The organism is Thalassospira lucentensis, from assembly GCF_001613805.1.
Lineage (GTDB): Bacteria > Pseudomonadota > Alphaproteobacteria > Rhodospirillales > Thalassospiraceae > Thalassospira > Thalassospira lucentensis_A.
Genome location: NZ_LPVY01000002.1, coordinates 1 through 57,671 on the forward strand (window position 1 = coordinate 1; position 57,671 = coordinate 57,671).

At 53.6% G+C, this 57,671-nt stretch carries 55 protein-coding genes and 1 pseudogene (1 of these 56 running past the window's edge); 29 read left to right on the plus strand and 27 right to left on the minus strand.

Features of this window, described 5'->3' with window-relative positions; translation table 11 throughout:
* From AUP42_RS00400 to AUP42_RS00410, 3 genes are all read right to left on the minus strand, one after another.
* On the minus strand, positions 1–268 hold a 268-nt coding region (locus AUP42_RS00400), incomplete at its 3' end, for an aldehyde dehydrogenase family protein (RefSeq protein ID WP_156484543.1).
* A 67-nt stretch (positions 269–335) separates the two neighbouring features.
* Positions 336–2,000, minus strand: a complete 1,665-nt coding sequence (locus AUP42_RS00405) for a thiamine pyrophosphate-binding protein (protein ID WP_062947842.1) — start codon at positions 1,998–2,000, stop codon at positions 336–338.
* A gap of 60 nt (positions 2,001–2,060) precedes the next feature.
* The gene (locus AUP42_RS00410) at positions 2,061–2,759 is read right to left on the minus strand and encodes a FadR/GntR family transcriptional regulator (protein WP_062947844.1); all 699 of its coding nucleotides are present in this window, start codon (positions 2,757–2,759) and stop codon (positions 2,061–2,063) included.
* 188 nt (positions 2,760–2,947) lie between these two features.
* Here AUP42_RS00410 and AUP42_RS00415 point away from each other — a divergent pair, with 188 nt between their 5' ends.
* From AUP42_RS00415 to AUP42_RS00435, 5 genes are all read left to right on the plus strand, one after another.
* Positions 2,948–3,904 carry an NAD(P)-dependent oxidoreductase gene (locus AUP42_RS00415; RefSeq protein ID WP_269451382.1) on the plus strand — a complete coding sequence of 319 codons (957 nt, stop codon included), beginning with the start codon at positions 2,948–2,950 and terminating at the stop codon, positions 3,902–3,904.
* A gap of 95 nt (positions 3,905–3,999) precedes the next feature.
* Positions 4,000–5,001, plus strand: coding sequence for a TRAP transporter substrate-binding protein (locus AUP42_RS00420; protein ID WP_156484544.1), 1,002 nt, complete (start codon positions 4,000–4,002; stop codon positions 4,999–5,001).
* A 99-nt stretch (positions 5,002–5,100) separates the two neighbouring features.
* Positions 5,101–6,393 carry a TRAP transporter large permease gene (locus AUP42_RS00425; RefSeq protein ID WP_062947850.1) on the plus strand — a complete coding sequence of 431 codons (1,293 nt, stop codon included), beginning with the start codon at positions 5,101–5,103 and terminating at the stop codon, positions 6,391–6,393.
* A gap of 77 nt (positions 6,394–6,470) precedes the next feature.
* On the plus strand, positions 6,471–6,893 hold the full coding sequence (locus AUP42_RS00430) for a TRAP transporter small permease (RefSeq protein WP_197468221.1): 423 nt from the start codon (positions 6,471–6,473) through the stop codon (positions 6,891–6,893).
* A gap of 27 nt (positions 6,894–6,920) precedes the next feature.
* Positions 6,921–7,250, plus strand: coding sequence for an NIPSNAP family protein (locus tag AUP42_RS00435; RefSeq protein WP_062947853.1), 330 nt, complete (start codon positions 6,921–6,923; stop codon positions 7,248–7,250).
* Positions 7,251–7,417: 167 nt separating this feature from the next.
* Here AUP42_RS00435 and AUP42_RS00440 read toward each other — a convergent pair whose 3' ends face one another.
* The 4 genes from AUP42_RS00440 to AUP42_RS00455 all read right to left on the minus strand — a co-directional run bounded on the left by AUP42_RS00440 (position 7,418) and on the right by AUP42_RS00455 (position 10,114).
* A complete protein-coding gene (locus tag AUP42_RS00440; RefSeq protein WP_062947855.1) occupies positions 7,418–8,113 on the minus strand; it encodes a Crp/Fnr family transcriptional regulator in 696 nt (231 codons plus the stop codon).
* Positions 8,091–8,828: a Crp/Fnr family transcriptional regulator gene (locus tag AUP42_RS00445; RefSeq protein ID WP_197468222.1), complete on the minus strand. Its 738-nt coding sequence runs from the start codon at positions 8,826–8,828 to the stop codon at positions 8,091–8,093. The genes AUP42_RS00440 and AUP42_RS00445 overlap by 23 nt, the downstream gene beginning before the upstream one ends.
* A 109-nt stretch (positions 8,829–8,937) precedes the next feature.
* Entirely contained in the window at positions 8,938–9,606 is a 669-nt protein-coding gene (locus AUP42_RS00450; RefSeq protein ID WP_062947859.1) for a Crp/Fnr family transcriptional regulator, read from the minus strand.
* On the minus strand, positions 9,593–10,114 hold the full coding sequence (locus tag AUP42_RS00455; protein ID WP_156484545.1) for a hypothetical protein: 522 nt from the start codon (positions 10,112–10,114) through the stop codon (positions 9,593–9,595). The genes AUP42_RS00450 and AUP42_RS00455 overlap by 14 nt, the downstream gene beginning before the upstream one ends.
* Before the next feature lie 469 nt (positions 10,115–10,583).
* On the opposite strand from AUP42_RS00455, the gene AUP42_RS00465 reads away from it, so the two are divergent.
* From AUP42_RS00465 to AUP42_RS00510, 10 genes are all read left to right on the plus strand, one after another.
* On the plus strand, positions 10,584–12,311 hold the full coding sequence (locus AUP42_RS00465; protein WP_062947865.1) for a nitrite reductase: 1,728 nt from the start codon (positions 10,584–10,586) through the stop codon (positions 12,309–12,311).
* 74 nt (positions 12,312–12,385) lie between these two features.
* Positions 12,386–13,216, plus strand: a complete 831-nt coding sequence (gene cobA, locus AUP42_RS00470) for a uroporphyrinogen-III C-methyltransferase (protein ID WP_062947866.1) — start codon at positions 12,386–12,388, stop codon at positions 13,214–13,216.
* Positions 13,200–13,538: a c-type cytochrome gene (locus AUP42_RS00475; RefSeq protein ID WP_062947868.1), complete on the plus strand. Its 339-nt coding sequence runs from the start codon at positions 13,200–13,202 to the stop codon at positions 13,536–13,538. The genes cobA and AUP42_RS00475 overlap by 17 nt, the downstream gene beginning before the upstream one ends.
* Positions 13,535–14,758, plus strand: a complete 1,224-nt coding sequence (locus tag AUP42_RS00480) for a cytochrome D1 domain-containing protein (RefSeq protein ID WP_062947870.1) — start codon at positions 13,535–13,537, stop codon at positions 14,756–14,758. The genes AUP42_RS00475 and AUP42_RS00480 overlap by 4 nt, the downstream gene beginning before the upstream one ends.
* A gap of 9 nt (positions 14,759–14,767) precedes the next feature.
* Positions 14,768–15,229: an Lrp/AsnC family transcriptional regulator gene (locus AUP42_RS00485; protein WP_062947872.1), complete on the plus strand. Its 462-nt coding sequence runs from the start codon at positions 14,768–14,770 to the stop codon at positions 15,227–15,229.
* The gene (locus AUP42_RS00490) at positions 15,220–15,792 is read left to right on the plus strand and encodes an AsnC family protein (RefSeq protein WP_197468223.1); all 573 of its coding nucleotides are present in this window, start codon (positions 15,220–15,222) and stop codon (positions 15,790–15,792) included. Before AUP42_RS00485 ends, AUP42_RS00490 begins: the two co-directional genes overlap by 10 nt.
* A complete protein-coding gene (locus tag AUP42_RS00495) occupies positions 15,779–16,231 on the plus strand; it encodes an Lrp/AsnC family transcriptional regulator (protein WP_062947874.1) in 453 nt (150 codons plus the stop codon). The genes AUP42_RS00490 and AUP42_RS00495 overlap by 14 nt, the downstream gene beginning before the upstream one ends.
* Complete coding sequence (locus AUP42_RS00500; protein ID WP_062947876.1) at positions 16,228–16,761, plus strand: Lrp/AsnC family transcriptional regulator; 534 nt, start codon at positions 16,228–16,230, stop codon at positions 16,759–16,761. The genes AUP42_RS00495 and AUP42_RS00500 overlap by 4 nt, the downstream gene beginning before the upstream one ends.
* On the plus strand, positions 16,749–17,993 hold the full coding sequence (gene nirJ, locus AUP42_RS00505) for a heme d1 biosynthesis radical SAM protein NirJ (RefSeq protein WP_062947878.1): 1,245 nt from the start codon (positions 16,749–16,751) through the stop codon (positions 17,991–17,993). The genes AUP42_RS00500 and nirJ overlap by 13 nt, the downstream gene beginning before the upstream one ends.
* Positions 17,990–19,600 carry a cytochrome D1 domain-containing protein gene (locus tag AUP42_RS00510; protein ID WP_062947880.1) on the plus strand — a complete coding sequence of 537 codons (1,611 nt, stop codon included), beginning with the start codon at positions 17,990–17,992 and terminating at the stop codon, positions 19,598–19,600. The genes nirJ and AUP42_RS00510 overlap by 4 nt, the downstream gene beginning before the upstream one ends.
* 58 nt (positions 19,601–19,658) lie before the next feature.
* On the opposite strand, the gene AUP42_RS00515 is transcribed toward AUP42_RS00510, so the two are convergent.
* The 7 genes from AUP42_RS00515 to AUP42_RS00545 form a co-directional block, all read right to left on the minus strand.
* Positions 19,659–20,024: a cytochrome C oxidase subunit IV family protein gene (locus AUP42_RS00515; RefSeq protein ID WP_065701678.1), complete on the minus strand. Its 366-nt coding sequence runs from the start codon at positions 20,022–20,024 to the stop codon at positions 19,659–19,661.
* A gap of 7 nt (positions 20,025–20,031) precedes the next feature.
* Positions 20,032–20,652, minus strand: coding sequence for a cytochrome c oxidase subunit 3 family protein (locus AUP42_RS00520; RefSeq protein WP_082824622.1), 621 nt, complete (start codon positions 20,650–20,652; stop codon positions 20,032–20,034).
* 35 nt (positions 20,653–20,687) lie between these two features.
* Complete coding sequence (locus AUP42_RS00525; protein ID WP_062947884.1) at positions 20,688–22,655, minus strand: nitric oxide reductase activation protein NorD; 1,968 nt, start codon at positions 22,653–22,655, stop codon at positions 20,688–20,690.
* A 16-nt stretch (positions 22,656–22,671) separates the two neighbouring features.
* On the minus strand, positions 22,672–23,481 hold the full coding sequence (locus tag AUP42_RS00530; protein WP_062947886.1) for a CbbQ/NirQ/NorQ/GpvN family protein: 810 nt from the start codon (positions 23,479–23,481) through the stop codon (positions 22,672–22,674).
* A 128-nt stretch (positions 23,482–23,609) separates the two neighbouring features.
* Positions 23,610–24,953, minus strand: a complete 1,344-nt coding sequence (locus AUP42_RS00535; RefSeq protein ID WP_062947888.1) for a cbb3-type cytochrome c oxidase subunit I — start codon at positions 24,951–24,953, stop codon at positions 23,610–23,612.
* Positions 24,954–24,980: 27 nt separating this feature from the next.
* Complete coding sequence (locus AUP42_RS00540; RefSeq protein WP_062947890.1) at positions 24,981–25,433, minus strand: c-type cytochrome; 453 nt, start codon at positions 25,431–25,433, stop codon at positions 24,981–24,983.
* A gap of 184 nt (positions 25,434–25,617) precedes the next feature.
* Positions 25,618–26,325: a DUF542 domain-containing protein gene (locus tag AUP42_RS00545; protein WP_082824624.1), complete on the minus strand. Its 708-nt coding sequence runs from the start codon at positions 26,323–26,325 to the stop codon at positions 25,618–25,620.
* A 255-nt stretch (positions 26,326–26,580) separates the two neighbouring features.
* On the opposite strand from AUP42_RS00545, the gene ubiT reads away from it, so the two are divergent.
* The 8 genes and pseudogenes from ubiT (at position 26,581) to AUP42_RS22010 (ending at position 32,485) form a co-directional block, all read left to right on the plus strand.
* The gene (ubiT, locus tag AUP42_RS00550) at positions 26,581–27,285 is read left to right on the plus strand and encodes a ubiquinone anaerobic biosynthesis accessory factor UbiT (protein ID WP_062947892.1); all 705 of its coding nucleotides are present in this window, start codon (positions 26,581–26,583) and stop codon (positions 27,283–27,285) included.
* Positions 27,286–27,309: 24 nt separating this feature from the next.
* A complete protein-coding gene (gene ubiU / locus AUP42_RS00555; RefSeq protein WP_062947894.1) occupies positions 27,310–28,287 on the plus strand; it encodes a ubiquinone anaerobic biosynthesis protein UbiU in 978 nt (325 codons plus the stop codon).
* Positions 28,284–29,201: a ubiquinone anaerobic biosynthesis protein UbiV gene (ubiV, locus tag AUP42_RS00560; protein ID WP_062947895.1), complete on the plus strand. Its 918-nt coding sequence runs from the start codon at positions 28,284–28,286 to the stop codon at positions 29,199–29,201. Before ubiU ends, ubiV begins: the two co-directional genes overlap by 4 nt.
* Before the next feature lie 650 nt (positions 29,202–29,851).
* Positions 29,852–30,940: an FAD-dependent oxidoreductase gene (locus AUP42_RS00565; protein ID WP_197468224.1), complete on the plus strand. Its 1,089-nt coding sequence runs from the start codon at positions 29,852–29,854 to the stop codon at positions 30,938–30,940.
* A 146-nt stretch (positions 30,941–31,086) separates the two neighbouring features.
* Complete coding sequence (locus AUP42_RS22025; RefSeq protein ID WP_419865690.1) at positions 31,087–31,329, plus strand: FAD-dependent oxidoreductase; 243 nt, start codon at positions 31,087–31,089, stop codon at positions 31,327–31,329.
* On the plus strand, positions 31,304–31,450 hold the full coding sequence (locus tag AUP42_RS21485) for a hypothetical protein (RefSeq protein WP_197468225.1): 147 nt from the start codon (positions 31,304–31,306) through the stop codon (positions 31,448–31,450). The genes AUP42_RS22025 and AUP42_RS21485 overlap by 26 nt, the downstream gene beginning before the upstream one ends.
* A gap of 99 nt (positions 31,451–31,549) precedes the next feature.
* Positions 31,550–31,924, plus strand: a pseudogene (locus AUP42_RS22005) (ABC transporter ATP-binding protein); the annotation flags it as partial.
* Positions 31,925–32,167: 243 nt separating this feature from the next.
* Positions 32,168–32,485: a TOBE domain-containing protein gene (locus AUP42_RS22010; protein WP_331710649.1), complete on the plus strand. Its 318-nt coding sequence runs from the start codon at positions 32,168–32,170 to the stop codon at positions 32,483–32,485.
* Positions 32,486–33,139: 654 nt separating this feature from the next.
* Here the strand turns inward: AUP42_RS22010 and AUP42_RS00575 are convergent.
* Both AUP42_RS00575 and kduI read right to left on the minus strand, forming a co-directional pair.
* Positions 33,140–35,608: a hypothetical protein gene (locus tag AUP42_RS00575; protein ID WP_062947897.1), complete on the minus strand. Its 2,469-nt coding sequence runs from the start codon at positions 35,606–35,608 to the stop codon at positions 33,140–33,142.
* A 3-nt stretch (positions 35,609–35,611) separates the two neighbouring features.
* Positions 35,612–36,442 carry a 5-dehydro-4-deoxy-D-glucuronate isomerase gene (gene kduI / locus AUP42_RS00580; protein WP_062947899.1) on the minus strand — a complete coding sequence of 277 codons (831 nt, stop codon included), beginning with the start codon at positions 36,440–36,442 and terminating at the stop codon, positions 35,612–35,614.
* A 192-nt stretch (positions 36,443–36,634) separates the two neighbouring features.
* Here kduI and AUP42_RS00585 point away from each other — a divergent pair, with 192 nt between their 5' ends.
* On the plus strand, positions 36,635–37,657 hold the full coding sequence (locus AUP42_RS00585; protein ID WP_062947901.1) for a LacI family DNA-binding transcriptional regulator: 1,023 nt from the start codon (positions 36,635–36,637) through the stop codon (positions 37,655–37,657).
* A 37-nt stretch (positions 37,658–37,694) separates the two neighbouring features.
* Here AUP42_RS00585 and kduD read toward each other — a convergent pair whose 3' ends face one another.
* From kduD to AUP42_RS00600, 3 genes are read right to left on the minus strand one after another with little or no spacing between them, the layout of a single operon-like run.
* Positions 37,695–38,435, minus strand: a complete 741-nt coding sequence (kduD, locus tag AUP42_RS00590; RefSeq protein WP_062947903.1) for a 2-dehydro-3-deoxy-D-gluconate 5-dehydrogenase KduD — start codon at positions 38,433–38,435, stop codon at positions 37,695–37,697.
* A gap of 40 nt (positions 38,436–38,475) precedes the next feature.
* Entirely contained in the window at positions 38,476–39,798 is a 1,323-nt protein-coding gene (locus AUP42_RS00595) for a TRAP transporter large permease (protein WP_231858110.1), read from the minus strand.
* A gap of 1 nt (position 39,799) precedes the next feature.
* Positions 39,800–40,303, minus strand: coding sequence for a TRAP transporter small permease (locus AUP42_RS00600; protein ID WP_062947905.1), 504 nt, complete (start codon positions 40,301–40,303; stop codon positions 39,800–39,802).
* A 443-nt stretch (positions 40,304–40,746) separates the two neighbouring features.
* On the opposite strand from AUP42_RS00600, the gene AUP42_RS00605 reads away from it, so the two are divergent.
* Entirely contained in the window at positions 40,747–41,721 is a 975-nt protein-coding gene (locus AUP42_RS00605; RefSeq protein WP_062947907.1) for a TRAP transporter substrate-binding protein, read from the plus strand.
* A 51-nt stretch (positions 41,722–41,772) separates the two neighbouring features.
* A complete protein-coding gene (locus tag AUP42_RS00610) occupies positions 41,773–42,870 on the plus strand; it encodes a glycoside hydrolase family 88/105 protein (protein ID WP_062947908.1) in 1,098 nt (365 codons plus the stop codon).
* A gap of 68 nt (positions 42,871–42,938) precedes the next feature.
* Here AUP42_RS00610 and AUP42_RS00615 read toward each other — a convergent pair whose 3' ends face one another.
* The 4 genes from AUP42_RS00615 to AUP42_RS00630 form a co-directional block, all read right to left on the minus strand.
* Entirely contained in the window at positions 42,939–43,997 is a 1,059-nt protein-coding gene (locus tag AUP42_RS00615) for an isocitrate/isopropylmalate dehydrogenase family protein (protein ID WP_062947910.1), read from the minus strand.
* A 4-nt stretch (positions 43,998–44,001) separates the two neighbouring features.
* Positions 44,002–45,114, minus strand: a complete 1,113-nt coding sequence (locus AUP42_RS00620) for a 4-oxalomesaconate tautomerase (protein ID WP_062948466.1) — start codon at positions 45,112–45,114, stop codon at positions 44,002–44,004.
* 5 nt (positions 45,115–45,119) lie between these two features.
* Complete coding sequence (locus AUP42_RS00625) at positions 45,120–47,099, minus strand: tripartite tricarboxylate transporter permease (RefSeq protein ID WP_062947911.1); 1,980 nt, start codon at positions 47,097–47,099, stop codon at positions 45,120–45,122.
* 124 nt (positions 47,100–47,223) lie between these two features.
* Positions 47,224–48,324, minus strand: coding sequence for a Bug family tripartite tricarboxylate transporter substrate binding protein (locus tag AUP42_RS00630; RefSeq protein ID WP_062947913.1), 1,101 nt, complete (start codon positions 48,322–48,324; stop codon positions 47,224–47,226).
* 243 nt (positions 48,325–48,567) lie between these two features.
* Here AUP42_RS00630 and AUP42_RS00635 point away from each other — a divergent pair, with 243 nt between their 5' ends.
* Together AUP42_RS00635 and AUP42_RS00640 are read left to right on the plus strand one after the other, a co-directional pair.
* Entirely contained in the window at positions 48,568–49,230 is a 663-nt protein-coding gene (locus tag AUP42_RS00635; RefSeq protein WP_062947915.1) for a response regulator transcription factor, read from the plus strand.
* Positions 49,227–50,636, plus strand: coding sequence for a sensor histidine kinase (locus tag AUP42_RS00640; protein ID WP_062947916.1), 1,410 nt, complete (start codon positions 49,227–49,229; stop codon positions 50,634–50,636). The genes AUP42_RS00635 and AUP42_RS00640 overlap by 4 nt, the downstream gene beginning before the upstream one ends.
* Before the next feature lie 69 nt (positions 50,637–50,705).
* On the opposite strand, the gene tcuB is transcribed toward AUP42_RS00640, so the two are convergent.
* Together tcuB and tcuA are read right to left on the minus strand one after the other, a co-directional pair.
* On the minus strand, positions 50,706–51,836 hold the full coding sequence (gene tcuB / locus AUP42_RS00645) for a tricarballylate utilization 4Fe-4S protein TcuB (RefSeq protein WP_197468226.1): 1,131 nt from the start codon (positions 51,834–51,836) through the stop codon (positions 50,706–50,708).
* Positions 51,820–53,208, minus strand: coding sequence for an FAD-dependent tricarballylate dehydrogenase TcuA (gene tcuA / locus AUP42_RS00650; protein WP_062947920.1), 1,389 nt, complete (start codon positions 53,206–53,208; stop codon positions 51,820–51,822). Before tcuA ends, tcuB begins: the two co-directional genes overlap by 17 nt.
* A gap of 121 nt (positions 53,209–53,329) precedes the next feature.
* Here tcuA and AUP42_RS00655 point away from each other — a divergent pair, with 121 nt between their 5' ends.
* Positions 53,330–53,980 carry a GntR family transcriptional regulator gene (locus AUP42_RS00655; protein WP_037992798.1) on the plus strand — a complete coding sequence of 217 codons (651 nt, stop codon included), beginning with the start codon at positions 53,330–53,332 and terminating at the stop codon, positions 53,978–53,980.
* A 566-nt stretch (positions 53,981–54,546) separates the two neighbouring features.
* Here the strand turns inward: AUP42_RS00655 and AUP42_RS00660 are convergent.
* Together AUP42_RS00660 and AUP42_RS00665 are read right to left on the minus strand one after the other, a co-directional pair.
* Positions 54,547–54,957 carry a MarR family winged helix-turn-helix transcriptional regulator gene (locus tag AUP42_RS00660; RefSeq protein WP_062947922.1) on the minus strand — a complete coding sequence of 137 codons (411 nt, stop codon included), beginning with the start codon at positions 54,955–54,957 and terminating at the stop codon, positions 54,547–54,549.
* 43 nt (positions 54,958–55,000) lie between these two features.
* On the minus strand, positions 55,001–57,671 hold the 3' portion of the coding sequence (locus AUP42_RS00665) for an efflux RND transporter permease subunit (protein WP_062947923.1). 443 nt of this gene lie beyond the right edge of the window; the window shows 2,671 of its 3,114 coding nt (coding positions 444–3,114); its start codon lies off the right edge, out of view; the stop codon is at positions 55,001–55,003.

The following is a 57,671-nucleotide window of genomic DNA, read 5'->3' on the forward strand; positions in this document are numbered from 1 at the left end:
TTTCCTGGGTGCCGATTTCGGTGATTTCCGCACCGCGGGCATCGATCTCGTCGGCAATTTTATTGAGGAACTTCGCGCGTTCTTCACGGGTGGAATAGCCATAGGACCAGAATGCTTCCTCGGCGGCCTTGGCGGCCTGATCGACCATGGCCGGGGTGCCGACCGGGAAGGTATTGGCCGGACCATGGGCCGGTTCGGACTGGAAGGTCTGCTCGCCAGCCACCCACTGGCCGGCAATCAGATGTTTTCCTGTCAGGTTATAGGACATTGGTGCCTCCTGTTTTTCTCAAATCATCCGATGAATTTTTCTATGGGAAGAACCCGCGAATGTTGATTTACTGCGCGCTTGCTCGAAGTTCGGACAAGGAGAACCTCGGGGTAAGGTCTTCGGGGTCGGTGATCACTTCAATCACAGCCGACTTGCCCGATGCTGCCACCGCGTCAAAGGCGGCTGCAAACTGTTCTGTTTTTTCCACCTTGGCGGTTGCAATGCCATAGGCCTCGGCAAGTTTGCCAAAGTCCGGATTGACGATGTCGGTTCCGCTAACCCGACCGGGATAGTTTTTTTCCTGATGCATGCGGATGGTACCATACATGCCGTTATTCACCAGAATGACGATCACGCGCGCACCGAATTGCTGTGCGGTTGCCAGTTCCTGAAGCGTCATCTGGAAACAGCCATCACCCGCAAAACAGATGCTGCGCCGGTCGGGATGACGCAGGCTGGCCGCAATGGCGGCAGGCAGACCGTACCCCATTGTACCGGATGTAGGGGCAACCTGGGTTCTGAAACGGCGATGCTGATAGAAACGATGCACCCAAACGGTATAGTTGCCTGCACCATTGGTCAGAATTGCATCATCGGGCAGATTTTCATTCAGATGCTGAATGATTGCTGCCAGATTGACCGGGCCATGCGACGTAGAGTTTGGCCTCGACCAGATCAGATAATCTTCACGCGCGGCCTTTGTCCAGTCGGCCCAGACCGTTTTGGCGATTGGGGCATTGCGTTTCACCAGTGCGGAAAGCGCCTGTTTCATGCCGCTGCAGACGCCAAACTCCGGTGCATAAACACGCCCGATTTCATTTGCATCCGGATGGATATGAAGGATCTTCTGCCTAGCGACCGGGACATCAAGCAAAGTATAACCCGATGTTGTACAATCCCCTAGGCGTGCGCCCAGAACCAGCAAGACATCGGCATCGCGAATCCGCTTGGCTAGCGCCGGGTTAATACCCAAACCTGCATCTCCGACATAAGAGGAATGCAACGCCGACATTCGATCCTGACTACGGAAACTGCATGTAACCGGCAAGTTCCATGCAGCCGCAAAATCAGCAAGATCGGCACAGGCCTGTTCATCCCAGGTTTCACCACCAGCGATGATCAAGGGTGATTTTGCCTTAGAAAGGATTTCGACAATTTCCACAACCTGCTCATCCGACGGCGCGGCCTGTATCGGGGTAACTTTTGCAGGAAGCACGCCCATTTCGACCACATCCCGCAGCATGTCTTCGGGCAAGCCAAGAACAACCGGGCCCGGACGGCCAGAGGTTGCAACCTGAAAGGCACGGGTCAACAATTCGGGAATGCGCGCCGCATTATCAATTACCGCTGTCCATTTCGTCTGGGTTCCGAAGATCGCCTTGAGATCAAACTCTTGGAAAGCTTCGCGTTCTTCGTCATCCCGACCGATCAGGCCGACCAGCATGATGAGCGGCGTTGAGTCCTGGTAGGCAACATGCACACCAGCATATGCATTTGACGCGCCGGGGCCGCGGGTGACCAGAACAATGCCCGGACGCCCGGTCAGTTTGCCATCCGCGTCCGCCATGATCGATGCCGCACCTTCATGCTTGGTCGCGACAAATTCGATTTTCGGGGTATCGACCAGTGCATCCAGAACCGCCAGGAAACTCTCCCCCGGCACCCCAAAAATACGATCGACGCCCTGCTGAACCAAGACATCAGCGATCAGTTGACCTCCCGTGCGTTGCATCGGTGCCTCCACTAGACTGTTATTGATGTAAATTTTTACAGGGGCCTGGCGCCCCTGATTTTATGTGTCTGCCAGGTCTGCGCGATCCGCCAGACGTTGTGCTGCAAGCGAATAGTGATACCGCACAGCTTGCGAGGCTGCGGTTTCATCCTGCGCGCGAATGGCTTCAAGCACGGCCTTGTGTTCTGCCAGCACTTCCGCACTCCATTCCGTGACGCGCGCATTCTTCATGGCAACAGACCGCAATTCCATATCGATCCGGGTGTCGAGCATCGAAAGGAATTCCAGAATATACTGGTTGCCAGATGCCTCTGCGATCCGCTGATAGAAGCTGCGCTCCGCCAGCACATGCTTTTCTGCTGCGGCATCCCCACCCGACAGCGAGCGTTCCATGCTGTCATACGCCGTATCCATGAACTGCAGGTCTGCATCCGTTCGGTGAACGGCGGCAAGGCCTGCCGCCTCTGACGTAATACCGGTACGCAACTGAAGGATTTCAAGCAGCTTTTGGCGTTTTTCAAAGCAGGCCGGGCTGATGCGAAATGCGCTGCGTGCACTTGGCTCTGCGACGAAAGCGCCAACGCCCTGTCGTGAGTCAACCAGACCGTCATGCTTGAGACGTGAAATGGCTTCGCGGACCACGGTACGCGCAACACCGAAACTTTCCGCAAGGCTTTGCTCGGTCGGCAATTGTTCGCCAGCGACAAGCTTACCGTCAAGAATCATGCGGGAAAGCTTCTGCGAGATGTCATCGGTCAAGCTTGGACGTCTACTTAGTCGCGTAAAAGAGTCCACCGAAAATGCCCTTTTCTGGTGAGGATCGATCAGCCGTGACTGATCCTTATGATGCGGACCTTATGCATGGACAAGATTTATTTTGTCAACATAAAAACAGGTTGTCAGACAACAAGAAGACATGTTATGTCCGATTTCAATGAAGAATGGCCATGCACCGAAAATGCAGCGGCAAACATCGGAAAACGGAGGAAAACGTGACTTTTGAAAAAACCGTCGGCTTTGTCGGCCTGGGTGGAATGGGCAGTGGTCTGGTCAAGAACATGCTGCTTAAGGGCGTGAAAGTGCATGTGCTTGATCTGGACCAGGAGAAGGTCAAGCTCGCCGAAAGCCGGGGTGCGATTGTTGCCAAATCCGTACGAGACATGGCGCGTGATTGTGACGTTCTGGCCTTTTGCATCGGCAAGGCAGAAGATGTTCAAAAGCTGACCATCAATGGTGATACCGGCTGCCTTCAGGACATGAAACCGGGGCAAATCCTGCTGGATCACACAACGACCAGCCCGGATCACGTTGATCTGATGAGTGCCGCCTGCACAAAAATCGGCGTGCGCTATTGCGAAGCGCCGATGACCCGCACGCCAATCCATGCCGAACAGGGATGTGTGAATGTCCTTTATGGCGGGGACACGGAACTACTGGAAGATCTTCGTCCACTGTTTGATACCTACGCCGAAAATATCTTCCATGTCGGGCCAAGCGGCCATGCCATTCGTTTGAAGCTGATCCACAACTTCATCGCCTTTGCCAATGTGGCCTCGTTCTGCGAGGGCTTTGCCCTAGCGGCGAAAGAAGGACTGGATATGACCAAGGTCATCGACATCATTTCAGCCGCTGGCGGCAAAAGCGGCATGATGGACCTGTATGGTCGCAAGACTCTGGAACGCGATTTCACCCCGTATATGGCCCTTGAATGGGCCGAGAAAGATGTCGGCTATTACGTGCGCTGGCTCGAAAAAGCGGGACTACCGGGCTTTATGGCAAGTTCTGTCCATCAGACCTATTCGCTGGCTTCCATCATGGGATTTGGTCAGGAAGGCTGCACGGCCGTGATCAAGGCATACGAGAAGCTTTCCGGCGTCGAAGCCGCCTTCCCCAAAGATTCCTGAGGCCTTCCTGAAGCCTCTTTGGGGATCACTTGAAATGCCATCCCCCAACAAGAAAAAGCGTGTGAAGCGCATTTATATTCACCGGAGGAAACATCTTGAAAAACCAAAGAATGACCAAGGCTGCCTTGTCGGTTCTGGCAACGCTGCTTTCCGTTTCAGCAATCTCGTCAATCCAGTCCGCACAGGCTGAAACCGTTTTACGCCTGTCGCATTTCGCGGCCGAAACGCACCCGGGGCATATTGCCGCCAAGCAGTTCAAGGAAAACGTTGAAAAGCGCACCAACGGCGAAGTCGTCGTTGAACTGTATCCTGCAAACGAACTGGGCGCGCCGCCAGAGCAACTTGAACAAACCGTTCTGGGCATCATTGACATGAACCTCCCGACGCAGGGAGCGCTCGATAAATATGAAAAGGCATTTGGTACGGTTATGACGCCGTTTGCCTTTAGCAGCTATGACGAAGCACATCGGGTTCTTGACGGACCGTTTATGGAATGGGCGGCTCCCAAGCTTGAAAAGCAGGGTCTGGTCATGCTGTCGAACTGGGAATACGGCTTCCGCAATGTGACCAACTCGGTCAGACCGATCAATTCGCCAGATGACCTTGCGGGCCTGAAGTTGCGCACGCCGCCAGAACTGCAAATCGTCGCGGCCCTTGAAGCCGCAGGGGCACAGACCACACAAATCGCCTTCCCTGAATTGCCCGGCGCCCTTACCGCCGGTGTTGTCGACGGACAGGAAAACCCGATTGGCGTGATTTATCACAACAAGCTTTATGAATTGCAGGACCATCTGGCACTTACACGCCACGTCTACAATTCCATGGTGCATGTCATGAACAAGGCAAAATGGGATGCGCTTTCGGGCGAGGAACAGACGATTGTTCGTGAAGAAAGCGTCGCTGCGGGTAACCTGATGCGCAAACTTGTCCAGGAGCAGGAAGAAAAAGAACTTGCCGCAATCAAGGAAAGCGGCGTTCAGGTCACAGAGCCAGATCTTGCCAAGTTCAAGGCAAAGATGGGTCCGGCATATGAGCGTGTAAGCGAATATTCCGGCAAGGAAAACATGAAAACATTCCTTGGTTTTCTCGAAAACTAAACCAGAAATCTGATCGGCATTTTCCCGATAAGCTTTCTTCGGAGGGGGTGTTCCGTACCCCCTCCTCTCGCACCCTGTCTTTTCTGAAAGTCTAAGATCATGCTCGCACTCATTGTGCTTCTTGCACTTGTAGGGTTGATCGTTTTTGGCGTGCCAATTGCCGTCGCACTGGCTGTCACCGCGATCGGCACCTATGTGGCGCTTGGTGAAACCGCAATTCTGACGATGTTGCCGCAACGCATGTATTCGGCGACCACATCTTTTACCCTTCTTGCTATCCCGTTTTTCATTCTGGCTGGCAACCTGATGAATACAGGTGGCGTGACAGAACGCATTTTCCGGTTTGCATCGGCCCTGGTCGGGCATATTCGCGGCGGTCTTGGACAGGTCAATGTCGTCGCCAGTCTGATTTTCTCCGGCATGTCGGGTGCCGCTGTTGCCGATGCCGCAGGCCTTGGCCAGGTTGAATTCAAGGCAATGCGCGATCGCGGATATGATGAACGATTTTCCGCCGCGATCACCGCTGCATCTTCGACCATCGGACCGGTCTTTCCACCCAGTATTCCGTTTGTGATTTTTGCCAGCCTGACCGGTGTTTCCGTCGTCAAACTCTTCCTGGCGGGTGTCGTGCCTGGGCTTTTGATGGCCGTTGCGTTGATGGCAGCCGTTTATGTGGTTGCGGTTATTCGCAAATTCCCGCGTGAAATGCGCGCAAGCTACCGCGAACTTTGGGCATCGTTCAAGGCGGCATTCCTTCCACTTGGTACCCCTGTCATTATTATCGCCGGCATTCTAACCGGGATTTTCACCCCAACCGAAGCCGGTGTTACAGCAAGCTTTTATGCCGCATTCCTTGGCCTTTTCGTTTATCGCGAAATCCGCATTGCCGATTTGCCAAGCATTCTGTGGAATACACTGCTTCATACCATCCGCGTGTTGTTTGTAATCGCCGCCGCCGGTTTCTTTGGCTGGCTCTTGATCCATCAGCGGGTCCCTAACAGCGTGATTACGGGCCTTTTGTCCCTGTCCGATAATCCGGCTGTCATCATGTCGCTGATCGTGGTGATCTTGCTGGTGCTTGGCATGTTCCTTGAAGGAATTGCGGTGATTGTCATCACCGTTCCGATTTTCATGCCGATCATGACCACGCTTGGCGTTGATCCGGTTCAATTTGGCGTCATCATGATCATGTGCTCGATGATCGGCTTGCTGACACCACCCGTCGGCATGGTGCTGTTTGCGATATCAAGCGTAACACAGGTCCCGATCTCGCCGCTTGTTCGTGAACTTTGGCCCTATCTGCTTGGCATCGTTGCCGTTCTGGTTCTGGTGATTTGCATCCCGCAAGTATCAACCTGGCTTCCCGAACTGGTCATGGGAGGCGGCAGATGATGAAATCACTGACGCTTATTGACCGTTCCCTCGGCCTCATCTTGCGGACGATTGCCATCGCTTGTTTGGCTATCTTGATGCTTATCCTGGGTGGCAACGTCATCTCGCGCATGACCGGCTGGTTTTCGCTGGGCTGGTATGATGAGATCATCGAACTGTGCTTTGCCTGGATGATCTTTTTCGGTGCTGCCGAACTTTGGCGGGAAAACCAGCATTTTCGGATCGACTGGCTTTATTACTCCCTGCCAAAGGCGAAACGACGCATCCATACGATACTCGTCTCCCTGATCAACATTGTCTTCCTTGCCTTCCTAATGGTGGAAGGAAGCAACCTTGCGCAGAAAAGCTCGGCATTAACGCCAATCATCGGGTTCCCCGTAACCCTGCTCTATGCCTGCATCCCGATCAGTGCAGCCATCATGCTGGCCTATGCCATTGCAGATCTTTTCAGACATTCCCCCCGGCATGCCGCCGAGGTTGAAGTCATCGACGATATGTAACCCCACATAAAATCAAGGAAATTAAACATGATTTACGATCACCGTACCTATACCTGCCGCCCGGGCACCATTGCCAAGCACCTGAAGCTTTATGAAGCAGAAGGCTGGCAAATTCAGAAAAAACATCTGGGTGATCCGGCCGTTTATGCGGCAACTGAAACGGGTGATGTCAATTCCTATGTCCACATCTGGCAATACGAAAGTGCCGCCGATCGCGCGGCGAAACGTGCCAAGCTGAAAGCCGATCCGGAATGGCAGGAATATCTGAAAAAATCGGCTGATGCCGGTTACCTGATCAGTCAGATCAACAAAATCCTTATTCCGACGGGGTTTTTCTCTGATCTGAAAAAAGACTAAGCTGATTAAGGGCAAATGGCACACAAAAAGCTATTTGCCCTCTCACCTCAAGCCTCAGATAAAGCCGAGAGCAACAAGTTACCCTTAACCCAAAATCCAGTTGATTCACTCGCAAGGCATCCGCTTACTAGCTTGCCACTATTTGGCGATAAAATCGTATGAAGCTCTTAGCGAGACAGCTCTACTAAAACCGACCTATCAAGAATTTTAAGCTTCGATCCTGCTGCAATTGCACCGGCGGCTTCCAGTTTGCGAAGCGAGCGCGAGAATGTTTCTGGCGTAATGCCGATCCGGCTTGCGATCTGACGTTTTTCAGGAAAGTTCGTCTCGTCCTCGCCACCCAGATTCTCGCCACTGCGTTCTTCGAAGTCGATCAGGAAAGACGCAATTCTCTGGATCGGTTTGGTGTGGCGAATTTTGAAAATCTCTTCGAGGAAGAATCGTTCCCACCGCAGAAGTCCGGCAAGAACTTCGGCCATGACATCGGGCGCACTGCGTAAAACGGAAAGATAGGTATCGCGCGGAATGGCAATGATCTCGCAATCTTCCATGACCTCGCATTCCACCGGATATGCCCGACCGGCCAACGAAACGGCTTCGGCGAATGCCCCCGGTTGGGTCAGGAAATGCATGACGGTTTCTTCGCCCTGCGGGGAAACCTTTACAAGGCGCAAGTGCCCGGAAAGCAGAACATAGAAGTTACGGGCAACATCACCGGCACGAAACAGATGTTCGCCGCGCGAATGGCATTCCACACGACATTTTGCCATCAGATTATCAAGCCGCACCCCGCCAAGAGCAGACAGAAACGGGACCTGTCGGACGATATCGTGATCGATTTTAGACAGCGGTCTTGAACGCATCTTCGCCCCCTTCCTTGGCATCATTCCCAGACAATCCGCACCAATCGGCCAGCATTTCCGCATCTGCAATCCGGATAATGTGACCATTGGCATGTTGCGAAACACCAATTTCAGAAAGTTTCTTAAGCGCACGAGAGATCGTTTCGCTGGTCATTCCCAACTTGCGGGCCAAGGCAGACTTTTCAATGGTCAGGGGTGTTTCATGCACACCGTCAATCGGCACCGCATCTGCCAGGAAATAGATCGCCAGACGTTGTGCCGCAGACCGGCATTTAAGTTCTTCGGCCTGTCGCAACATCTGACACAACCGTTCTGTCATGGCCGACATCATGGTCAGTGCACGGTCGAAATGGGCCGCAAGAAAATCGGCAAAGCCCGCACCATCAATACGAACCGCTGTTGTTGGCTCCAAGGTACGAACCGAAACCGCATAACAGCCATCGGGCACCAATGCGCATTCCCCGACAAGCTGACCATTCCCCAGAAGATCAATGACCCCGTCTTTACCGTCCTGATCCTTGAAAGACAATTCGACATGCCCGTTCACAATCAGATAAAGCGCTGACGCCGGTTCATCTGCCGAAATCATCATTGTATCAGTGTCAAACCTGACCCATTGGCATAGGGATGCCAGTTCAAGGATATCTTCCTGCGGCCATGTTCGGAAATAGTTCGCAAAGCGAAGAACACCGGAAATGCGTTCGATATCATTCATCACGGCATCGTCCATTGTAGAAAAAAGGGAAGATTGCATTTACTGGAATGACTCTAACATCAGCCCAGATGATCAAGTTTGTTCCAGATCAATTTTGATCGGAAAACGCTTATCGGCGCGAGAACTGCCTTAGCCCTTCGACATCAAGGATGCTCATCCTTGTATCCCGGGCAATAAATCCGTCGTCTTCAAGTTTGCGCAATGCGCGTGAGAATGTTTCCGGGGTGACACCGATCCGGTTTGCGATGACATGCTTGGGTACGATTTCCGCATCGTCAGACTGCGAGAGCAAAAATCCGGCAAGGCGCTGCAATGGGCTTCGCTGGCGCAAATCATTGAGCTCCCTGTAGAAAAACCGTTCCCTCTCGATCAATGACTGCATCATCCGACCAATCATCGCCTTGTCATTCCTGAGGCGATTGACCAGTTGCAGCCTGCTGATTGCGATGATCTGGCTGCCCGGATCGCATTCGGCAGATACCGGATACTTTTGCCCGGAAAGGACTACAGCCTCGGCAAAAGACTCGCCTGCTGAAACAAGATGAAAAAGGGCGACACGCCCGTCACCGAGAATTCGAAACAGACGCACCTGTCCCTTGATGACAATAAAGAACTGTTCGGCGGGCTCCCCCTCGCTAAACAGCAATTCACGGCCGTTATAAATCACAACGGCCGCACCATTTGTCATTGAGACGATTTCATCGCGCGAGAAGGCAGAAAGAACCGCCACCTTCGAAATCAGACCGAAATCGGCATCGTTCAGGTTACGACGTGACATAATCGGCTCCAAACTCTGTCCGAGCTGACCGCGATGGTTGAAAACTGATTCTGCAATGATGTCGACCGCAATTCACATGATCGGCCAACAGCGAAGACAACTCCCACCATGTGCCAACCGGTGCGAGCATGCCGACTTTCTCATCAGACCGGGAATTAACAGAAGCCGGAATATCAATGCGGCAATGCGCCCCATCCCCCGTCATAAGGGGAACAAAAAGGGCATTTCTGCACCTTGTCATGTTTCGCCAGTTGACGAGAGACGGTTGGCCATCAATCTGGACATTGTAGATTTCGTCGTGATCAAGATGGTACGAAAGTATCGCTCGCAACTGCTGCATTTCGGGCGACGGGCAGATGTCCTGCTTCTGCCCGTGAGCCACCAGAAAAATTGCCGTTTTATCCTTTTGATTTCCCCCCGCCTTTAACCGAGTGGCAATTCGGGCCGCCAGCATCCTGTCATATCCGGGCAAATGCCCAGCAAACGGCAGAAGTGCCTTCTGCTCCAACCGGGCATCCGCAACAAGTGCGGACATTTCGGCGACCAACCCCGCACCCGGCGTAAAGAACAGGGGAAAGACAAGCACGTCAGACGCCGAATTCCGCGTCATGACCTTCAACACATTCCCCGCTGATGGCGTTGATCGCAAAAATGAAAGGCGGATGTCGAAATGCGGTAACAGATGTTGCAGATGCGCAGAAAACATCCCGCCGGGCACTGCACCAGTTCGTCGCGTTCCATGCGCGACAATCATCAAAACCGGATCGCAGACGGACATAACCATTCCCCTGTTTCACTCTCTCTGAACGCATTTTGCGGGCTTTTCCCCTAAGCGTATTGACTCCCGTCAAGAGTGGAACGGCTCAAAACCATAATGTTCTTATGGTTATTTGATCATCATCAAGGCTGGCTCGCGTCGAAAGATCAAATCTCCGCAACCGGGAGCGAAGGCTTTCATTTTCCTAATGGAGGGACGCATGAAACTCACAACTCGGCTGAGACGGTCGGCAGCGCCGCTTGCACTTGGTTTCGGCCTTATCTTTGCCTCGGTGGCAATCGCCCAGGAAAAACATCCTGACAGCGAAAGCACCTATGAACCCAGTCTCGAGTCACTTCCGACCGATGGGTCGCAACCCGGTACACACGAAGGTGTGCCAACGATGACGGCCGATGAATTCAATCAGGGCCGCAAGATTTTCTTTGAACGTTGCGCAGGTTGCCACGGCGTGTTGCGCAATGGTGCAACCGGCCCTGCCCTGACAACGGACCGCACCCGCGATCTTGGTTACGAATATCTGCATGATTTCATCACCTATGGATCCCCTGGGGGGATGCCGAACTGGGGAACGTCGGGCGAACTGTCCGAAGAACAGGTCGACATCATGGCCCGCTATGTCCTGCAGGACCCGCCCCAGCCGCCGGAATGGGGTATGGAAGCCATGAAGGAAAGCTGGAAAGTCGTCGTTCCGGTTGACCAGCGTCCGACCAAGAAGATGAACGATCTTGATATCGAAAACCTCTTCTCGGTAACGCTTCGTGATGCAGGTCAGATCGCCCTTATCGACGGTCACGACTACAAGATCAAATACGTTATCGACACCGGATATGCTGTTCACATTTCGCGTGTATCTGCATCGGGTCGATATCTGCTGGTTATTGGTCGTGATGCCAAAATCGACATGATCGATTTGTGGATGAAAGACCCGCAGGTCGTCGCATCACTTAAGGTCGGTCTGGAAGCACGGTCTGTCGAAACATCCAAGATGAAGGGATGGGAAGACAAATACGCCATCGCCGGTTCGTACTGGCCGCCGCAATATACGATCATGGACGGCGAAACGCTTGAACCGCTCAAGATCGTTTCGACCCGCGGCATGACCTATGACGAACAGGAATACCACCCGGAACCCCGTGTCGCGTCCATCGTGGCATCGCACTACAACCCGGAATTCGTGGTTAACGTCAAGGAAACGGGTCAAGTTCTTCTGGTCAACTATCAGGATCTTGACGCTCTTCAAGTCACCTCGATCAGCGCGGAACGGTTCCTACATGATGGTGGTTTTGATGCAACAGGCCGGTATTTCCTTGTCGCGGCCAACGCACGGGACCGCGTTGCAGTCATTGATACCAAGGAACGCAAGCTAAGCGGGATTGTCGACGTTGGTATCAAACCGCATCCGGGTCGCGGGGCGAACTTCATCCACCCGGAACTCGGCCCGGTATGGGCAACCAGCCATCTTGGCGATGACACCATTGCATTGATCGGTACCGATCCGGAAAAACACCCTGAAAATGCATGGAAAATGGCGGCATCCATTGACGGGCTTGGCGGCGGGTCGCTGTTTATCAAAACCCACCCGAAATCGACCAATCTGTGGGTTGATGCACCGCTGAACTCGGATGCCGAGATTTATCATTCGGTTGGTGTACTCGATATCAATAATCTTGATGCCGGTGTTGAAACACTGCCGATTGCCGAATGGGCCGATCTTGGCGACGAAGGTGCCCAGCGCGTTGTTCAGGGTGAATACAACAAACAGGGTACCGAAATCTGGTTCTCTGTCTGGAATGGCAAAGCTGAAAAGTCAGCCATTGTGATTGTTGATGACAAAACCCGGAAGCTCAAGAAGGTCATCAAAGATGATCGCCTTGTGACCCCGACGGGCAAATTCAACATCTACAACACCCAACACGACATCTACTGATCTGCAGAACCGGAGGCCATCCACGGCCTCCGGACTTCCCGCATTTGAAATCTTGCCAAAACAGGGGAAAAGCCATGCAAAAATCCGGGCGTATTTATCTTGTCGGAGCCGGGCCAGGCGATCCTGAATTGCTGACCATCAAGGCAGCACGTCTTCTCGACCGCGCGGATGCCATTATCTATGACCGGCTTGTCTCCGATGAAATACTTGAACTGGCCAACCCGTTTGCAGAACGCGTTTATGTCGGAAAATCCACAGGATCCCACAGCCTGAAGCAATCCGAAATCAATACGCTTCTGGTACATATGGCCAGAAAACATTGCCACATCGTTCGTCTGAAGGGCGGGGATCCGTATATTTTCGGACGCGGGGGTGAAGAGGCAGAATGGCTTAGCCTGCATGATGTTCCGTTTGAAGTTGTTCCCGGAATTACAGCCGCCGCAGGATGCATGGCACAACTTAATCTACCGCTGACCCATCGCGGTCTGGCAACCAGTGTACGCTTTGTCACCGGTCACATGCAGGCAGACGCAGAACCCCATCACGACTGGCGTTCTTTGGCCGATCCGGACACTACGCTTGCGATTTACATGGGGGTAAAAACCATGCCGGTAATCGCAGGCAAACTGCTTGAACATGGGCTGCCCACCGATACGCCGGTGATGATTATCGAAAATGGTTCAACACCGGATCAAAGACATTTCCGCAGCACATTGGGCAATGTCTGTGACGACCTGAACCGGCTGGATTTTGATCCGCCCTGCATGATCGTCATTGGCCGCGTCATTTCACTGGCGGATCGACTATCACTGCCCGAGGCCGAACTTCTATCCGAAAGCCGGTTTGACCAAAACCCAGCACCCGACTTCCCCGATGGGGGTCTACGTTATGCTCATACTGCGTAATTCCCTCGTGATTCTGATCACCACGCTCGCTTTGGCGGGGACCTATTCAGTAAGTGCGGAAAACGCGACTTCTTCCCGAAGCCCCAATGCGCTGGAGAAAATGGTGCGTCAGGATTGCGGTTCCTGTCATGGCCTAACGTTTAAGGGAGGTCTGGGATCGCCCCTTTTACCGGAAAGCCTTGCGGCTTACAGCGTCGAGGATTTGACAACCATCATCCTCGACGGATTGCCCGGGACAGCCATGCCACCCTGGCGCGCAATCGTGACACCCGATGAGGCCACATGGATGGCCCGCTATCTGAAAACAGGAGAACCCGAATGATGCGCATTGCATTTTCGGCCCGCATTCCTTCCACCGCGTTACAGGTAACCCGCAACCTTTTGGTTGTTGGGGTCATTTTGCTTTTGGCGGGCTGCGCAAATATCTCATCCGTTCGCGGGACGGCTGATCTGGCAACCGTCGTTGCCCGGGCCACTGGCGAAGTTGCCATCCTTGACACCAGTACCCGGCAATTTATCGGGATCGTTGAAGGCCTTGGTGATCTGTCACATGCGTCGATCGTCTATTCCCGGGACGGACGGTTCGCATTCGTCTTTGGCCGCGACGGCGGGTTGACCAAGGTAGACATTCTCAAACATGAAGTTGTCGTTAGAACCTTGCAAGCGGGCAACAGTATTGGCGGAGCCATCAGCCAGGACGGCAGACTGGTGGCGGTTGCCAATTACGAACCCGGCGGTGTCCGCGTTTTCGATAGTGAAACCCTCGAACTGTTGGCCGATATTCCTGCAACCATTGACGGCAGTTCGGATCGTTCAAAAGTCATCGGGCTGGTTGATGCGCCAGGGAACCGGTTTGTTTTCAGCCTTTGGGATTCCGGCGAAATCTGGATAGCCGACTTCTCAACCGGCAACGAACCAAAGATCAGCCGCTACAAAGATATCGGAACACAGCCCTACGATGCGCTGATCACATCCGATGGTCGTTATTACATTGCCGGTCTGTTTGGCGAAGACGGCATGGCATTGCTTGATCTTTGGCATCCGGAAAATAGCGTGCGCCGCATCCTTGATCATTATGGCATGGGTGAAGAACGCTTACCCGTTTACAAAATGCCCCATCTTGAAGGCTGGGCGATTGCGGGGAAACGCGCATTTGTACCGGCCATCGGTCGCCACGAAGTTCTCGTGATTGACACCGAAAGCTGGCAGCAGATCGGACGTATTCCCGTCCATGGACAGCCCGTTTTCGTCATGGCCCATCCCGATAACAGGCATGTCTGGGTCAATTTCTCGGTCCCGGATTACGACACGGTCCAGATAATCGACACAGAAAGTCTGGCAATCGTCGGGGAACTGAAACCCGGCACCGGTGTCCTGCATATGGAATTCAGTCCACGTGGCGATCAGGTCTGGCTGTCCGTTCGTGATGACAACAAGGTCGTTGGATACAACCCCTACACACTCCAGCCGATTGCCGAACTTCCGCTCCCCAGTCCCAGTGGTATTTTCATGTCTGACCGTGCCGGTCGGATCGGGTTGTAGGAGGCCATCATGAGCACCGAACTCACCCGCCTACAGACCCGGCTGATCGAACATTTCCAGCGCGGTTTCCCGACGACGCTACGCCCGTTTGAAACCATCGCCAATGAACTTGGCACCAACGAAGACACGGTGATTTCCGCCATTTCCGATTTGAAGGACAAAGGTTATCTCGACCGGATTGGCGCGACCTATGCGACCGGACGCGCAGGGGCATCAAGCCTTGCGGCGATGGAAGTTCCAGATGATCAGCTTGAAAAAATTGCCGCCCAAGTCAGCCACTTTACCGAAATCAATCACAATTACGAACGCGAAGATAAACTCAATATATGGTTCGTCGTGACCACCGCCGATCAGGCCAGTCTGGACACGACAATCAAGGCAATCGAAGCCAAGACAGGCTTCCCGGTATATCGGATGCCGATGATCGAACATTACCGTCTCGATTTGGGATTTGCGTTGAAATGGAACTGAGCGAGCTTCAACACCGGCTGATCAAAAGACTGCGCGACGGCTTGCCAATCGGCAAACGTCCCTACGCAAATATTGCCAATGACCTCGGCACGACCGAGGAAACGGTGATCGAAACGCTTGAACAGCTTATCGCCCACAAGGTTATCAACCGTTTTGGCATGATCATCCGTCATCGCGCACTTGGTTATCAGGCCAATGCGATGTGCGTTTTCGATATCGGTGATGATGCGGCATCCGACATTGGCAAGGCCATGGCGACACTGCCCTATGTCACCTTGTGTTATCGTCGGGAACGGGTTGCCGGGGTCTGGCCATACAATCTTTATTGCATGATCCATGGTCGTGACCGGCTGACCGTCCGGGCACAAATCCGCCATCTGATGGCACGTCTGGAACTTTACGACACCCCTCATAAGGTTCTTTTCAGCAAGCAATGCTTCACCCAGCGGGCGGGAAAATATGGTGCCCCAGCGATATCCGCATCCTTATCTGCATCCGGGCCTGCATCGACGCAGACGATCCCGTTCCCGATCAAATCAGGGAAGTACCATGAACAAGCTTGAACGCGATCTGATCAATAATCTTCAGGGTGGTTTCCCGATCTGCGCCCACCCGTTTCAGGTTCTGGCCGACCGTCTTGGCTATGACGAGGAAACGATTATTGACGGCGTGAAAAACCTGATCGCGGATGGATATGTCAGCCGGTTCGGCCCGCTTTACAACACCGAAAGACTGGGTGGTGCCGTGACCCTTGCTGCGATTGCCGTACCATCAGATCGCTTTGACGAGGTCGCGGAACAGGTCAACGCGTTTGACGAAGTCGCTCACAATTACGCCCGCGAAGATGCGCTTAATATGTGGTTCGTGATCCTTGCCGAGGATGAAAAAAAACTTCAGCACGTCATCACCCGGATCGAAAACGCAACCGGCCTTCAGGTGCTGAGTTTCCCAAAGGAACGGGAATATTTCCTTGAATTGCATCTGGAGGTTCCCGACCAATGATTTCCTTTCTGAACCAACCAGAACTGCCGGAACTTGATGAAATCGATCATGCCCTGATCCGTGCGACGCAAACCGGGCTGCCGTTAACGCCGTCACCCTACGGGGATATCGCGCTGGGTCTTGGTCTTGGCCCGGATGAAGTTGAACAGCGTCTGCAACGGTTGCTCGATGTCGGTGTCATCCGGCGGATCGGCATCATTCCCAACCATTACCGGCTGGGCTATCGCGCCAACGGCATGAGCGTCTGGGACATCAATGATGAAGCCGTTGATGCTATGGGTGAGAAGATCGGAAAGCTGAATTTCGTATCGCACTGCTATCGCAGGCCGCGCCACCTGCCCGATTGGCCATTCAACCTGTTTGCCATGGTTCACGGAACAACACGCGAAACGGTCGAGGCCAAGGTTCAGGATATCCGCGACCTTTTGGCCGAGAATGTCCGCGACCACCGCATTCTATACAGCAACCGAATTCTTAAAAAAACCGGCCTGCGTTGGCGCAAAAGCGGAGAAAAGAAATGTTGCGGTTAAGCCAGTATATCCGTGCTGCCATCGGCATTGCCGAAAATGGCACGGCGGCCGTTGCCCCCCCGCGCAAACATGCCCCGCTTTCCAATCGTGGACCTGTCGTTATCTGGAATCTGATCCGGCGGTGCAATCTGACCTGCAGGCATTGCTATGCCTCCGCCGTTGATAAGGATTTCCCGGGCGAGCTGACGACAAAACAGGTTTTCAGTACCATGGAAAATCTGCGCGATTTCAATGTTCCGGTGTTGATCCTGTCGGGGGGCGAACCGCTTATGCGACCCGATATTTTTGATATTTCGGCCTATGCCAAGGAACTTGGTTTCTATGTCGCACTGTCAAGCAACGGAACCCTGATCGATGATAAAAACATAAATCAGATCGCAGCCGCCAATTATGACTATGTTGGCATCAGTCTGGACGGGCTTGGCGCAACACATGATTATTTCCGCCGTCTTGAAGGCGGGTTTGATCTTGCCCTTCGCGGGGCAAAACTATGCCGTGATGCCGGATTGCCGGTTGGCATCCGTTTCACCATGACCCGCGAAAATTATCAGGACCTACCCGGCCTTCTTGACCTTGTTGAACAGGAAAAGATCGACAAGTTCTATTTTTCACATCTGAACTATGCCGGTCGCGGAAACCACAACCGCAAGGACCATGCATTCTACAATATGACCCGCGAGGCACTTTTGATGATGTTTGCCCGTTGCGAGGCAGACGTCAAGGCAGGCATCGCGCGCGACTGTGTGACGGGCAACAACGATACCGACGGGGTGTTCCTGAAATTCTGGATTGACGAACATTACCCGGCGGCATCCAACCAGATCGGGAAAATGCTGCAACGCTGGGGCGGGAACGCATCGGGTGTGAATGTTGCCAATATCGACAATCTGGGCAATGTCCATCCCGATACCATGTGGTGGCAACACACATTGGGCAATGTCCTGAAACGGCCGTTCTCGGAAATCTGGCAGGATGTCAGCGATCCTTTGATGGCCGGTCTAAAGCAACGCCCCCGTCTTGTGCATGGTCGCTGCGGCGAATGCCAATATCGCGATATTTGCGGCGGCAACACGCGAACGCGCGCCTATCAACTAACCGGTGATCCATGGGCCGAGGATCCCGGCTGTTATCTTGATGATGCCGAACTTGGCATTACTGGCGACCATAACCGTCTTGAAACCGTTCCGTTTTCCGCAACCAAACGCCACGGTCAGGTGGAGGTCACATCATGACCACCATCGTCAAGGCTGCCTTGGCGCGGATTTGCCTTGGCACGGTATTGGTATCCGGTTTGATCAGCACCACAAACGCCTTTGGCCAAACCGCCCTTTCATCGACCCAGATAGCCGATGCCAATGCGCTCTATGCAACGCATTGTGCCGCCTGTCACAATGGCGACCGGCTGGGTGGAATGGGTCCGGCCCTTTTACCCGAAAGCCTCGGGAAACTGCGCGGTAACGGCATTTCGGATGTCATCCGCGATGGCCGCGCGGCAACGCAGATGCCGGCCTTTGGCGAAACCCTTGCCGCAACGGAAATCACCCTTCTGGCAGACTGGTTGCGACAACCGATGGACAGGTCGCCAGAATGGGGCATGTCCGAAATCGTCCAAAGTCACGATGTTTTCATCGATCCGGCGGAACTGCCCGACAAACCAAAATTCGAAGGTGATCCTTTAAACCTGTTCACAATTGTCGAGGCGGGCGATCATCACGTCACGATACTTAATGGTGACACGTTTGAACCGCTTGATCGTTTCCCGACCCGCTTTGCCCTGCATGGCGGGGCGAAATATTCTCCGGACGGTCGTTTTGTCTATCTGGCGTCGCGCGATGGCTGGGTTCAGATGTATGACCTTTATTCGCTGCAAACCGTTGCTGAAATCCGGGTCGGCCTGAATACGCGAAATGTGGCGGTATCAGATGATGGTCGCTATGTGATGGCGGGAAACATGCTGCCGCACAATCTGGTTCTGCTTGATGCACGGGATCTGATGCCGATACGCGAATTTGCCGTTATCGGTGATGATGGTAAATCATCGCGCGTTTCGGCGGTCTATACCGCCCCTCCGCGTCAAAGCTTCATCGTTGCCCTGAAAGACCTGCCCGAAGTTTGGGAAATTTCCTATGCCGATGATCCACGTCCGGTCTATCCCGGTTTCGTTCACAACTACGAAGCCAACATGGTCGAAGCACTGGATGTTCAAAACGGCCCATTCCCAGTCAGACGTATTCATCTTGATGATGGTCTGGATGATTTCTTCTTCGATCAGGATTATCGCCATCTGATCGGGGCGGCGCGCAATGGCCGCGATGGGCAGGTGATCAATCTGAATGTCGGCCGAAAGGTTGCCGATATCGCACTGGAGGGCATGCCCCATCTTGGTTCGGGCATCACCTTTGACTATCAGGGCCATTCGGTGCTGGCGACCCCCCACCTGAAAGATTCCAAAATCAGTGTGATCGACATGGAAAGCTGGCAGACCATCAAAACCATCGCAACAAAAGGCCCCGGATTTTTCACCCGCAGCCATGACAACACGCCTTATGCCTGGGTCGATGTATTCTTTGGCCCGGACAAGGACGTGGTCCATATCATCGATAAACGCACACTCGAAATCGTCAAAACGCTCCGCCCCGAACCCGGCAAGGTCGCGGCCCATGTCGAATTTGACCGCAGCGGCAAACACGCGCTGCTCTCGATCTGGGACGATGACGGCGCAATCATCGTTTACGATGCCCAAACATTCGAAGAAATCAAACGCATCCCGATGAAAAAGCCGGTTGGGAAATATAACGTGTTCAACAAAATCACTTATTCCGCCGGCACCAGTCACTAACACCAGATCAGCCGTCACGCGATGATTTAGCCATCTTGTGGCGGCGTGAAGATACGCCCTAGTGGCTTGACAAAATCACCGCCCCCTGTGCGGCCAGAACACCGGCAAAAATCACAATAAGAAAGGCAACAAACAATCCACGCCATCCGCCCGCGGATGGCCCAAGCCCAAGATAGTATCGCAAGATCAACCATGCCTTAAAGCTACCCACAGCCATAATAATTGTGGCTGGCACCAGACCAAGCATCGTGGCTGTGCGTTCTTCTCCCACAAGCGCAAGGACCAGTGACAGGATGGTCGTGCTGGTTGCGATCAGCCAGACCAGAATTGCTGTTCGCATCGATAAAGCCTGCGTGTCGCAAGATTTGCCAACATTCCTTACGACATCATCGGATTTCGCACTGATGGTACAATGATGGTCCATGATTACCTCATCGCAACAGATAGATCACAGGAAAGACCAGCACCCAAACCATATCGATCATATGCCAGAAGGCGGCACCGGTTTCGATGTTGGTTAAATTGGGCCAAATGGAAACAATCCCCAAAAGACCAAGCCCCATCACCACATGCAGCGCATGAAAACCGGTGATGAGATAGTAAAGCGTGAAGAACGTACTGCTTTCCAAACCGATCCCGGCATCGATTTTACTGCTATATTCCAGCAGTTTTATGATCAGGAAAGCGATACCCAGAATTGCAGTTGCCGCCATCCAGCCCCGACACCGCAAAACAGCATTTTGGCGTATGGCATGAACGGCGAACACCGCGAACAGACCGCTTGTCAGTAAAACAACCGTATTAAGCCCGCCCATAACACGATCAAGACGCAGTTGATCCGCCGCAAACCCAGACGGGTCGCCAATTCTTGCCGCGGAAAATGTCAGCAGAAAAGCCCCGAAAACAACCAACTCCGACAGGATCAGGACCCACATCAACGGATGCCCGGGCAAGGCTTCAAGCCCGCCCCAGGCATCAGCCCCGGCAGAAGAAGTTACCGATACACTGTGATGATCACTTTCATTCGCGGTCGAGCTATCATGTTGTGCCATATTTTCCTGACGAGCTTGCATATTATCACCCGTTTTCAAGATACAAGCTGGCGATAGATACGTGGTAAGGCCGCCGGAAGGTTTTCCAGCTTGCTGACAATTGCGTGCCCGCCTGCCCCAAAGATATAGGGGAAGTAATCCTGTGCCCTTTGATCGACCGTTACACCGAAAAGGCCAAGCCCTGCCTTTCGGCATTCACGTACCGCACGGCGGCTATCCTCTATGCCGTAGCGACCTTCGTAATGGTCGATATCATTTGGCTTGCCATCCGTGATTACCAGCATCAACCGGTGTTGGTGCGGTCGATCCCCCAACAGCTTTCCAACATGGCGGATGGCAGCCCCCAACCGCGTGTAATACCCTGGACGGAGCTTCTGTATCCGGTCCTGCGTAGAACGTGACCATTCCTCGTCGAAGTTCTTGATCGCATTAATACGCACCCAATCCCGACGACGTGATGTAAAGCTGAAGATACCAAACTCGTCCCCACATGCATCCAGCCCACCAGCCAGCACCGAAAGCGCCTGCTTTTCAACATCGAGAACCCGTTGATCCTGTATCCAGGCATCGGTCGACAATGATACATCGACCAGTACCGCAACCGACAAATCGCGTGCCCGTCGAACCGTGTTCAGATACAGCCTGTCGCTGAGTTCTCCACTGCCTTTCTGGTCACAGCGGGCGCGCACCAATGCTTCGAGATCAAGCTCGCTTCCATCACTTTGCGCGCGCAGAATTTCATGGCGCGGCCGAAACGCTTCGAATTGGCGGCGAACCTGGCGGATTTGTCGCCGTTCGGTTTCACCCGGATGCCAGACATCACACTCACTGACTTTTTCATCACCGGATTGCATGACGACTTTGCAGAAATCCGGGCGATACGATTGATGACGGTAATCCCATTCCGGATAGGTCCATTCACCAATCACGCGTCCTTCATCAGCTTCGCGTGGCGGCAGATCCAGATCGAAACGCAATTTGGTTGCCGCTTTGCGTTTGCAGTCGGAAATTTCCATTTCGTCAAGCTCGTCAGCCGCTTTCTTTGCGTCCTGCTCGTCCTCGTCATCCATCGGCCGATTGACATTGACCATCTCGGCAATCGAAAGGATTTTTTCAAACCTGTTTAACGCCAGCGGATCATTACGTCCGGCCTGATCATTCTTGCGTCGGCGGGCGCGCTTTTTGCGTTCCCGACTGCCGTCTGACGAATTTCCATCCTCGTCCGTGTCGGTATTGGCAACACGACCAGCCGTTCCCGAACAAATGGCCTCGCCCCAAAGCGGAACGGGAAGGAACGGCGCATAACGATGCGGTTGCAAACCCGCAAGATTGATCATGCCTGTAATGTCGGCATTAGCGCCAACGGCGTTAACAACAGGCCATAGATCGTTTTCATGCGCCTGCCCTGTGGCCCCAAGAATCTTCAGAACACATTCTTCGATATGCTGTTCGCATCGGGGCAAAGGACGCACCGGTCGCAACGCCAGAAACGCGTCATACAGGCGTTGTCGCAAACCAATGATGCCGGGGAACTGGCGACAGACATCCCAATCGGTTTGCCGTGCCCGGGAAAGCCGCATGATATCGGCCAATAACGGGCTTTGCGCAATGTCCGCCGAAATGGTTTGCGGCTCCGAAACCGCGAACCATGCCATCAGCCAGATATAAAAATCACGGTTAAGGTCACGCAACGGAAACAGTGAAATGGACGCGGGCAGCTTGACCGATGCCTCGTTCATTTCGGCCATTGTGATCTGTTCATCCACCAGACCGATCCGCTGCCGCCAGCGTAACCGATGCCCCGAAACCCGTTTATCGATCTGGGCAAATTCCCGCGCCGGATCGCCACCAAGGGTGCGAAAGATCACCGGCAAATGGCTACGCAATTCGGCAAACGTGATCGCGTGCTCAGCATGATCGCGATAGCTTTCCTGATTGCGCGACGCAATCCGGTGCCAGATCATGCCGACCTGTTCTTCGAATTCCAGAAAATCGAAACTCATCATCGCCTCCCGGCTGTCAGCCCCGGATAATCCCGATGGCCTCGCGAAGGCCCGCCTTGATATCCGCATCATCCGACAGAGGTTCGATGATGGCGGCATTGATGGCGTCATCAAATGCAACATTGGCCATCAAAAGTGTCGCGCAATAAACCAGCAACCGGGTTGAAACCGCTTCTTCAAGATCAATCCCGGTAAGCTTGCGAATATTGCCAGCGATACGCACCAGAAGGGCTGCGCGTTCAACATCGATCCCGGTTTCACGTATGATCACCGATCTTTCGGTTTCCGCGTCCGGGAAGTCGAACTCGACGGCCAGAAAACGCTGGCGGGTCGATGGTTTCAGTTGCTTCAGAAGGTTCTGGTAACCGGGGTTATAGGACACCACCAGCATGAAATTGGCCGGCGCTTCCAGAAGCTCGCCCGTCCGGTCCAGCGGCAAAAGGCGCCGATCATCGGTCAATGGGTGCAGGACCACCGTCACGTCCTTGCGCGCCTCGACCACCTCGTCGAGATAGCAGATCCCACCGTGGCGGACCGCGCGCGTCAACGGGCCATCCACCCAAACGGTTTCCCCGCCCTTGATCAGATAGCGCCCCGTCAGATCCGCCGCCGTCAAATCGTCATGGCAGGAAACGGTATAAAGCGGAACACCAAGCTTTGCCGCCATATGCGATACAAAACGCGTTTTCCCGCAACCGGTCGGTCCCTTCAGCAATAAGGGCAGATGCTGCTGCCAAGCCGTTTCAAACAACTGCTGTTCATTGCCGGTAGACTGATAATAAGGAACGTCCTGATCTGAGAGTACGTCTTTAAGAGCGGTCTGCATGTGAATGCTCCTTGAAAAATAGAAAGGCCGAAAATGACAACGACCGGTCGCGGGAACCAACCGGTCGTTGTCCGCCATGTGTCGTCATGGAAGAGAGCATGAAATCGAACACACAGACTTGATTGCCGTCATTCGGCGGGCTGACGTGCCCCTGCGGTTACGCGTCCACCTCGCGGTGCCACCACAAGTGACCAGATAATCATGATGACACCGATCAGCACGACTACCCCCGCTCCCAAACGCATCCAGTAGAACAGGGCAACCTGATCCTGCACCTCCATGTAATTCATCCCCAGAACACGTTGCAGATGGGTCTGAACGACACCCGCAAATGTCAGGGTAAAGGTCATGAATGCCATCGCACTGGTCGTGATCCAGAAGCCCCACATATTGAGCTGCTGGTTATAGGGTTCACGCCCGCGAAGGTAAGGAAGCGCATAGGTGAAGATTGCCAGATTAAGCATCACATAGGCCCCGTAGAAAGCCAGATGGCCATGTGCTGCGGTAATCTGTGTTCCGTGGGTGTAGTAATTGATTGACGACAGGGTATGCATGAAGCCCCATACGCCCGCGCCAAAAAACGCCATGACCGAACAGCCAAGCGACCAAAGCAATGCCGCCTTGTTCGGATGATCCCGACCACCTTTCCACACCATGTAGAAACAGAAAACCACCATGGCAAAGAAAGGAACGACTTCCAGCGTGGAAAACACATTGCCGATCCACTGCCAGTAACCCGGAGTTCCGATCCAGTAATAGTGATGGCCGGTACCCAGAATGCCGGTAAACAGCGAAAGTGAAACCATGACATAAAGCCATTTTTCAACGACTTCGCGATCAACACCCGTCATTTTGATCATCAGAAACGCCAGGATCGACGCCATGATCAGTTCCCACACACCTTCGACCCAAAGATGCACGACATACCACCAGTACATCTTGTCCACTGCAAGGTTCGACGGGTTATAGAACGCAAACAGGAACAGCAATGCGACGAACCAAAGGGCAACCATCAGTACGTTTGATACTGCGGTTTTCCGGCCCTTGAGCAATGTCAGCGTGGTGTTGTAAAGGAACATCAGCGCCACCACGACGATACCGACCTTGATCGGCAAGGGCTGTTCAAGGAACTCGCGTCCTTCGTGATAGCCAAGGATGTATCCGACAACTGCGGCAGCGGTTGCCGCCATGAACAGCCAGAACTGGATGATCGCCATTTTCGGGCTGTGCAGTTCGGTTTCGCATTCTTCAGGCAGCAAATAATAAGCCGCCCCGAAATAGCCCATCAGCAACCAGACGATCAGGGCGTTGGTGTGGATCATGCGAATGACGTTGAACGGCAGCAGTTCGGACAAGACGTTTGGAAAAACATAGACAGTGCCCGCCACCACGCCGAACAGAATCTGGGCTGCGAACAATGTCAGCGCGCCGTATATGTAATACAGCGCAACCTTTTGCGATTGATATTTCATTGTAGCCTCGTTTCCATCAGCACCGGATTATCCCGCCTCGTTTGGCGGCCAGTTCTGGGTGTCGATTTCACTGGTCCATTTCAGGAAGTCGACAAGCTCGTCGAGCTCCTGATCTGTAAGGTTAAATTGCGGCATCTGGCGGCGGCCTTCGATGCCTGTAGGTTGTGCGGCCATCCATGCCTTAAGCATATCGCGCGCACCTTCTGGATCATCTTTACCGCCATACCGCACCCAGACATTGCCAAGTTCAGGTGCGAAATAGGCACCCTCTCCCAAAAGCGTATGGCAGTTGATGCATGAATTGCGTTCCCAGACATGCTTGCCGGCAACAACCGATGGCGTCAGCTGGTCCTGATTGCTGGACTCGTTGACGATATAGTTGTGGCTGTGCAAGGTCAGTCCGACGAAGATGACCAGAAAGAAGATCGTTCCGCCGTAGAAGATGTTTCGGGCGGCAGATTTTGTCAGTCGTTCCGACATGTGAACGGATCCTCACTCCGATTGGCAGTTCAATGCCGCTCTGTCCCCAAAACGGCGTCAGGCAATCATTTCCCGACTGGACGTTTCCCACCTTGACTACCGTCAAACGAAAAAGCCCCGCACGATGGCGGGGCAGGTGGGGTCGAAAATGCACGGCAGGAAGGATTAGGTTAGCCAGGCAAGGCTATTCAAAACGCGGAAACAGTATTTCATTCTCAAGATGAATATGCGCCACCAGGTCTTCGACCAGCTTGGCCGTACCGGAATAAAGCGCCCGCCATGAACCGCAGACACCATCGGGCAACGCGAAACTGTTGGTCAGCTTTTGCAGTTTATGGATGGCTTCGGCATGCTCGTCATGTTCTTCGCGCATGCAATGGATCGGCATGATCAGGGGAATTGTGCTGGCACTGTTGCGTTGCATTTCGCGCATCGCCGGGAACAGAACCATTTCCTCTTTCGCCATATGGGAATCAAGCTTTTCCGTCATTTCAAACAGCGCGTCGGCCAATCCCGCCGGGGCGTCCGGATGATCTCCGTGAACCGCCTCGACCTTGCGGGCAAGCAGAATGAGTTCGGCCAGTTCATCACGGTGGGTCTGATGATACCGATCCAGAATAAAATCGATGAAGGCATTGATATCATTTGGATCCGGCAAGGTCAGTGGCCCCTTGGGCAAATCACACAATTCACGGGCAATCAGACCGGCATCCAGTCCTTTCGCACTGGCGACCTCGTCCAACGACTTGTTGCTTGAACAGCAAAATCCGATTTTATGACGTCGCAAAACCAGGGTTGCTCCCGGAAAACTTGCGACCAGATCGCCGATCTTGCGATGGATCAGATTTGCTGAATTGACAGCTTCCTGATCATGTGTGAAATCGGATTGCATGCTGGCGGACCTCCATCCCCGAATATTGATCCAACCAAGTTTAGGCACCTTCCCAAAAGTCACGTTGACGATGGTCAAGTAGCCCTGCCCGGAATTTTACAATTCCCCTCGCCCGATACTGTCTTGGAAAAGCAGAACCTTTCCACCTTATCAAGAACCGTAAGAATTCAAATCTTTCAGTGATTTGACGGACATCAACACCTTAAAACCCAAACATGACAATACTTCCGGCACCAATTCGGTCCGGAGTCCGCCGTGTCAATCAAACGCCCGTCATTTACACCCTTTCTGCTGATAAACCCCATCGTTCGGAATGTTCCGGCATTCGCGCTGGAACGCCTGTGCCAGCACGCCATGGCAACCATGTATCGCAGACACAAACCCGTTTTTGAACGGGTCACCGAACGCGAAACATTTGCCCTGCTCGTATGCCCGACGGATCTTGATCTCGACCTTTTCCTTGCCCTTGATCCCGAGGCCCCCGTCCTGCGCCCGGCCCATGAGGGGGATGACAATATCATCGCGGCACGGATCATCGGCCCCCTTCCGGCCCTTCTGGAACTGCTCGAAGGAAAATCCGACGGGGACGCGCTGTTTTTCTCGCGCGCATTACGAATAGAGGGCCGGACCGACCTTGTCGTTGCCCTTCGCAATGCCCTAGACGGCGAAGAAATAGACCTGCGTTCAGCCGTCATTGAAAGTTTCGGTGCATTGGGCCCGGCGGCACGTCTGGCACTGCGCGCCGCCGAAGCGGCATATCGTCAGATGCAATCGGACATGGACCGCGTGGCCGATACCCTGATTTCCCCGATTGAAAAATGTGTGGGCGGACTTGACCGGCGTCTTGGCGAACATGCGGAAAGCATTTCAGGGCTTCAGAAATCCATCAAACGACGCACGCCGCGCACCGCTCAAACCGTGTCGGCGGGTAATGATTTCGCCCTGCCCGATCCTTCATAACCGACAAACACATACAGGGATTTCATGGAACTAGTTTGCCCGGCAGGAACCCCCGCCAGTTTGCGCGCCGCCGTCGAGGCCGGTGCGGATGTTGTATATTGCGGTTTCCGCGATGCGACCAATGCCCGCAACTTTCCGGGGTTGAATTTTTCCCGACCCGAACTGGCCGAGGCCGTTACATTCGCACATAAACATGGCGTGCATGTCTATCTGGCCTGCAACACCTATCCACAGGCCGGTTCCGAAGATATCTGGCACAAGGCCGTCGATGATGCGGTTGCAATTGGTGTTGATGCAGTCATTCTGGCTGATATCGGATTGCTGCGCTATGCGCGCGATAAACATCCCGATGCACGCCTGCATCTGTCGGTACAGGCATCGGCCTCGAACGAGGAAGCCATTCGTTTTTACCACCGCGAATTTGGCGTGCGTCGTGTGGTTCTGCCGCGTGTCCTGTCGCTTGAAGAAATCCGGATGTTGAACCGGCGCATTTCGGTGGAAACCGAAGTTTTCGCCTTTGGCGGCATGTGTGTCATGGCCGAAGGACGCTGTTCGCTATCTTCCTATGCCACGGGGGAAAGCCCCAATATGAATGGCGTTTGTTCACCAGCAGCCCACGTCCATTACGAGGAACGCGGCGACAGTACCGTTTCCCGCCTTGGCAATTTTACAATCAATGTTTACGGCAACGATGAAAAGGTCGGATATCCCACGCTGTGCAAGGGCCGGTTCCGCGCCATGGACAAGGCCGGTTACCTGTTTGAAGAACCCACCAGTCTTGACGTTACCGCAATCCTGCCCGAACTCGCCGATGCCGGTGTAACGGCCCTTAAGATCGAAGGGCGACAGCGCGGCAAGGCCTATATCTCGCAGGTGGTCGGCGCGTTCCGCGCATCCCTTGACCGTATTGCAAACGGGCAGACCGGCGCACGCGGCAATCTGGCCGCCCTAAGCGAAGGTCAGGCAGATACAACAGGTGCCTATCGGAGAAGCTGGCAATGACGAAATCAAGACTGGTTATGGGGCCCATTCTTTTTCACTGGGATGAAAACCGCAAACGGGATTTCTATGCCCACATTGCCGATGAAATCGATGTTGATACAGTCCATGTTGGTGAAGTCGTCTGTGCCAAACGCATGCCGTTCTTTGACAAACATCTGCCCGACATCATCGAACGGCTTCAGAATGCCGGAAAGGAAGTCGTCTTCTCGACACTGGCACTCGTAATGAATGAACGCGAGATCGCCCAGCTTCGTGAAATTGCCGAAATGCCGGACCTTCTGATCGAAGCCAACGACATATCTTCCATCGGCCTGCTTTCCGGCCGCCCGCATGTCGTCGGGCCGTACATCAATACATATAACGAAAGCACCCTGGACTATCTGATTTCCAAAGGTGCACACCGCGCATCGCTTCCCTGGGAATTGCCGATGTCATCGATTGAAGCCCTTTGCAACGCTCGGAAAACGGCCGAGATCGAAGTCCAGATATTCGGTCGTGTCCCGCTTGCCATATCAGCCCGGTGTTACTCTGCACGCGCACATGGCTTGCACAAGGATGGCTGCCGATATGTCTGCGGCGAGGCCCTTGATGGCATGGATGTCGAAACGCTGGATCATACACCGTTTCTTGCCGTCAATGGTCTGCAAACCCTGTCCAGTCACTATCTGGAATTATCGACCGCCGTTGATGATCTGAAAGATGCTGGTGTTACAGCCTTCCGAATTTCACCGCACACTCTTGATATGGTGCGTGTTGCCAATCTCTACCGTCGTCTGATTGACGGTGAAACCTCGTCTGACGAGGTCAGGCAATCGTTGCTAGAAATGCAAAACGATCTGGCTTTCGCCGATGGCTTCCTGCACAGCCTTCCGGGTGCGGATCTCCGGGAAACGCTTGGTTCCCGGGCAGAATAGCCTTCCCCACCGCGCAAATATCCATATCCCGAATACAGATATGAAAAGGGCTACAGCCTGATGAACTGTGGCCCTTCGATACATTGTGCAGGGGAGTGGACAGCTCAATGTATTGACGATGGCTGGAGTATACCTGATTTGCCTTGCTACTCCTTGACGGTCGCCAATCAGGGCTGCCTCATCGGTTTCCTGCTTTCTGGTTACACATCAATTTGTATTTCCTGGGCCTTACCCGAAGGCATAAGAAGGATTTTCCGAACCGGCAGATGACGCGCTGTATGCCGAATTTCCCCGTATCCAATCAAGAACGTCAGCGTCGGGACTTCGCCGTAAACTGCGTCTTCATCGCTCGAACTGATCTGCTGAGACAATTACATCAGCTTTGTACACGGTGGATCTGGATTATCGGATCGAATGCATTATCCCTACGTCTGGGGAGCATTGCCGCGCGACTTCAGTTCAACAAATCCAAATCGCTTCAAAAGCGATGCCATCGTATCCATGTCGCCTCCGAGAAACATCGAACTCCCGTTCTCAAAGAGAACTCGCAGCAACCGCACTTGCCGTTATTCCAATGCTCATCGTCTACGTTTTGGCCCAACGCCAAATCGTTGAAAGCTTCGCCATGTCTGGCGTGAAAGGTTAATGAAATGAAAGAACTTCACTCTGATATCGTTATCATAGGAGGTGGACTTGGTGGTGTGTCAGCAGCACTTTCAGCACTCAAAATGGGCCGCAGCGTCATCCTGACCCAAGAATTCAAATGGCTTGGTGGTCAGCTAACCACCCAAGCCGTCCCACCTGATGAAAACCCCTGGATCGAGACCGACGGTTCGACTGCAAGCTATAAGCAACTGCGCCATGAGATTCGTGAATATTATCGTCGGAACTACCCGTTGACCGACGAAGCACGTGCGTCTGAAAACCTTAATCCGGGAAGCGGCAATGTCTCGCCGGTCTGTGCAGAACCTCGTGCCGGTGTTGCGGCCATTGATGCCCTGCTTGCCCCTTGGTTTGCAACGGATCGACTGACGGTTCTTCTGAACGCCAAACCGATCGCAGTTGAGAGCAAAGATGACAGCTTTACATCCGTCACGATCATGTCGGGTGAATATGGCGAAATGCTTTTAACCGGTGATTATTTCGTCGATGCCACCGAACTGGGTGATTTGCTTGAGCTCGGGGATGTGGAACACGTCACCGGTGCCGAAAGCCGGGCGGGAACCGAAGAACCATCCGCGCTTGAAGGCGATGCGGATCCGAATGATCAGCAGGCTGTTAGCTGGTGCTTCGCCATGAGCTATCACCCGGACGAAGACCACATCATCGAACGGCCGCGCAATTACAAACTCGACTTCTGGCCGGATAAGCAGCTGTCATTTGTTGGGCCAAACCCTGTCACTTTGGAACCCGATAGCCGGCCGCTGTTCGTTGGTGACAGTGATGCTGAGTTCGCCCCGGACAACTGGCACTATCGCCGGATTTTCTACTGCCGCAATCACACAGGCGATCAATACAGCTCAGACATATGTCTGGTGAACTGGCCACAGATTGACTATTGCGACGGGCCGATTGTTGGCGTTTTTCCGGAAGAAGCAAAGAAGCATCTCGAAGGCGCGCGTCAACTTTCTTTGTCCATGCTTTACTGGATGCAGACTGAAGCCCCCGTCATGATGGCGGCTATGGTTACCGAGGCCAGAAGCCAGCAGGCAATGCAATGGGCACACTCGATGGTTTAACCATTGCGCCCTATATCCGCGAAAGCCGCCGCATCAAGGCCCTGTTCACTGTAACCGAAAACCATGTTGGTATTGATGCTCGCTAAGCTCCGGTTGGTGCTGAACAGTTCCATGATTCGGTCGGGGTTGGCAGCTATCGCTTAGACCTGCATCCTTCCACCGCCCCACGCAACTATGTCGATATCGCAAACTGGCCGTTCCAGATTCCTCTGGGAAGCCTGATCCCCCAACGGGTCAAAAACCTGCTTCCAGCCTGCAAAAACATTGGTACGACCTATATTACCAACGGTTGCTATCGCCTCCATCCGGTTGAATGGAACATTGCGGAAAGCGTCGGTGCCCTTACGGCCTATTGCCTTGAGAATGACCTTAGCCCGCGCGGTACGTGAAACAGCCGACAAGCTGGAAGACTTCCAGAAACTCCTGACCTCGCGCTTTGACATCCCGCTTTCATGGCCAAAACATATCCGTGAAACACCAAGGCTCGAACTGTTCGGGCGCGTGGAGTAAGCCATGGCGAAACTTGAACTAAAAGACGTCAGAAAATCTTATGGCCCGGTTGAGGTCATCAAAGGCGTTGACCTAACCATCTAAGATGGGGAGTTCTGCGTCTTTGTCGGACCCTCGGGATGCGGAAAATCGACCTTGCTGCGCATGATTGCAGGCCTTGAAGGCATTACCGACGGAAAGTTCGAGATTGATGGCGAACGCATGAACGATATAGCACCGGCCAAACGGGGCATTGCGATGGTCTTTCAATCCTATGCGCTTTATCCCCACCTGACAGTACGCGAAAACATTGCGTTTGGCCTGAAAGTGCGCAAAACGCCAAAGGCGGAAATCGACAGCCTCGTAAATGAGGCTGTCATGATGCTACAGCTCGACAAGCTTACCGAACGATTTCCTCGTGAGCTTTCTGGCGGTCAGCGACAACGTGTGGCCATTGGCCGAGCGATTGTTGGTCAACCAGAAACGTTCCTTCTCGACGAGCCTCTATCAAACCTTGATGCCGAGCTTCGCGTGCATATGCGCACCCAGATATCGGAACTTCACACTCGGCTGAGACGCACCATGATTTATGTCACCCATGATCAGGTCGAAGCCATGACCTTGGCAGACAAAATCGTCCTGTTACGGGGCGGCCAAATTGAACAGATAGGCTCTCCACGTGATATGTATGAAAGACCGCAAAATCTCTTTGCCGCGCAGTTCATCGGTGCACCAAAGATGAACATCTTCGAGCTTGAGGGAGATTTTGTTTCTTTGCGTGATCGGCTGCAACTTCCCGCCGACGCTCAATACTGCGGCATTCGCCCGGATAGCTTTGATATTATTCCGGAAGGCAACGGTATTCTGTTAGTCACTGTGCAATTGGTAGAATATCTTGGCAATGCCTGTCTTATACACGCCAAAATCGAAGGCCACGACCGGATCATCATTGAACAGCCCGTTGATACGCAACTTAAGACCGGCTCCACCATTTCATTAAGCGTCAATTCGGCGCAAATAAATGTCTTTGCGAAGGACGGCAGCAGAATTTCTTAGGCCCTCGCCACGAAACTTCGTGCAACCTGATTGAATGAACAAGGGCAGTCACAAATGGCTCAATGGCTGCCATTATTTTATTTCTGCTCTAAGGTTCACAAATACAGACCGGTAGGCGACATCAATCGAGCCCCCCTCTTAGTACAACTCTATAACCCCCGAATTATGACAAATCTGGTGATTGCTGCATCAGTCTGATTTTATGCAGGATGATGAGGGGGCAATGGAGCAGTAACTACGCTTCGTAAATACTGCTCCTGTGACATGCCATAAAAGATGACATTCGACATTTAGCAAAATCAAACACTTAGCATTTACCTTTGTCATATAAGCTGACACGAATTGACCAGAGCGCTGACAATCTTTCCCAAGAGGCTGCCGTTGTCGCCTTGATGGTCCGTCCCTCACGTCGCGGTACGGAAGACTGCCTTGAGAATAATTATCTCGACCATAATTGAACAGCCTATTGATACGTAGTTCAGGTATGGATCCAGCATTTCGTTAAGCGTCACTTCCTCGCAAATACACATCTTTGCAAAGTGTCGAACTCACAGAATGAAAAGTACCACCCAAAATCAATGAGAAAAGGCCGGAACAGCACTTCTGCTATTCCGGCCTTCATCATTCAGGAGCCGACGGGAGGTCTCGGCTCCCTCACTGAACCACCGGCAATTCCTTGCGGTCGCCCTTAAGCGTCCAGTCCATCGGATCAAGCGTCCTGCCTTCGGCTGTGATAACGCCGCTCTGATGGAACGACACCGTGCCATATTGCGTATCTTCGATACGATATGTGCCATCCGTATCGACATGAACCCTGAGCTCATGATCGGCTGCAAATTTCGCCAAATCACGGCTATGGCCCAGCCGGACAACCCAGATGCTATCGCGTCCGGAAAGACGCAATTCATGCCCGGCAGAGCCGCCTGTTTGCACAAGCTCCAGCGGACCGGAAGCTGATACAATCAACGCCCCTTCGCCCGAACGTGCCCACGCCCGATATCCATCGACATGCCATTCATCAAACGCCAATGTCGGGAACCATGCATGGGTAAAGTCAGGTTGCGGCGCCACACCTTCAAACCGGACAATCGCAAGATCGCGATATTGCTGAACGCGCGGAACACTTGCCGATCCGCCCCAGAATGACGGGCGCCCGAAACCGGACTGGACGATCTCACCAGGGTGGTTGATGAATATCTGTGCGCCCGGTTCGCGACCGATCCGCGCCTGAAGAAGCGTTTCCTGATATCCCCAGTCCCGCCAGCGATAAAGTGCGGCACTTCCCATCGCGGTTTCACTGGTTTTGTAATGATACAATCGGCAAAACGCATTTTCGCCCTGCCAGAAAGTCCATTCCTGCGCGGTATCGCGTTTCTCCCAGCAGGCAATGTCGGCAAGATCAGGCAATTCAAGCCCATGATCACGCAACGCCAAAGCCATCTGGGCCAAGCAATTCACATGTGCGCCAAACTGGCCTTTGCCCCACAACAATCTGGCAAGACCGTTCAGTTCCAATGTGTCGGCAACGCAAAGTGAATGTTCGTAGCTACGGCCCTGCGCCCCGGTAATAACGCCATGATGCGCCGAATTGGCAATCATGGTGATCAGTCGGATAATGGCCCCAGATGCCCGTTTCCGAATGACTTCGTCGGGTGCAAGCGCAAACAGGGCCGCCAAACCTTTAAGATCAATCGGGAAATAGGTGCCAGAATTGAATTCCGCCATTTCGGCTGCTTCGAAATGATCGAACCACGCCATCAGGCGCTCATAACCGGCCTGTTTCTGTGCGATGCCATTACGATCTGCGCGTCGGAAATGTGACTGCGGCAACAGGTTTCCGGCCAGATAGGCAGAAGTATGGAACAACAATGCATGGTTTTCCGAGAAATACCATTGAACATCGTTGCCCGGCTCATCCATCCAGTAACGGAATTCCAGAATGGCGGCATCAATACGCGCGACCAAAGATACCGGGAGCCGATCCGCAAACACAATGCGTGTCCACAACAGCGGAACCAGCGCAAAATCAGCACAGTCAAAACACTGCTCGATCCCTGGCAAAGCCGTGTTGATGATTGCCTCGGCACGCGCCAACGCCACCTCATCCCCGATGGCCGCACAGGCAAGTGCGGTTTCGGTATCGGTTTCACCGTTCTTTGCAATCCATGCAAGGCTTTCGGCAATGCGCGCCTCAAGACTTTCCGGTGCCGGTCCGGTTACAGAACGCCAGCTAACCTCCGCACCAAGCCGCGCTTCGGTTGCAAAATCACCGCACTCGAACGTAAATCCGAAATACCGGTAATCTGCCGGAAAATCGTTCGACGATGCCAGACGCACACGATCTGCCCCCGCGGGAATTTCAAACGTCACATCATCATGATCATGCGACATGAAATGACCGGCAACCCTGACCCGGCCACTAACCTTGTCCGGAAACGGCACAGGCATGACAAGCCAGATATCATCACTGTCATAGAATTTGCGATCAAGATGCATGGCATCAACGGACGCCTCGACCGCATATACGCTCTCAGGTTCAGCCGGAAAACAATTCCCCGCCTCTGCCTTTGGTCCATCAATCCAGGTAAGGGCAATACGGATAACCGCATCGCGCTCGCACAGATCTTCGAACTGGACGGCAACCTCGTTGTGGCCCTGTTTCAGATTGGCCTCAAACTCGACCTCGTCCATGGCGTTACGGGTCGCGGGCGAAAGCCACGCAACCGCCCGCCCGTTCACATACACGCGCGCGGCACCACAAATGCCCAATCGCAACCGTGCAGGTCCGGCATCCATGGCATTGATCGCCGTTCTCGCCCATCCCTGAATATGGGTTGCCCGGAACCAGAACCCCGAAAGATCAAGAAACGGTGATCCACCTGGCAAAATATTTCTTGCGTTACGCCAGTCAGGGAACGGCAGTTCGGAAATCTCTTTGCCCCGGCGTTCGGCAATATAGGCTGTCCGGCAGGGATAGGTATGCGGGATGAAGTTCTTCTCCTTTGTCAGGAAAAAGGTTGAATCCATCTCGCCTTCCATCGGCATATCCGCCACATCATATGCCCGTTCCTCAAGCGACGTGACCTGCCAATAAGGAATGGGTGCTCCGGATTTAAGCAGCATGACTTAACGCAGCTCCTTAATGGCAACCGGCGAAACATCGGTATATTCCTGATTTTCCCCGGTCATGCCCCACACGAAACCATACGGCCCAGTGCCCGCACCCATATGAATGGACCATGCCGGCGACAGGACGACGTCGCCATTTGCCACAACCAGATGGCGGGTATTATCCGGACGCCCCATAAAGTGCATAACCCGGTCTTCATCCGAAAGATCGAAATAGCAATACGCCTCCATGCGCCGCTCATGCAGATGCGGCGGCATGGTGTTCCAGACAGAACCTTTCGTCGGATCGGTAATCCCCATCAACAACAGACAGGATGGCGCGACCTCTGGATGAATATACATCGCCAGGGAACGGCGGTTGCTTTTCTCAACATCCCCCATCTCAAGGATTTTCGATTCCGCACGCGTGATTAGACGCGTCGGTACGGAATGCCCCGCCGGAACCGAATTCATGTAAAACCGTGCCGGGCTTTTGGCGTCATCACTACCCAGCGAAACGGTCTCAGCGCCCCGTCCAATATAAAGGACATCACGGTTTGCAAGCTCATAACGCGTTCCGTCCACCTCGATCCAGCCCGCACCGCCAAGGTTTGCAACACCCATTTCACGTGCATCAAAGAACAGGTTCGTCCCGACATCTTTGCCATCGCCAAAGCCAAGCGCCTTTTCTGCCGGCACGGCGCCACCGACAATCATCCGATCGAAATGAGTATACGCAAAGCTGATCTGGCCCGGCGTAAATAGCCCTTCGACCATAAAATTCTCGCGCAACTGCGACGTGTTCATTCCATCGATCTGATCGGGACCGGCACCATAGCGTTGTTCCATAGCCACGGGATATCTCCTAAGGATTTTCCTGCACGTTCCGCCACCGTTTTTGCCGGTGACACACTTTATAAATTCGCAGAAGCAGGAAGATCGCTTCCCCTTCCGCACAAGAAAAAACATCACACCAAGAAATTTTTCGTGCAATATGTAAATAAATTCCACAAACTGGTGAAAATCAGGAAAGGGCAAAACATGGCACTTAGCGGACGCACGAAGATAAGCGACATCGCCTCGCGTCTTGGGGTTTCCACGGCAACGGTATCACGCGCCCTAAGCGGCAATGGTTATGTCCGGGAACATCTCGCCTCCAGAATCCGGGCTGCGGCCATTGAAATGAACTACGCCGTTTCAAGCACCACTGCCGGGCAAAAGGTCCTGATTGTTTCCTCGCAAGAGGCCATGATCGACTTCAAACGCAGCCAGTTCACCATGTATGTTCTTGAAGGGGTTCGCGAACGCGCCGAAAGCCGCGACATCCGGATAGAATCTTACATCTATCAGCCCAATCAGCCCTTCGAAGACCTCTATAAAGCAGCACAGACACCCGATTTGATTGGGCTGCTGCTTGTTTCTGTCGATGATGCAACACTTGATTTTGTGCGCACCTCTGACATGCCTGCCGTCCTGGTCAATGGTGACGATCCGGAAATGCAGCTAAGCTCGGTCACGCCGTGCAACCGGTCTGCGGCCTCCTTGGCGACCAAACATCTGATCAATCAGGGACACCGCCATATCCTGTTTCTCAATCGCCCCGGCAGGCGCACAATTAAGCGCCGCCTCGAAGGATGGCGTGACGCGATGGACGGACATTACAATCCCGACTATGTGATTGATATCGACGACTGGACAGCCGAAGCCGCAAGCCAGCGCATCACCGAGGTCATCGAAAGCAACCTTTCTTTCAGCGCCATTGTCGCTGCCGGTGACATCCTTGCAGTGGGTGCTGTTTCCGCCCTGCAAGCCAAGGGCTACAACGTCCCCAAAGATGTTTCTGTGGTCGGCATTGATGGTCTGCCCCAGGGCCAATACATGTCGCCAGCACTGACATCGGTCAAAATTCCGATGCAGACAGTCGGCGCGCTGTCGCTGGATCTGCTGATTGAAACCTGCCGACTGACCAATGCCGATATTGAAATGCCCGCACGCCGGATCGAATTGGCGTGCGAGCTGATTAGCCGTGAAAGCGTCTGTCCGCCACCGAAAAAGCTACGCTGATGGATGGAGAACCTTCATCACAGGTCCCGCACCGGCCCTATCGTGCAAGCCAGCCGCCATCGACATTCAGGATTGCACCCGAAACATAATCAGATGCGGGCGCTGCAAGATAAACCGCCGTTTCCGCAATATCATCTGGCCGTCCCCAACGACCCGCCGGAATACGTTCCAGAATGGCCGCAGACCGATCAGGATCATCACGCAACGCCTGTGTATTGCTTGTCGCGATATAGCCCGGCGCAATCGCATTCACATTGATACCGCGTGCAGTCCATTCATTTGCCAGAATACGGGTCAAACCGGCCACACCATGCTTGGACGTGGTGTAGGACGGGACCCGAATGCCCCCCTGAAACGATAAAAGCGACGCGATATTCACAATCTTGCCTTGCCCGCCGCGCGCAAAGACCTCCTTGGCGAATGCCTGCGAGGTAAAGAACACCGCCTTGGCATTCACATCCATGACAGCGTCCCAGTCTTCCTCGGTAAAATCGATACAATCAGCGCGGCGGATAATCCCCGCATTATTGACCAGAATGTCGACATTGCGCCCTTCAAACAGGGACGCCCCCGCCATCGGATCAGCAAAATCAACGATGACCTCACCTGCGACACCGCCCGCATCACCGATCATTGCAACCGTTTCGCCACAGCTTCGCCGTCCTGCACAGACAACTTCCGCACCTGCGCGTGCCATGGCGACGGCAATAGCCTGCCCTATTCCGGCATTGGCACCGGTTACCAAAGCTTTTCGACCGCTCAGCGAGAACGCATTCATGATATAACTCCGCTTGGATAGGATTAGGTATGGGTGAACGTCACATCAGTCCGAGGAAACGTGGCAATGCCAGCGTGATCCACGGGACATATGTGGTCAGAAGCAAGGCCACCGATGTCGCAAAGAAGAACGGCAGGATCGGCCTTACCACCTGATCAATGCGCAGATTGGCAACCGCACACCCGACAAAAAGGACACTGCCGACAGGTGGTGTCATCGACCCGACCCCAAGGTTAAAGATCATGATGATCCCCAAATGCACCGGATGAATGCCGATCTCGGTCGCAATCGGCAAAAAGATCGGGGTGAAAATCAATACTGCCGGCGTCAGATCCATGAAAAACCCGATGATCAGCAGGCAGACATTCATCACCAGCAAAATCACAATGGGATTGTCAAAGGTCAGAATGGCCTCGGCAATGACATCGGGAATACCGGCAATCGTCATGACATAGGACATGATGCCCGATGCCGCGATCAGAAACAGGATCGAACAACTGGTAACCGCCGAGGATTTCAAAGCTTCCAGATATTCCTGCAAGCTCGCCATCCGGTACATCAACGACAAAACAAATGAATACAGAACGGCAACCGCCGCCCCTTCGGTCGCGGTAAACGCCCCGATCGCAATGCCGCCGATAACCAGAATAATCATCAATAAAGGCGGCAAAGCCTGCCATATCACATGCAGCACTTCCGACCAGCCGACACTACCTTCGGTGCGATAGCCGCGGCGCACGGCAAAAAAGGTAATGACCATCATGACCGATAGCCCCATCAGGATGCCCGGAAGATACCCTCCAAGGAACAGGGCCGAAATCGACGTCCCACCCGATACCAGCGAAAACAGGATTAACGGTCCGCTCGGCGGGATCAGAATGCCAGTTGGCGCCGATGCAATATTCACCGCCGCTGAAAATGCGGGATCATACCCCTCTTTGCGCTGCAACGGCCCCATAACGCCACCAACAGCAGCGGCGGCGGCAATTGATGACCCGGAAATCGATCCAAACAGCATATTGGCCAGCACATTGGTATGCGCCAAGGCACCGGGCATACGCCCGCCCAGCAATTTCGCCAGATTGATCAGGCGGATTGCGATGCCGCCCTTGTTCATGATGTTCCCCGCCAGCACAAAAAACGGGATGGCCAAAAGTGTAAAACTGTCGATGCCCGAAAACATCTTTTGGGCGCTGACAAAACTGATAACCTGTGAAGGCAGATAGGCAAAGCCCGTCACAACCGAAGAAACACCAATCGCAATCGAAATCGGCGTTCCCAGGGCCAGAAGGCCGAAAAACAGTGCAAAAAGCACTACTGCCGCACCGGCAGGATCAAGCATGAAATCAATAATCACATCCATTTCAGGCTGTCTCCTGCACTTCTTCAACCGGTGCCAACTGCCCCAGACCAATCAGGATAATATTAAGAGCCTGTAACAGAATGATCAGGCCTGCCGACACCGGAACCGCAAGGTAAACCATCCCCATCGGGATCTGCATGATCGGCGAAAGCTGCGCCATTGCCGACATGCTCGCCCCCCAGCCACCGATCAGCATCGTAAAGCTGGCAAATGCGATGGAAATAATCCCGTTCAGCATTGCCAGCCCTTTGCGCCACCACATCGGACCCAGAAAAACCAGCAGATCAAGCGACAGATGTTTACGGCTGCCAAAACAGTAGGCCGACCCCAGAAGCGCCATCCAGATCATCGTGAATCGAAGCGTTTCTTCCGTGAACAAGGCAGGCGTTGCCAGCACATAGCGGGTAAAAACCTGCCACAGCATCAGGACCACCATGCCGCACAAAGTGATTGAAATAATCACCAGCAGCAGGCGCTCTATGCCATGCTTGAGAGATTGCAACACTTCGCGTTTCCTCCGTCGAAGTCGCCCGGCCAAATTCAGGCATTATTTTTATGTCGATTGTCCCCAAACCATGCGATGTGCAAACAATATCTGCAATCTGAAAATTATTTTCACAAACAATTCACAGCCGGCCTCACACATTAAAACCGGCTGATGAAACCGGTTCCACGAAACCAAGCTGTGCTCCATCACATTCAAAATATTATGGAACCTGCCCGACGCTGTAGCCTCAAAGATATCGGCGTGCAATTACCTCAAAGCCAGATCCTGGCGGCCCTTGCAGGCGGCTTCAATATGCTCGCTTCGATACTCGAGAATGAAAATTTATTACATATGGAAATTTTATTTTCACAATGACAGTTTTATCCACATGTCATCGATGAAATGCGGTGACATTTTCGTCACCGCCATTCGGGCGGAAAGAAATCCAAGGGAGGAAAACAATGAAATATCAGAAACTTGCCTTGACCTTAACAGCAATAGCCGCCCTTACGGTCGGCCAGGCAGAGGCGAAAACACGTTTGACTCTGGCCAATTCGCTGTCGGCGGACCACCCGACCAGCACCGCCCTGCAACAATTTGCTGATGAAGTCAAAGAACGTACAGACGGCGAAGTTACCATTCAGCTGTTCTTAAATGCGGTTCTGGGGTCCGAGCGCGAAGTCCTCGAACAGCTTCAGAACGGTGCGGTTGACATGACCCGTGTGAGCGCAGGCAACCTCGAAAACTTTGATCCGGTATTCAAGGCATTCACCCTGCCTTATATCTTCAAGGGCGAAGACCATTTCTATCGCGTCATGACCGGACCAGTCGCGGACGAGGTCTATAATGCAACAGAAGGCAGCGGCTTCGTCGGCCTGACCTTCTTCGACAGCGGCGCACGTTCGTTCTATACCACCGATAAACCGATCAATACGCCAGAAGATCTTGCAGGCCAGAAAATCCGGGTTCTGAACTCCAACAGCTCGATCCGCATGGTCGAAATGATGGGGGGCTCCCCGACCCCGATGCCCTATGCCGAAATCTATACGGCCCTGCAAATGGGCGTGATTGATGGTGCGGAAAACAACGTCACGGCTTTGACCATCGGCCGTCACGGCGAAGTCGCCAAATTCTATTCGCAGGACGAACATCTTCGCATTCCGGATTTCCTCGTGATCTCCAACGCAGCCACTGAAAAACTCACCGACGAACAGAACACCATTCTCAAGGAAGCTGCCCTGCATGCGACTGAATCCTTCAGAGCACTTTGGGACCAAGCCGTCAAGGATTCGACCACCGAAGCAGAAAAGATGGGCGTGACTTTTGTCTCCCCGGATCAGGCACCTTTCCGCGAAAAAGTCATGCCGCTGCTTGACGAGTATCGTAACGATCCGGATTTCGGCGGTCTCCTGACCCAGATCCTCGAAACCGAATAATTTTCCGCTCCGCGCCGACCAAATTCCTCAAAAAAACAGCGAGACACAATAATGGGAACCGATACCGTCAGCCTTCGCGACGAATTGAAAGAGAAAATCTCTCAGATAGTGACAGGCTTACGTAACCTGCGAGACGAAGGACAGTTCAACGAGCCGAACCTTGATGGAACAGCCGGTGATTATGTCAGTTTCGATAGTTGGGAATGGCCACAGGGTGTCGGTCTTTACGGAATTGCGCAACTCTGGCTCCAGACCGGAGACGCGGAAGCGCGGAGCATTCTGGAAAACTGGTACGAAAAACAACTGTCCCTGGGTCTACCGTCCCAGAATGTGAACACGACAGCCCCCATGCTGGCGCTTTCCATTCTGTGGCAGCAGACCCGGGATTCTCGATGGGAACCTGTTCTTGACGATTGGGCAAACCGCCTGATCGCAGAAGCCCCGCGCACCACGTCTGGTGGTTTCCAGCATGACGTTTCTGACAAGATCAATAACGGCGAACTGTGGGACGATACCCTGTTCATGCTCGCCCTGTTTCTGGCATCCTACGGTCAGGCTTCCGGCCGAAAAGACCTGATCGAAGAAGCCAAATTCCAGTTTCTGGTCCACACCCACTATCTTTGCGAACCTGAAACCGGCCTGTGGTTTCATGGCTGGACCTTTGATGGTCATCACAATTTCGCCCGTGCGCGCTGGGCGCGCGGCAATTCATGGATTTCGGCGGGAATACTCGATCTGATTGAACTTGCCGATCTTGATGCGGCCACACGCCGCTATCTGCTGTGGGTGGTCAAGGCACAGCTATCAAGCCTGATTGACTATCAGACCAAAAACGGCACATGGCACACACTGGTCGATGACCCGACCTCTTACGAGGAAATCTCGGCAACCTCTGCAATCGGCTATGCCCTGCTCAAAGGATATCGCCTGGGCCTTGGCCCCGAAAGCTGGAAAACGGCCGGTCAAAAGGCCCTGCATGCCGTGCTTGGCAACATCGACAGTAATGGCGTCGTGCAACAGGTTTCCTACGGCACCCGCATGGGACATGACCTTGAGTTCTACAAGAACATCCCCCTGCACCCGACTGGCTATGGCCAATCCATGGCGCTTCTGTGCCTCGTCGAAGCCCTCAATCACATGGCCGAATAGGAATTGCGCTTCAACTGAAGCTTCGAAAGCCCCTGTCTGCATTGCGACAGGGGCTCTTTTATAAGTTTTCAACGAAGCCTATCGACCAAGACCGAACCAAAATCACTACAAGACAATGATCCGGCAAGGTCTGCTGTTCGCGTGTCCGGACTTTTGAGCATTTCAGCAATTGCCATATCAAGACGGTTCGCAGCCTGCTGCAAATCACTTCGACCGGTTTCTGCACCCTTCCAATCCAGAAGCAAAACGGTCGACAGCAAAAGCGATACGGGGTTGGCGATATTCTTGCCCGCAATATCGGGGGCTGAACCATGCGATGCCTGCGCAATCGCATTTTCATCCCCGACATTAAGCGATCCGGAAAGCCCAAGCCCACCGGCCAGCTCCGCCGCCTCATTCGAAAGGATGTCGCCAAACATGTTGGTCGTTACAATCACGTCAAACGCATCTGGCGTTCTGACCAGAAGTGATGCCATCGCATCAACATGTTCTTCGCGAACCGTAAGTCTGCCCTGCTCGGCTGCGGCTTTCTCTGCTTCGGATAAAAACAGACCGTCGCTAAGCTTTAAAACATTGGCTTTGTGCACAATGGTCAGATGCCCGCGACGTTTGGCCGCAAGACGTGCAGCAAATGCCGACACCCGATAACTTCCCTGGCGCGTCACCTTGCGCATCGCCAGCGCAAGATCAGGGGTTGGCATCACCTCGCCGGTGCCTGCATACATGGTGCGATCGGCATAAAAACCTTCTGTATTTTCACGCACAATCACCAGATCCATATTTCGGGCCAAAGCAGGAAGACCTTCAAACACCTTCGAAGGCCTTACATTGGCATACAGATCAAGATTGATGCGCAATGCCGCAGAAGGATTGATCCCACCCTGATCTGCCGGAGGATAGTGCGCGGTATCAACCGGTCCCAGAATGGTCAGATCGGCCTTGCGGGCACGCTCGATCAATTCCGGGGTAATGGTGGCACCGTACTTTTCCAATGATGAAAATCCGACGTCTTCGCTGCTAAATTTTAATCCCAGCGAAAATGAACGATCCAATGCCTCAAGCACATTGCGGGTGACACCCGTAATTTCCGGTCCGATCCCGTCGCCCGGCAATAAAAGAACATCCACGACCCTAAACCTCCGTCAGAATATTTTCAGGAACAAGAACCCGACCTTCAAACAACCGGCGTGCGGTGCGGATCACCCCGCCGGAAATCACCGAAAGATTTGGCCCCGATCCTTCGATGGTAAGTTCCACCGCAATCATACCACTCGGATGTTCAATCTGAATCCACTGTTGCGGCAAGGCCTTGAGACTGATCATACCATCAACGATGCTTCCTGAAAGTGATGCGCAACTGGCAACACAAATCGCGCCGGTCACCGCATGGGTCGCATGGCAATTATGCGGCACAAAATAGCGCGATGTAATATCGCCACCTTTTGTCGGCTCGGACAAAATAGCCATTTTCGGCACGACCTTACCGGTACAATCGCCAAGCCCCATCAGTTCCGATGCTTTGCGGCGCACGGCTTCCATCCGCGCAATCAGTTCTGCATTGCCGTCAAGCTGCGCCTTTGTTTCGTTCCCCGTTATTCCAAGATCGCGGGCGCGAAACATCACCATCGGAACCGCCACATCAATACAGGTCACTTCAAGCCCGTCGATATAGTTGATCGGTTTCCCCGTTGGCAGGAGCCGACCGGTTTTACTGCCCATGATATCCTTGAACCGCAATATCAGCGGGGACGCAGTCCCGGGCACGCCATCAATCGCCGCATCCCCGCTATAGGTCACCTTTCCGCCCGGTGTCGCGACCAGAACGTCAACCAATGCACCGACATTTTTATTATAAATGCGGACCAGCGTTTGATCCCCTGTAACAGGCACCAAACCGGCCTCAATCGCAAACGGGGCAACTGCTGCGGTCATGTTCCCGCAATTCGGATTAACGTCAACCTCTGCCCTATCGATGGCGACCTGGGCAAACAGGAACTCGACATCTGCATCCGGTCGGCTGGACGGCGCAACAATGCATGATTTGCTGGTTAACGTATCGGCACCGCCGATACCATCAATCTGACGTTTGTCTGGTGACCCCATCGCCGCAAGCAAAAGACGATCACGCGCCGCAATGTCTTCGGGCAAATCACTGGCCAAAAAGATCGGCCCTTTTGATGTCCCGCCGCGCATCATCACGCAGGGAACGGCATGTTGGTCATTCACAATCACGGTATTTTTCATGTCGATCACCCCAGCGGCCAGGGAAGTTCAATCAGGTCCTGAAGTATCCCGGCCGGGAAATCGAGAACCAGAGACCACGCAAGAACACAAAGCCCGCCAATCGCAAGCCCGGTTAAAAGCAACGTCCGAAGCCACGATGCCTTTGCCTTGACCCGAAGGAAGGCAATGAAGAACCCGGTAATCGCAATCAGGAACCCAAACACGGCGGTTGCGGCCACCATTCCGGCAACCCAAAGAACGTAGTGCCAAAGACCTGCGGTCGGCTTCACGTCCTGATGTTCAAGGTCAAATTCATGATCAAAATTGGCCGCATGGGACGGTGGCGATACAATCAATTGCCAGATCAAAATCGCCGAAACGACAAACATCACGACCGAAACCGCACCGGTAAAGACACTGCCAAGGAAGGAATGCTGCGTTGCATCCCAAATTCCGAACGCAAAGAACGCCAGAAGCACGCCCGCAAACAAGATTTGCGGCCAGCGTCTCGGATTGTGGGAATGGCTGCTTTCTTCTTCTTCAACCGGATTTACCGGGTGTTTTCGCATCCCCATCAGAACGGAAATGACTGTCAGAGCCGCGATAATTACCACACCTGGACGGGTCAAAAATTCCCAGTTGTAGAATTGCAAGGCCTGATAAAGGTAGGTTTCCGTGTTGGATGCGAGCACAAAACCAATCAGAAACGCCGGGCGAGGCCAGCCAAAGCGTTTCATCAGCACGCCAAGAACACCAAGCACCAACAAGGCGATCATATCGGAAAGGGAACGCGTCGCCTGAAACGCGGCAAAGCAGATCACCGTAATCATGAACGGCGCAAGGTAACCGTATTTGATTGTCGTCAGGCGCGAGACGAAAGGCGAAATCAGCAATGCACCACCAGCACCAACCACATTGGCAATCGCGAGCGACCAGATGATCGTGTAGGTGATATCAAGATCGCGCCCAACCATTGCTGGGCCAGCTTCAAGACCAATCAGGACCATACCACCAAGAAAAACGGCCATGCTGCCCGATCCGGGAATACCAAACAGCAAGGTGGGAACGAGCCCGCCGCCCTCCTTGGCATTGTTTGCGCTTTCCGGTGCCAGAACACCGCGAATGTCGCCCTTGCCGAATTGCGATTTGTCTTTTGCGGTCTGGACGACATGGCCATAGGCGATCCAGTCGACAACACTTCCGCCAAGCCCGGGCAGCGCCCCGACAATACTGCCAAGACCGGCACACCGCAGGCACAACCATTTGTGACGGATCATATCCCGAACGCCGTCGCGCCACCCCAGACCAAGGGTGCCCTGATCAGAAATAGATCGATTTTGCCGGCACAGGTCGATGATTTCAGGGAACGCAAACATGCCCAGCCCGACAATGACGAGTGGCAGACCATCCATCAGATAAACAGAGTCAAAGCTCATGCGGAGTTCGCCGGTGGCCGGAGCCGCACCAAGCGCCCCCAGCAGCAAGCCAAGGCCCGCAGCAATCACGCCTTTAGGCAGGCTTTTACCGGCAAGAACGCCGACCATCGACAGGCCAAGAACAGCGAGCATAAAGAGTTCGGCCGAACCAAATGCCAGGATCAGAGGCCGCGCGATCACGACAAAGCCGGTCAGGATAACAGCACCCACCAGTCCCCCGACCAAGGATGCCGAAAATGCAGCCCCCAGCGCACGGGCACCATGGCCTTTTTTGGCCAAAGGAAACCCATCAAGAACTGTTGCTTGTGATGCACTTGATCCCGGTATCCCCATCAAGACAGATGTAAAGGTATCCGAGGTCGGGATAACAGCAACAAGACCGATCAACATGGCAAGTGCCGAAATCTGGTCCATGCCATAAATGAAAGGTAACAGAAGAGACAGCCCGACAATTCCGCCCAGACCGGGCAGAATGCCAACAATCATGCCCATTCCAACCCCCAGCAAAAGATAGATCAGATGGGTTGGCTGCGCGAAATGAGACAGTGCCGTCATCATTGCATCAAGCATCAGGAAACTCCGTCAAAAGACAAAGTTCGCCCGTTCCCTTGAAACGACCAGACAGTCGCAGGGTGAAAAAAGCGGGGTGGACAAGGCCACCCCGATCAGGAAACGGGAGACTTCAGATTTTCAGTTAGAACTGAACCGAATATTTATCGGTCAGCCATTTTTGCACCCACTCACGGGCTTCTTCTGGAACGTTCACAGCCATGCGGAAAATACGCTCTGCAGGCTCGCCAACGATCTGTTTGTATTCGCCAAGCGTTGCCTGTCGATCGGCGACAAAGCTTTCATCTTCGGTTGCGGCCTGTGCCGCTTCACGATAGGCTTGCACGATTTCCTCAGGCGTATCTTTTGGCAGGAAGACCATTTTCTGAGCCGGGAAACCGGCAATGAAAAAGGCTTTGTAAGCATCCCAGGCGGGACCCGAAGGTTTTTCACCCTTCATCATCTCATATGCTTCCGGGAAACTTGGCAGGTCGGGGAAGGAAGGATCGCGCACGATATTGCCGTCATCGTCGATCGCCCCCCACGAGAACAGCGGAACAGCGCTGCCGATATCAACAAGTGGTGTAACGTTGTTAATAAAAGCCGACGAAGTCTGGTAATCGATGTTGACTTCGCCACGCTCAAACGCAAGACGACCGGCCCCGCGGCCTTTCATGCCAAACACGGCATCGACATCAAGTCCCAGCAGTTCGAACGCTAGCAACGGAACCAGATCAAGGGATGTCGCCCCCTGACTACCATAACGCAACTTGACGGTTTCAAGTGCTTTCATGTCAGCAGCCGACTTAAGACCCAGATCGGAATTCACATAAACAACACCACCCGTCGGCGAAGCCAAAACCACGCGCCAGTCACGCATTTCATATTGCACGCGTTTGTCGCGCAACAGATACGGAAACTGGGTTGAGCCGGAAGTTCCGATAGCAGTCAATCCATCAGGTTTGGCGCGGGCTTCAAACTGGTTCGCCCCTGAAGTCGAACCGCCGCCCGGAATGTTCTTGACGACAACGGTCGGGTTTCCCGGCAGAAAGACACTGAAATACGGTGCCCAGAACCGGCCCCAGGTATCAGTCCCCCCACCTTCACCGAACGGAATAATCAGTTCGACACGATCCCCGGCAAAGTCGGCATCCTGTGCGGTTGCTGTACCGGCAAAGCCAAAAGCAATTGCCGCAGCCGCACATGCGGTTTTGAATGATTGATTAACGGTTTTTCCCCATGACATTGGGCTTTCCCTCCATAACGGTTGTTTTCTCTCGAACGGAAGGAAGAAGCGCGTGACGCACAGACAGGCATCAAGTGTCGATTTCCTCCCATTCAGGCTTTCGGCTGTTATTGTTCTTCTGACCGGTCGTTGCCGGGAGTGCCGTTTGCCTATGATGCAAAATCTAAACGAAAAAGCTGTCAGTTTGCTGTCTAGGGTCAAATTTTTCATTTTCGAAGTCGTTTTCGGTGTTATTTAGGCAGAATGCGTATCCTGATCGTAGAAGATAACCTTGTTCTGGCTGACAAAATCGCTGCTGCCCTACGGCAGACCGATCATGCTGTCGATCTGGTTCATGATGGCGAAGATGCTCTTCGACTTGTTCTGCAAGAAACCTTCGATCTTCTGATTCTCGATTTGTCGCTTCCGGGACTGGACGGGATTGAAATTCTGAAAACCGTGCGCGCGCGCAAAATCAATTTACCCGTCATGATCCTGACCGCCCGCGGCAATCTGGATGAACGTGTCGCCGGTCTGGATGCCGGGGCAGACGATTATATGGTCAAACCGTTCGAGCTGTCGGAACTCGAAGCCCGGGCACGTGCCCTTTTGCGGCGCAATATCGGGCAGCGTAATCCCGCCATTACGGTTGGAAAACTGACATTCAATTCGGTGGACCGGTCCGTCACGATTGATGGACAGCCCGTTTCGCTAACACCGCGCGAACGTGGTGTGCTGGAAATCCTGCTGCTGAACGTAAGCCAGGTGATCAGCAAGGAAAAAATCGCCCTGCATCTGTTCGGTTTTGATGATGAGGCCAGCGTAAAATCCATCGAGCTTTACATCAGCCGCCTGCGCAAAAAAATTGCATCAGGTGATGTCGAAGTCCGGACTATTCGCGGACTTGGCTATATGATTGACGAATGACCGAAAACGCTACCGCCATATCAACATCATTGCGCGCAAGGCTCCTGCGCTGGCTTTTGCTGCCTGGATTAATGCTGGCATTCGGGCTGTTGGCCAAAAACTATCTGACTGTCAGCGAAATGGCCAATCGTATTCAGGACCGGCTTCTGGTTGCACTGGCGGTAACGATTTCCGAACACGCAATCAATTCGAGGGGCGATTTGCTATCGCGTGATATCGAGTTGCTGCTCGAGCAATTCACCCGCGAAAACACATATTACCGGGTGCAGGGTCCGGACGGGGCGTTTGTGACGGGGGATTCTGGTCTGCCGCGATTGCCCGCTGGCATTACTCTGGAACCGGGTGTCCCCCATTTCTATAACGCACACTATCGTAACGAGGACGTACGCGCGGTAACCATGAAATATCTGGTTTCCAATCCGTCGTCGAACATCTATGGCTGGGTCACCATTGATGTCAGCCAAACCCGTCGTGAACGCGATAATCTGATTTATGACGAACTTCTGGGATCGACCACTGACTTTCTGGTTTTGATGTTTCTCGGCGGCGTTTTCGCGTGGGTCGGCGTTTCACGCGGACTTGCCCCCCTAAGACGCCTTCAACAGGCAATCCGCCGTAGATCAACTGATGATTTGCGGCCAATTCGCCATGCCATGCCCAAGGAAGTCACCGAGGTCGTCAGATCTCTAAATGCACTTTTGGCACGTCTGGAAAGCTCAATCACGGCCAATCAGCGTTTCATCGCCGATGCATCACACCAATTACGTACCCCGCTTGCGACAGTACAGGCCGAAGCCGAATGGGCTTTGCGCAATGCCAGCGACCAACAAGACCGTCAAGCTCTTGAACGTATCGTCAGTCAAACCCGTCAGACGGCCAGACTTGCCAACCAGCTTCTGAACCTCGCGCGGGTATCACCGGAAGGCCGAAAGGCTGTCCGCTACGAGAAGACCGACCTCTTGGCCCTTGCCGCCTCGGTGACATCCGGGATGGTTCGCTATGCGATCCGCCACGATATTGATCTTGGTTTCGATGATCAAAGCGAGGGCATGAACTGTGAAATTGAAACAGGAAACGAGGTTCTGCTTCAGGAAATGCTTGGCAACCTGATCGAGAATGCCATTTTATATGGCACTCCCGGCACGATTGTGACGGTTCGCGTCATTGGTCGCGGCGTTGCAGTAGGTCCGGTTCTGGAGGTTGAAGACAACGGCCCCGGTATCCCGGAAAAAGACCGCGATACGGTTCTGGAACGGTTCGTGCGCCTTGATGAGCAAAACGGGCAAGGATGTGGCCTTGGACTGGCTATTGTCAAAGAAGTTGCCAACGCACATCAGGCCGTTATGTCCCTTGAAGACGGCAAAGACGGTGTCGGCCTCAAGGTGCGGATTGCATTCCCGCGCTAACCGGTTTTATCTGTCTCGTTGCAGACAAAAGACCGGCACGTCGTGCGCCGGTCTTTTGTCTTTTGACGTTCAGGCCGCTTTCTTGTCCGGACAAACGCCGACCACCTGCTTGTGATCGTTCTTTTCGACCGCAAAAACAATCAGCGCGATCAGGCGATAAAAACCATGCACAAACTTGCCATATGGCATGGACAGAAACAGCGTCATCACAACACCAAGATGGATGCTTAACATCACCCCGACATATTGCGTATCACGCACAAACATCAGGCAAAGTCCGGTCAGACTTGTCAAAAACAGCAGAACCAGAAAACTGACATCCATACCCTTGTTCGTTTTGCCTTTCGGGGCGGCATCTGCCCGGGCCTTCAGGATCAGCAGCCCCGCCGGCCCCACAATAAGACCAAGTCCTCCCAGAATGCCAAACAGTTTGGGCAGGCTCAAATATCCGTAAGGTGCGGGAAGATCGAAGCCATAATGCAAGACCGTGGCCGACGATGTGGCCGCAAAGCACAGCATGAAGCCCCAGAATGTCATCTGATGGAACCAACGCCTTGCCATGGAGGGCGTTTCGCTTGGATACGAGCATCCCTGCCCGTTACCCCCATCCAGATATTTCAGCGAAAGAGCATCTTTGATCCCCTGCATGACGCGGGGATAATCAAGCCTGAAAGGACTTGGCAAATTCATTGTCCGCCAGAATTTACCAATCGAAACCGCCAGCGCAAGCAGCACAAATCCACCGACCGCACCAAACATTGCGGCCAGGACATCATGCGAAATCACGCCGTAAAATGCGTTTTCGTGCGCTGAAAAGAAATCATCCCCGGTCAGAATGGCCGTTCCGCCCAGAAAAAGCGTGATCACAACGATTGACAGAAAACTGACCCAAAGACCGTTATTGGTAAACAGCTTGCCCATAAAGCCCGGCCACGCATAAACGCCGTAGTTTTCCTGCCTGAGCTCCGCCATCGCGGCCGGAACGTTAAGCTGAAATTCGTGCGGCGGCGCATATTGGCAATTGTGATAACAGGCCCCGCAGTTATGGCAAAGGTTTGCCAGATAATCGAGCGTATCGGAATTGAATTCCAACCGCAGTTCCATCGCTTGGAAAACGGCACAATGTCCCTCGCAATAACGGCAGGCATTGCAGATCGACATCACGCGGGCGGCTTCGGTTGTTTTATCGGTTGAGCGCATAATCGGCAGCCTCCCTTCCTGCAATTCGTCCAAACACATTTCCAATCGTCATGCCAATCCCGGCAAGATATCCTTGGCCCAGAACGTTTCCGGCCATAATTTCACCCGCAGCAAAGATGTTCGGGCTCTCGGTCCCGTCGGCCATCTGCATCTGCGCCTTTTCGCTGACTTCCACCCCGAGATAGGTGAATGTGATGCCCGGCCGCAGGCAATAGGCGCTATATGGCGGATGATCGAGTGTCCGCGCCCAGTTGGTCTTGTTCACCACAAGCCCGCTGGTATGAACCCCATCCAGTTCGGTATGATCAAACTTTCCCGGTTGAACCGCCGCGTTATAGTCGGCAACGGTTTTCTCAAGCGTCGCGGGATCCAGACCGATCTTTTGGGCCAATTCGCCAATCGTATCGGCGACCACGGCCGGGAAAACGGGGGGCATAAAGGCACCACGCGCCTTCTGGTCAATAATCACATGGGCCATCTGATCAGGTTGGTCCGCAACAAGGCGGCCCCAGATCGCATATCGCTTTGGCCAGAAATCCTCGCCTTCATCATAAAATCGCTCGGCATTCCTGTTCACCACAATGCCAAGCGACACGCAGTCAACCCGCGTGCAGATTCCGCCGTCAAACTTTGGCGCGCGCCCGTCAATTGCCACCGCATGGCACTGATTGGGTTCCCCGATCTGCCGGGCCCCGGCATCAAGCAGCATGCGCAGCAAATCACCACGATTATAGGGCGTCCCCCGGATCAGGAAATTTTCGGCAATGTCGCCCCACGCCTCTTTCAGCCACTCGATATTCGCTTCAAATCCGCCGGCTGCCGCAACGAACGCATTTGCCGAAATGGTGTGATCACCCACCTGAAGGCTTTTAAATCTTCCTTCCGAAATCTCTACGGATGTGACCATCGCATCGTAATGAACTTCAACACCAAGCTTATAGGCATGCCGATAAAGGGCGTTTAACAGTTGCTTGCCCCCGCCCATGAAGAACGCATTCGTTCGGCCCAAATGCAGGGTTCCACCAAGTGGCGGCTGGAACTGCACACCGCGCGCCTCGAGCCAGTCAACGGCTTCTGTTGATTGGCGCAGGGTCATGCGGGCGAGTGTTTCGTTGGTTTTCCCCTTGGTCACCCGCATCAGGTCATCCCAGTATTCCGCCTCGTCATAAGTGCCGCTCAAAACCGACAAGGGGCCAATATGCATGGGTCGCAAATTGCGGGTATGGCGGGTATTCCCGCCGCGATGGGTTCTGGGTGCCCCCTCCAGCAGACAGACGCGCGCGCCTTCTTCCGCAGCGACGATCGCGGCAATCAGCCCCGCCTGCCCGCCGCCCGCGACAAGGACATCATAATGATCGGATTCAGTTTTCACGGCGTCTCCACCTCTTTTCGTATTTTAATGGATACTTTTGTATACAATTGTCTCCAAACTTGAGATTTCAGCATGCTTGTGTCAAGTTAAAAACCAGACAGAACAAAGCAGGTGCCTTCTCATGAGCCCAGATTCCGCCGATCACCAGCCCCGTGGGGAAGTTGCCTATCAAAAGCTTCTGGCAGCCATCCAGCATGGCGAACTCAAGCCGGGAACCCGAATCCGCGAGGTGGAAGTTGCTGAAAGGTTTGGAATCAGCCGCACCCCGGTGCGCGATGCCATTCGGCGTCTGGAAAGTGATGGGCTGCTGATCCACATGCCGCGACACGGGGCCGTCATCAAGGAGCTCGATCATCGCGAAGTGATCGAGCTGTATGAAATTCGCGAAGTTTTGGAAGGAACAGCCGCCCGCTATGCCGCGCGCCACGCATCAGAGCTTGAAATCGCCGAACTGGAAGATCTGAATGAACTGATGCTGAAAAACGGGCAGGACCCGGTGAAAGTTGCAGAAGCAAACCGGCTGTTTCATCAGGCGCTGTATCGAACGGCGAATAATCGCTATCTTATTGATGCACTTAATTCTTTATCGAATTCAATGGCGCTTCTGGGCGGTACGACGCTTCAATATGACGGTCGCCCCGAAAGTGCCTATCAGGAACATAAGAACATTATCGACAGCATCCGGTCCGGCAACGCCGATCAGGCCGATACCGATGCAAGACATCACATCCGAAGCGCACAGAGGTTAAGAATAAAGCTACTGCGTGAATAACCAGCCCAGTTAAGACTGGAATGGTCGTATACCCCCGAATTATTACAATTCGGGGGACAACTGCTCAAACTGATTTCACATGGGAAACTGATGGCAATGGAGCAGTAATTACGCTCTGTAACCACTGTCATGTGCCACAAAAGGTGACATCCGACTTTCTTTTAAACCAACCACTTAGCATCTCCGATTGCCAGATAAGTTGACAAGGATTGACAGAAAAGATGACATTTCTCCCGCGGTCACTTTTATGGGCTCAAAAAATGAAAGTCGGTACACTCGGCCTGCCTGTCAGATCCGCCCAATTATTTTCCGGTCTCTACTTCCCGGACTGAAGTTTTGAATCCGAATGTGCTTGTCTCAGATGGGTGACATCCCTCTCAAGACGATGAATTCTTTGCTCGAGATCAAGCAGATAATCCCCCTCTGGATCATCAATCCATTCAAACTTTCCTATGCAACTCTGACACTTTTTCCATAACCGCTGAAACATTTCAGTTTCTCCCTTTTCGTCCGACCAAAGCCAAATTCCTGTAAAGTTGGCTCTCCTCTGCAATGCGACATAAACGCTACGATAATCTGTTCAAGGCGCGACAAAGTTCGACCAGTGCATGTTCACCGGAAATACGGCACCCTAGGTCCGCTTCAAATCCTTCCACAAGCTCACGTGCCTGCCCCAGAAGACTCGCCCCATCCGGGGTAAGTTCAATCCTATGGGCACGACGGTCCTTCCGATCTTCATCCCGAACAACCAATCCACGTCGCACCAACGGCGCAAGATTGGCCGTAATCGTGGCGTGATCCTTTCCAAGCAGCTCTGCCAGATCTTTCTGACGAAGGTCGCTATCCAAGCCGATGGCATCCAAAATCATCAATTGCGAACCGGTTATTCCGATCGGCTGCAAGACGCTGTTAAATCGCCTTGAAATCACGCGGTTGATCCGCTGCAAAACAAAGCAGAAGCGTCCGGATAACGGCATGTCGCCGTTTGCCTGTATCGGTTTTGTCCCCGACGGGTTTCCCTTATTCTGCTGCATTATTCGGGTGTTTTTCATGGAGGCCAATGTTTGCAGGAGCCCATTCCATGTCAGACGCCGGTTTGATCCGGAACCAAACAGCATAAAGCGCAGGCAGGAAGAGCAGGATCAGAACAGTCCCGGCAGCAGTCCCCCCAATAAGCGTGTAAGCCATGGACCCCCAAAACACCGAATGCGTCAGAGGAACAAAGGCCAGTACAGCCGCAAGAGCCGTCAGGATGACCGGTCGCGCACGCTGGACCGTTGCCTCGACAACAGCATGATAGTCATCAAGCCCCGCGGCGCGGTTATCCTTGATCTGCTCTGTCAGGATCAGGGTGTTGCGCATCAAAATCCCGGCCAACCCGATCAATCCCAAAATGGCGTTGAAACCAAAGGGTTGATTGAAGGCGATCAGTGTCGGAACAACCCCGACAAGCCCCAATGGTGCGGTCAACATGACCATGGTCATTGTCGACAGGCTCCGGACCTGCAGGATGATAACGATCAGGGTCGCAGCAATCATTGCCGGGAAGATTTTCGCAAGGGCATTGTTTGCCTTGACTGACTCCTCGATGCTCCCGCCCATTTCAATTCGATACCCAACCGGAAGAGAAGCAATCAGCGGCTGAAATGCCTGCATAATCTGCTTTGAAACCTCTGGCGGCTGCGTTGCCTCGTTGATATCAGAGCGGACCGTGATCACCGGTGTGCGATCACGCCGTTTCAGGATCGGTTCTTCGAGCTGTATTTCGGTTCTTCCGATCTGATCGAGCGGAATTTGCTGTCCGTCCCGGCTCATCAGCGAGAAATCTGCAAGTCGGGCAGGATCAAGACGCGTTTCCCCGGCACTGCGTGCCACGACAGGTACATTGCGAATATTTTCGCGAACCTGCGTCACCGGAATCCCCGTCAGAAGGAACTGCATCTGCTGTGCCGCCTCGGCCGGTGACAGACCAATCAGATTGAGACGATCCTGATCCGGCGTGAAGCGCAGGACCGGCGCACGGTTGCCCCAGTCGCGATTTGCCTGCCGGACATCGGGAACCTTGCGCATGATCTCCAGCGCCTTTTCGGAAATCTCGTAAAGCTTTTCCGGGTCAGGCCCGGTAATGCGAAACTCGACGGGGAACGGGGTATAGGGGCCGAACACCAATTGCGTAACACGGACATAGGCTTCCTGAGCAAGCCCGTCGGATACGGCCTTCCGAAGGCGATGTTTCAATGCCTCCCGCCCTTCTGCGTCCGGTGTCAGAACCACGATCTTGGCAAAGGATGGATCAGGGAGTTCTGGCGCCATGGCAAAGAAGAAGCGTGGCGCGCCTTGCCCGATATAACTGGTAACGATCTTTGCCTCGGGCTGTTGTTGCAGCCAGTTTTCAATCTTCTCGACCGCTGCCGTTGTGGTTTCGATGCTCGTCCCTTCGGGCTGGCGCACCTCAACCAGCACTTCGGGGCGATCCGACGTCGGGAAGAATTGCTGCTTGATAAGCCCCATTCCGGCCCCGGAGAGAAGGAAGGCAAAAACAACAAGGCCACATGTCAGGAATTTGTGACGCACGGCATAACGGATCAGCCCGCGAAGACGCCGATAATTCGGTGTGTCATAGATCGCGTGATGGCCACCTTCGACCGGCTTGATCGCCGGCAGCATCTTCACACCAAGATAGGGCGTGAAAATCACCGCCACAAGCCAGGAGACAATAAGCGCGAAACCGACAATCCAGAAGATATTACCGGCATATTCACCGGCACTGGAACTGGCGAAACCAACCGGCATCAAACCAATGATCGTGACCAGTGTACCTGAAAGCATCGGGGCTGCGGTATGGCTCCAGGCATAGGCCGCGGCCTTGATGCGATCCATGCCCTCTTCCATTTTGACCACCATGACCTCGATGGCAATGATGGCGTCATCGACAAGCAGGCCAAGCGCCAGAATAAGCGCACCAAGCGTGATCCGATCAAAAAACCTGCCGGTTTCCAGCATGATCAGAAAGACAACGGCAAGGGTCAGCGGAACAGCAGCCGCAACAACAATCCCGACCCGCCAGCCAAGACTGATCAGGCTCACCAGCAGCACAACCCCAAGCGCCATGGCGAATTTCATCATGAATTCGCCCACGGCCGCGTTGATATTCACGGCCTGGTCACTGACCTTCTCGAAGCTGATGCCAAGCGGCAATGTCTTTGCGATGGCAGCAGACCGGTCTTCCAGTGCTTCGCCGAGGTCCAGTCCGTTCCAGCCCTGTTGCATCACGACTGACAACAGGAGTGCCGGCTCACCGTTGTGACGGATAATGTAGGTCGGCGGATCTTCATACCCACGACGAACCTCTGCAACATCCGAAAGCTTGAGCGTACGGCCACCGGCAACAATTGGCGTATCCGCGATGGTCTGGATACTGTTATAGGCACCATCAAACCGAAGAAAGACCTGTGGCCCGCGTGTATCGATTGAACCGGCTGGCGTAACGGTGTTCTGGCGTTGCAAAGCACCCGCAATCTCTTGCATCGATATGCCGAGTGTCGCCAGCTTCGCATAGGAGAATTCAACAAAAATCTGTTCGGCCCGCTCGCCAAGAATATTGATCTTCTTGACGCCGGGAACATGCAAAAGGTCTTGACGGATCGTTTCGGCCTCACGGACCAGATCACGCATCGGCATGCCCTGAGCC

Coding starts and splice junctions, on each gene's coding strand:
- AUP42_RS00530 (WP_062947886.1), bottom strand. CDS start 23,481: ATGCAGACCGCTCTTAAAGACGTACTCTCAGATCAGGACGTTCCTTAT.
- AUP42_RS00425 (WP_062947850.1), top strand. CDS start 5,101: ATGCTCGCACTCATTGTGCTTCTTGCACTTGTAGGGTTGATCGTTTTT.
- AUP42_RS00565 (WP_197468224.1), top strand. CDS start 29,852: ATGAAAGAACTTCACTCTGATATCGTTATCATAGGAGGTGGACTTGGT.
- AUP42_RS00545 (WP_082824624.1), bottom strand. CDS start 26,325: ATGCAATCCGATTTCACACATGATCAGGAAGCTGTCAATTCAGCAAAT.
- AUP42_RS00520 (WP_082824622.1), bottom strand. CDS start 20,652: ATGGCACAACATGATAGCTCGACCGCGAATGAAAGTGATCATCACAGT.
- AUP42_RS00485 (WP_062947872.1), top strand. CDS start 14,768: ATGAGCACCGAACTCACCCGCCTACAGACCCGGCTGATCGAACATTTC.
- nirJ (WP_062947878.1), top strand. CDS start 16,749: ATGTTGCGGTTAAGCCAGTATATCCGTGCTGCCATCGGCATTGCCGAA.
- cobA (WP_062947866.1), top strand. CDS start 12,386: ATGCAAAAATCCGGGCGTATTTATCTTGTCGGAGCCGGGCCAGGCGAT.
- AUP42_RS00605 (WP_062947907.1), top strand. CDS start 40,747: ATGAAATATCAGAAACTTGCCTTGACCTTAACAGCAATAGCCGCCCTT.
- AUP42_RS00480 (WP_062947870.1), top strand. CDS start 13,535: ATGATGCGCATTGCATTTTCGGCCCGCATTCCTTCCACCGCGTTACAG.
- AUP42_RS00630 (WP_062947913.1), bottom strand. CDS start 48,324: ATGTCATGGGGAAAAACCGTTAATCAATCATTCAAAACCGCATGTGCG.
- ubiV (WP_062947895.1), top strand. CDS start 28,284: ATGACGAAATCAAGACTGGTTATGGGGCCCATTCTTTTTCACTGGGAT.
- AUP42_RS00610 (WP_062947908.1), top strand. CDS start 41,773: ATGGGAACCGATACCGTCAGCCTTCGCGACGAATTGAAAGAGAAAATC.
- ubiU (WP_062947894.1), top strand. CDS start 27,310: ATGGAACTAGTTTGCCCGGCAGGAACCCCCGCCAGTTTGCGCGCCGCC.
- AUP42_RS00515 (WP_065701678.1), bottom strand. CDS start 20,024: ATGGACCATCATTGTACCATCAGTGCGAAATCCGATGATGTCGTAAGG.
- AUP42_RS21485 (WP_197468225.1), top strand. CDS start 31,304: ATGACCTTAGCCCGCGCGGTACGTGAAACAGCCGACAAGCTGGAAGAC.
- AUP42_RS00595 (WP_231858110.1), bottom strand. CDS start 39,798: ATGGATGTGATTATTGATTTCATGCTTGATCCTGCCGGTGCGGCAGTA.
- AUP42_RS00415 (WP_269451382.1), top strand. CDS start 2,948: ATGCACCGAAAATGCAGCGGCAAACATCGGAAAACGGAGGAAAACGTG.
- AUP42_RS22010 (WP_331710649.1), top strand. CDS start 32,168: ATGAACATCTTCGAGCTTGAGGGAGATTTTGTTTCTTTGCGTGATCGG.
- AUP42_RS00655 (WP_037992798.1), top strand. CDS start 53,330: ATGAGCCCAGATTCCGCCGATCACCAGCCCCGTGGGGAAGTTGCCTAT.
- AUP42_RS00465 (WP_062947865.1), top strand. CDS start 10,584: ATGAAACTCACAACTCGGCTGAGACGGTCGGCAGCGCCGCTTGCACTT.
- kduI (WP_062947899.1), bottom strand. CDS start 36,442: ATGGAACAACGCTATGGTGCCGGTCCCGATCAGATCGATGGAATGAAC.
- AUP42_RS00450 (WP_062947859.1), bottom strand. CDS start 9,606: ATGTCACGTCGTAACCTGAACGATGCCGATTTCGGTCTGATTTCGAAG.
- AUP42_RS00500 (WP_062947876.1), top strand. CDS start 16,228: ATGATTTCCTTTCTGAACCAACCAGAACTGCCGGAACTTGATGAAATC.
- AUP42_RS00405 (WP_062947842.1), bottom strand. CDS start 2,000: ATGCAACGCACGGGAGGTCAACTGATCGCTGATGTCTTGGTTCAGCAG.
- AUP42_RS00525 (WP_062947884.1), bottom strand. CDS start 22,655: ATGAGTTTCGATTTTCTGGAATTCGAAGAACAGGTCGGCATGATCTGG.
- AUP42_RS00575 (WP_062947897.1), bottom strand. CDS start 35,608: ATGCTGCTTAAATCCGGAGCACCCATTCCTTATTGGCAGGTCACGTCG.
- AUP42_RS00490 (WP_197468223.1), top strand. CDS start 15,220: ATGGAACTGAGCGAGCTTCAACACCGGCTGATCAAAAGACTGCGCGAC.
- AUP42_RS00510 (WP_062947880.1), top strand. CDS start 17,990: ATGACCACCATCGTCAAGGCTGCCTTGGCGCGGATTTGCCTTGGCACG.
- AUP42_RS00660 (WP_062947922.1), bottom strand. CDS start 54,957: ATGCCGTTATCCGGACGCTTCTGCTTTGTTTTGCAGCGGATCAACCGC.
- AUP42_RS00635 (WP_062947915.1), top strand. CDS start 48,568: ATGCGTATCCTGATCGTAGAAGATAACCTTGTTCTGGCTGACAAAATC.
- AUP42_RS00430 (WP_197468221.1), top strand. CDS start 6,471: ATGCTTATCCTGGGTGGCAACGTCATCTCGCGCATGACCGGCTGGTTT.
- kduD (WP_062947903.1), bottom strand. CDS start 38,435: ATGAATGCGTTCTCGCTGAGCGGTCGAAAAGCTTTGGTAACCGGTGCC.
- AUP42_RS00585 (WP_062947901.1), top strand. CDS start 36,635: ATGGCACTTAGCGGACGCACGAAGATAAGCGACATCGCCTCGCGTCTT.
- AUP42_RS00535 (WP_062947888.1), bottom strand. CDS start 24,953: ATGAAATATCAATCGCAAAAGGTTGCGCTGTATTACATATACGGCGCG.
- AUP42_RS00435 (WP_062947853.1), top strand. CDS start 6,921: ATGATTTACGATCACCGTACCTATACCTGCCGCCCGGGCACCATTGCC.
- AUP42_RS00445 (WP_197468222.1), bottom strand. CDS start 8,828: ATGAATGATATCGAACGCATTTCCGGTGTTCTTCGCTTTGCGAACTAT.
- AUP42_RS00620 (WP_062948466.1), bottom strand. CDS start 45,114: ATGAAAAATACCGTGATTGTGAATGACCAACATGCCGTTCCCTGCGTG.
- tcuB (WP_197468226.1), bottom strand. CDS start 51,836: ATGCGCTCAACCGATAAAACAACCGAAGCCGCCCGCGTGATGTCGATC.
- AUP42_RS00475 (WP_062947868.1), top strand. CDS start 13,200: ATGCTCATACTGCGTAATTCCCTCGTGATTCTGATCACCACGCTCGCT.
- AUP42_RS00640 (WP_062947916.1), top strand. CDS start 49,227: ATGACCGAAAACGCTACCGCCATATCAACATCATTGCGCGCAAGGCTC.
- AUP42_RS00540 (WP_062947890.1), bottom strand. CDS start 25,433: ATGTCGGAACGACTGACAAAATCTGCCGCCCGAAACATCTTCTACGGC.
- AUP42_RS00625 (WP_062947911.1), bottom strand. CDS start 47,099: ATGCTTGATGCAATGATGACGGCACTGTCTCATTTCGCGCAGCCAACC.
- AUP42_RS00495 (WP_062947874.1), top strand. CDS start 15,779: ATGAACAAGCTTGAACGCGATCTGATCAATAATCTTCAGGGTGGTTTC.
- AUP42_RS00440 (WP_062947855.1), bottom strand. CDS start 8,113: ATGCGTTCAAGACCGCTGTCTAAAATCGATCACGATATCGTCCGACAG.